The sequence below is a fragment of the Waltera acetigignens genome (assembly GCF_025567015.1).
In the GTDB taxonomy this organism is placed as follows: Bacteria; Bacillota; Clostridia; order Lachnospirales; family Lachnospiraceae; genus Acetatifactor; species Acetatifactor acetigignens.
This window is the reverse complement of sequence record NZ_JAOQJO010000005.1, coordinates 112,815-170,485: the sequence shown is the minus strand read 5'-3', so window position 1 is coordinate 170,485 and position 57,671 is coordinate 112,815. Positions and strand designations below refer to the sequence as shown.

Annotated in this window: 49 protein-coding genes, 1 CRISPR repeat array and 1 riboswitch (1 of these 51 only partly in view); of the genes, 43 read left to right on the top strand and 6 right to left on the bottom strand. The window is 46.6% G+C overall.

What is annotated here, in order from left to right; genetic code table 11:
- The 8 genes from OCV96_RS07240 to OCV96_RS07205 form a co-directional block, all read left to right on the top strand.
- Window positions 1–615: the 3' portion of a hypothetical protein gene (locus OCV96_RS07240; RefSeq protein ID WP_262594051.1), read on the top strand. Its footprint begins 507 nt before the window's first position; the window shows 615 of its 1,122 coding nt (coding positions 508–1,122); its start codon lies beyond the left edge, outside the window; it ends in the stop codon at window positions 613–615.
- 564 nt (window positions 616–1,179) lie between these two features.
- A complete protein-coding gene (locus OCV96_RS07235; protein WP_262594050.1) occupies window positions 1,180–1,560 on the top strand; it encodes an IS66 family insertion sequence element accessory protein TnpB in 381 nt (126 codons plus the stop codon).
- A complete protein-coding gene (tnpB, locus tag OCV96_RS07230) occupies window positions 1,553–1,909 on the top strand; it encodes an IS66 family insertion sequence element accessory protein TnpB (protein WP_262594049.1) in 357 nt (118 codons plus the stop codon). Before OCV96_RS07235 ends, tnpB begins: the two co-directional genes overlap by 8 nt.
- Before the next feature lie 271 nt (window positions 1,910–2,180).
- On the top strand, window positions 2,181–3,785 hold the full coding sequence (gene tnpC / locus OCV96_RS07225; protein WP_262594048.1) for an IS66 family transposase: 1,605 nt from the start codon (window positions 2,181–2,183) through the stop codon (window positions 3,783–3,785).
- Between the two features lie 63 nt (window positions 3,786–3,848).
- Window positions 3,849–4,517 carry an MBL fold metallo-hydrolase gene (locus tag OCV96_RS07220; protein ID WP_262594046.1) on the top strand — a complete coding sequence of 223 codons (669 nt, stop codon included), beginning with the start codon at window positions 3,849–3,851 and terminating at the stop codon, window positions 4,515–4,517.
- Between the two features lie 43 nt (window positions 4,518–4,560).
- Window positions 4,561–4,746 (top strand): ATP-binding protein, encoded by a 186-nt coding sequence (locus OCV96_RS07215; RefSeq protein WP_262594045.1) that lies wholly within the window; start codon window positions 4,561–4,563, stop codon window positions 4,744–4,746.
- A 42-nt stretch (window positions 4,747–4,788) separates the two neighbouring features.
- On the top strand, window positions 4,789–5,028 hold the full coding sequence (locus OCV96_RS07210; protein ID WP_262594044.1) for a P-loop NTPase family protein: 240 nt from the start codon (window positions 4,789–4,791) through the stop codon (window positions 5,026–5,028).
- Window positions 4,982–5,818, top strand: a complete 837-nt coding sequence (locus OCV96_RS07205) for an ATP-binding protein (protein WP_262594043.1) — start codon at window positions 4,982–4,984, stop codon at window positions 5,816–5,818. The genes OCV96_RS07210 and OCV96_RS07205 overlap by 47 nt, the downstream gene beginning before the upstream one ends.
- Window positions 5,819–5,979: 161 nt before the next feature.
- Here OCV96_RS07205 and OCV96_RS07200 read toward each other — a convergent pair whose 3' ends face one another.
- Window positions 5,980–6,435, bottom strand: coding sequence for a hypothetical protein (locus OCV96_RS07200; protein ID WP_262594042.1), 456 nt, complete (start codon window positions 6,433–6,435; stop codon window positions 5,980–5,982).
- Window positions 6,436–6,735: 300 nt separating this feature from the next.
- On the opposite strand from OCV96_RS07200, the gene OCV96_RS07195 reads away from it, so the two are divergent.
- The 5 genes from OCV96_RS07195 (at window position 6,736) to OCV96_RS07175 (ending at window position 9,456) form a co-directional block, all read left to right on the top strand.
- A complete protein-coding gene (locus OCV96_RS07195) occupies window positions 6,736–7,524 on the top strand; it encodes a hypothetical protein (RefSeq protein WP_262594041.1) in 789 nt (262 codons plus the stop codon).
- 145 nt (window positions 7,525–7,669) lie between these two features.
- Window positions 7,670–7,846 carry a hypothetical protein gene (locus tag OCV96_RS07190; RefSeq protein WP_227064598.1) on the top strand — a complete coding sequence of 59 codons (177 nt, stop codon included), beginning with the start codon at window positions 7,670–7,672 and terminating at the stop codon, window positions 7,844–7,846.
- Window positions 7,847–7,867: 21 nt separating this feature from the next.
- Window positions 7,868–8,323, top strand: coding sequence for an NUDIX hydrolase (locus OCV96_RS07185; RefSeq protein ID WP_262594040.1), 456 nt, complete (start codon window positions 7,868–7,870; stop codon window positions 8,321–8,323).
- 214 nt (window positions 8,324–8,537) lie between these two features.
- Window positions 8,538–8,888 (top strand): arsenate reductase family protein, encoded by a 351-nt coding sequence (locus tag OCV96_RS07180; RefSeq protein ID WP_262594039.1) that lies wholly within the window; start codon window positions 8,538–8,540, stop codon window positions 8,886–8,888.
- A 16-nt stretch (window positions 8,889–8,904) separates the two neighbouring features.
- On the top strand, window positions 8,905–9,456 hold the full coding sequence (locus tag OCV96_RS07175; protein WP_022152807.1) for a flavin reductase family protein: 552 nt from the start codon (window positions 8,905–8,907) through the stop codon (window positions 9,454–9,456).
- Between the two features lie 23 nt (window positions 9,457–9,479).
- Here the strand turns inward: OCV96_RS07175 and OCV96_RS07170 are convergent, their stop codons facing one another.
- The gene (locus OCV96_RS07170) at window positions 9,480–10,982 is read right to left on the bottom strand and encodes a methyl-accepting chemotaxis protein (protein WP_262594038.1); all 1,503 of its coding nucleotides are present in this window, start codon (window positions 10,980–10,982) and stop codon (window positions 9,480–9,482) included.
- 202 nt (window positions 10,983–11,184) lie between these two features.
- On the opposite strand from OCV96_RS07170, the gene feoB reads away from it, so the two are divergent.
- Window positions 11,185–13,524: a ferrous iron transport protein B gene (gene feoB / locus OCV96_RS07165; protein WP_262594037.1), complete on the top strand. Its 2,340-nt coding sequence runs from the start codon at window positions 11,185–11,187 to the stop codon at window positions 13,522–13,524.
- Between the two features lie 123 nt (window positions 13,525–13,647).
- Here feoB and OCV96_RS07160 read toward each other — a convergent pair whose 3' ends face one another.
- A complete protein-coding gene (locus OCV96_RS07160) occupies window positions 13,648–14,523 on the bottom strand; it encodes a LysR family transcriptional regulator (protein ID WP_227732043.1) in 876 nt (291 codons plus the stop codon).
- Window positions 14,524–14,718: 195 nt separating this feature from the next.
- Here OCV96_RS07160 and OCV96_RS07155 point away from each other — a divergent pair, with 195 nt between their 5' ends.
- The 15 genes from OCV96_RS07155 (at window position 14,719) to OCV96_RS07085 (ending at window position 35,402) form a co-directional block, all read left to right on the top strand.
- Window positions 14,719–16,056, top strand: a complete 1,338-nt coding sequence (locus OCV96_RS07155; protein WP_227064593.1) for a sodium-dependent transporter — start codon at window positions 14,719–14,721, stop codon at window positions 16,054–16,056.
- Between the two features lie 181 nt (window positions 16,057–16,237).
- Window positions 16,238–17,695, top strand: a complete 1,458-nt coding sequence (locus tag OCV96_RS07150; protein ID WP_227732045.1) for an aldehyde dehydrogenase — start codon at window positions 16,238–16,240, stop codon at window positions 17,693–17,695.
- Window positions 17,696–17,855: 160 nt separating this feature from the next.
- A complete protein-coding gene (locus OCV96_RS07145) occupies window positions 17,856–18,782 on the top strand; it encodes a hypothetical protein (protein ID WP_262594036.1) in 927 nt (308 codons plus the stop codon).
- Window positions 18,783–18,805: 23 nt separating this feature from the next.
- Window positions 18,806–20,965 carry a CRISPR-associated helicase Cas3' gene (gene cas3, locus OCV96_RS07140; RefSeq protein ID WP_227064590.1) on the top strand — a complete coding sequence of 720 codons (2,160 nt, stop codon included), beginning with the start codon at window positions 18,806–18,808 and terminating at the stop codon, window positions 20,963–20,965.
- 379 nt (window positions 20,966–21,344) lie between these two features.
- On the top strand, window positions 21,345–22,007 hold the full coding sequence (cas5c, locus tag OCV96_RS07135; RefSeq protein WP_118538669.1) for a type I-C CRISPR-associated protein Cas5c: 663 nt from the start codon (window positions 21,345–21,347) through the stop codon (window positions 22,005–22,007).
- The gene (gene cas8c, locus OCV96_RS07130) at window positions 22,004–23,734 is read left to right on the top strand and encodes a type I-C CRISPR-associated protein Cas8c/Csd1 (RefSeq protein ID WP_227064589.1); all 1,731 of its coding nucleotides are present in this window, start codon (window positions 22,004–22,006) and stop codon (window positions 23,732–23,734) included. Before cas5c ends, cas8c begins: the two co-directional genes overlap by 4 nt.
- Window positions 23,735–24,646: a type I-C CRISPR-associated protein Cas7/Csd2 gene (gene cas7c / locus OCV96_RS07125; protein WP_118538665.1), complete on the top strand. Its 912-nt coding sequence runs from the start codon at window positions 23,735–23,737 to the stop codon at window positions 24,644–24,646. It abuts the gene before it with no gap.
- Window positions 24,646–25,311 (top strand): CRISPR-associated protein Cas4, encoded by a 666-nt coding sequence (gene cas4 / locus OCV96_RS07120; RefSeq protein ID WP_262594031.1) that lies wholly within the window; start codon window positions 24,646–24,648, stop codon window positions 25,309–25,311. Before cas7c ends, cas4 begins: the two co-directional genes overlap by 1 nt.
- On the top strand, window positions 25,308–26,339 hold the full coding sequence (gene cas1c / locus OCV96_RS07115) for a type I-C CRISPR-associated endonuclease Cas1c (RefSeq protein ID WP_262594030.1): 1,032 nt from the start codon (window positions 25,308–25,310) through the stop codon (window positions 26,337–26,339). Before cas4 ends, cas1c begins: the two co-directional genes overlap by 4 nt.
- 8 nt (window positions 26,340–26,347) lie before the next feature.
- Window positions 26,348–26,638, top strand: a complete 291-nt coding sequence (gene cas2, locus OCV96_RS07110) for a CRISPR-associated endonuclease Cas2 (RefSeq protein WP_118538659.1) — start codon at window positions 26,348–26,350, stop codon at window positions 26,636–26,638.
- Between the two features lie 174 nt (window positions 26,639–26,812).
- A CRISPR array of direct repeats spans window positions 26,813–32,064; the repeat unit is 32 nt; unit sequence GTCGCTCCCCTCGTGGGAGCGTGGATTGAAAT.
- 56 nt (window positions 32,065–32,120) lie between these two features.
- Entirely contained in the window at window positions 32,121–32,306 is a 186-nt protein-coding gene (locus tag OCV96_RS07105; protein ID WP_262594029.1) for a hypothetical protein, read from the top strand.
- A 278-nt stretch (window positions 32,307–32,584) separates the two neighbouring features.
- Window positions 32,585–32,773, top strand: coding sequence for a type II toxin-antitoxin system HicA family toxin (locus tag OCV96_RS07100; RefSeq protein WP_262594027.1), 189 nt, complete (start codon window positions 32,585–32,587; stop codon window positions 32,771–32,773).
- 1 nt (window position 32,774) lies between these two features.
- Window positions 32,775–33,161, top strand: coding sequence for a type II toxin-antitoxin system HicB family antitoxin (locus OCV96_RS07095; protein WP_262594026.1), 387 nt, complete (start codon window positions 32,775–32,777; stop codon window positions 33,159–33,161).
- 39 nt (window positions 33,162–33,200) lie between these two features.
- Window positions 33,201–34,361, top strand: a complete 1,161-nt coding sequence (locus OCV96_RS07090; RefSeq protein WP_262594025.1) for an APC family permease — start codon at window positions 33,201–33,203, stop codon at window positions 34,359–34,361.
- Between the two features lie 24 nt (window positions 34,362–34,385).
- Window positions 34,386–35,402: a metallophosphoesterase gene (locus tag OCV96_RS07085; RefSeq protein ID WP_262594023.1), complete on the top strand. Its 1,017-nt coding sequence runs from the start codon at window positions 34,386–34,388 to the stop codon at window positions 35,400–35,402.
- 33 nt (window positions 35,403–35,435) lie between these two features.
- Here OCV96_RS07085 and OCV96_RS07080 read toward each other — a convergent pair whose 3' ends face one another.
- Complete coding sequence (locus tag OCV96_RS07080; protein ID WP_262594022.1) at window positions 35,436–35,993, bottom strand: hypothetical protein; 558 nt, start codon at window positions 35,991–35,993, stop codon at window positions 35,436–35,438.
- A 179-nt stretch (window positions 35,994–36,172) separates the two neighbouring features.
- On the opposite strand from OCV96_RS07080, the gene OCV96_RS07075 reads away from it, so the two are divergent.
- Complete coding sequence (locus tag OCV96_RS07075) at window positions 36,173–37,228, top strand: transglutaminase domain-containing protein (protein WP_117466532.1); 1,056 nt, start codon at window positions 36,173–36,175, stop codon at window positions 37,226–37,228.
- 21 nt (window positions 37,229–37,249) lie between these two features.
- On the opposite strand, the gene OCV96_RS07070 is transcribed toward OCV96_RS07075, so the two are convergent.
- On the bottom strand, window positions 37,250–38,215 hold the full coding sequence (locus tag OCV96_RS07070) for a tRNA dihydrouridine synthase (protein ID WP_262594019.1): 966 nt from the start codon (window positions 38,213–38,215) through the stop codon (window positions 37,250–37,252).
- Between the two features lie 237 nt (window positions 38,216–38,452).
- Here OCV96_RS07070 and OCV96_RS07065 point away from each other — a divergent pair, with 237 nt between their 5' ends.
- The 5 genes from OCV96_RS07065 (at window position 38,453) to OCV96_RS07045 (ending at window position 44,110) form a co-directional block, all read left to right on the top strand.
- Window positions 38,453–39,133, top strand: a complete 681-nt coding sequence (locus OCV96_RS07065) for a class I SAM-dependent methyltransferase (RefSeq protein ID WP_262594017.1) — start codon at window positions 38,453–38,455, stop codon at window positions 39,131–39,133.
- 123 nt (window positions 39,134–39,256) lie between these two features.
- Entirely contained in the window at window positions 39,257–40,567 is a 1,311-nt protein-coding gene (locus tag OCV96_RS07060; RefSeq protein ID WP_119624002.1) for a glycoside hydrolase family 28 protein, read from the top strand.
- Between the two features lie 74 nt (window positions 40,568–40,641).
- Window positions 40,642–42,114 (top strand): C69 family dipeptidase, encoded by a 1,473-nt coding sequence (locus OCV96_RS07055; RefSeq protein ID WP_262594015.1) that lies wholly within the window; start codon window positions 40,642–40,644, stop codon window positions 42,112–42,114.
- 204 nt (window positions 42,115–42,318) lie between these two features.
- Window positions 42,319–42,771, top strand: coding sequence for a MarR family winged helix-turn-helix transcriptional regulator (locus OCV96_RS07050; protein ID WP_262594014.1), 453 nt, complete (start codon window positions 42,319–42,321; stop codon window positions 42,769–42,771).
- A gap of 10 nt (window positions 42,772–42,781) precedes the next feature.
- On the top strand, window positions 42,782–44,110 hold the full coding sequence (locus OCV96_RS07045; protein ID WP_262594055.1) for an MATE family efflux transporter: 1,329 nt from the start codon (window positions 42,782–42,784) through the stop codon (window positions 44,108–44,110).
- A gap of 587 nt (window positions 44,111–44,697) precedes the next feature.
- On the opposite strand, the gene OCV96_RS07040 is transcribed toward OCV96_RS07045, so the two are convergent.
- Entirely contained in the window at window positions 44,698–46,362 is a 1,665-nt protein-coding gene (locus tag OCV96_RS07040) for a GGDEF domain-containing protein (RefSeq protein ID WP_262594013.1), read from the bottom strand.
- A 135-nt stretch (window positions 46,363–46,497) separates the two neighbouring features.
- Window positions 46,498–46,617: riboswitch (glycine riboswitch) on the top strand.
- Between the two features lie 75 nt (window positions 46,618–46,692).
- On the opposite strand from OCV96_RS07040, the gene OCV96_RS07035 reads away from it, so the two are divergent.
- From OCV96_RS07035 to OCV96_RS07000, 8 genes are all read left to right on the top strand, one after another.
- The gene (locus tag OCV96_RS07035; RefSeq protein WP_227733976.1) at window positions 46,693–48,105 is read left to right on the top strand and encodes an alanine/glycine:cation symporter family protein; all 1,413 of its coding nucleotides are present in this window, start codon (window positions 46,693–46,695) and stop codon (window positions 48,103–48,105) included.
- 69 nt (window positions 48,106–48,174) lie between these two features.
- A complete protein-coding gene (locus OCV96_RS07030) occupies window positions 48,175–49,506 on the top strand; it encodes an MATE family efflux transporter (RefSeq protein ID WP_262594012.1) in 1,332 nt (443 codons plus the stop codon).
- Between the two features lie 200 nt (window positions 49,507–49,706).
- Window positions 49,707–51,455 carry a methyl-accepting chemotaxis protein gene (locus tag OCV96_RS07025; protein WP_227062219.1) on the top strand — a complete coding sequence of 583 codons (1,749 nt, stop codon included), beginning with the start codon at window positions 49,707–49,709 and terminating at the stop codon, window positions 51,453–51,455.
- 251 nt (window positions 51,456–51,706) lie between these two features.
- The gene (locus OCV96_RS07020) at window positions 51,707–53,146 is read left to right on the top strand and encodes a methyl-accepting chemotaxis protein (RefSeq protein ID WP_262594011.1); all 1,440 of its coding nucleotides are present in this window, start codon (window positions 51,707–51,709) and stop codon (window positions 53,144–53,146) included.
- A 51-nt stretch (window positions 53,147–53,197) separates the two neighbouring features.
- Entirely contained in the window at window positions 53,198–55,294 is a 2,097-nt protein-coding gene (locus OCV96_RS07015) for a M28 family peptidase (RefSeq protein ID WP_262594010.1), read from the top strand.
- A 90-nt stretch (window positions 55,295–55,384) separates the two neighbouring features.
- Window positions 55,385–56,020, top strand: a complete 636-nt coding sequence (locus tag OCV96_RS07010; protein ID WP_119623995.1) for a GNAT family N-acetyltransferase — start codon at window positions 55,385–55,387, stop codon at window positions 56,018–56,020.
- A gap of 154 nt (window positions 56,021–56,174) precedes the next feature.
- Window positions 56,175–57,176: a helix-turn-helix domain-containing protein gene (locus OCV96_RS07005; protein WP_118669749.1), complete on the top strand. Its 1,002-nt coding sequence runs from the start codon at window positions 56,175–56,177 to the stop codon at window positions 57,174–57,176.
- A 48-nt stretch (window positions 57,177–57,224) separates the two neighbouring features.
- The coding region (locus OCV96_RS07000; protein WP_262594009.1) for a signal peptidase II at window positions 57,225–57,671 on the top strand (447 nt) is incomplete at its 3' end.

The following is a 57,671-nucleotide window of genomic DNA, read 5'->3' as shown; positions in this document are numbered from 1 at the left end:
ACGCTTAATATTGCTTTGTTAATTTTAAATAAATTGTCACAAGAAAATTGGAGTGATGATGGGAAAAAAATGATTTTTGCAGAGGGTGCTACGGTTGTAGCGTATGCTCTGCTTGATATATGTAGGGACGTATTTGGAATGAGTCAAGAGTTGCGAGAGAAATATATTTCTACTAAATTGACCTATGGAGATTCTGAAGCTACATATATAAATGGATTGATAGAAAGTGTAACGAGATATGCAAATGAAATGTTAGCTGAGAAAATTCCAAAGGAATACTATAATAAAAATTTGGTGGAAAGGATGGAGATTCCGGCACCACATTATACTAAAAATTGTATTGCAATTATTGAGAGAGCTTACAATAACCCGGAATGGTATATTGATATGTTACGAAACATAGATTTTATCCTTTTTGAATTCATGTTAAAGAACCAAAAGTTTGATTATACATTATTTTCAGAACATTGCAAAAATTATTTGGTTAATGAAAAGTTAAAAGCATGTAAGAATGTTTTGTTTTTTATTTGTTCATCTGCTGCAGTACATTTAGGGGATATTTGGAAAGAGGAAAATGATTTTGTTCCACAGAAGATACATAATATTGAAAATTAGTAAAGGCTACCACTTACCGCAGATGTGGCAGGGGCTTGACTAATATTCCCATAGAAATGGACAAGTAATCAAGCACACAATATGTTATTTCCGAGTGCGGGAACTTCAATTCCGAATTTTTCGGATTTGCGATTTTGAGCCGCAAGAATATTTATGAAGAACGTGTTATCTAAAGTGAGAAGGGAAAGTTCTGGGTACAATTTGGGTACAGTAGTTTAGAAACCACATTAACAAGATACAAAAACGTGTCAAAATGATACGGTTTTGAAACACAATAACAATTAAGTAACATGAAAAATCAAACCCGAAAAAGAGTTTGAGTGACCTGTAAGTGGCTTAGAGGTTAGCTTCAAAAATCCAGTATTTTCAAGGCCTGAGGCCGTGTGAAATAACACGGTTTCAGGTCTTTTTCTAATATGCTTCTATTTTTTCTGAAAGAAGCAGAAGCGAAATAACTCCAATTAAAGTAAACGTCAAATCCTGCGCCTTGGCTAATTAGTTTTTTTATGCCACACTCTAAATAACACGAAAAAACTATTAGTTTTTTAGAGGAGGCTAAAGCGTATGGATCAATTAACTCACACTGTCCGCAGGTCGAACTGGATAAACATCATTCGACAGTGTCAGGACAGACCGGCAGGCACTACAGCAAAACAGTGGCTTGCTGAAAACGATATTTCTGAAAAATCTTACTATTACTGGCTCCGAAAGATCCGCCGGGAAGTCTGTGAACAGGAGGGGCTCCAGGAAGCCACCACCCCGTCTGCCCTCTCTTTTGTAGAAATCCCGATAAAAACTGCTTTGGACACAACACCGGTGCCAACCGTCCCGGCAGCAATGACTCCGGTTGCAGTGATCAGATCAGGCCGCCTGACGCTGGAATTATCAAACGATATTTCAGAGTCCCTGCTTTGCAGGCTGTTGCAGGAGGTGCTTCATGCTTGAAGATGCTGCCGGTATCCGCAGAGTCGTGATTGTCTGCGGATGTGTGGATCTGCGCAAAGGGATCGATGGGCTGTCCATGATCATCGGAGACAGATACCATCAGAATCCTTTTGAAAAGGGAACTTTATTCCTATTCTGTGGCAGACGGTCCGACCGCATCAAGGGACTTCTATGGATGGGAGACGGTTTTCTTCAGCTCTACAAACGGCTGGAGGCAGGTTCCCTGTCCTGGCCGAGAACCAGCGAAGAAGCCGCAGACCTTACAGAGGAACAGTTCCGTTATCTTATGATGGGGCTGAATCCCCTGAACCCCAAAGTCAGGGAAGTAACACCGCAAAAGCCCACCTGATCTTTGTGCAAAACATAGATTTTTTATGCCTGTTATCGGGGCAGATCCATTCCCGGTGTTACAGCCTCTCTGAAGGCTGTTTCCTGGTCTGTGACGTATCCACAGGAGGATCCGGATAAAATTTCAGCGCCTTGAAAACTTTATATTTCCCTGGCTCTATGACCATCACACCGCCATACAGGCATAGGCAGAATGACGAAACCTGCGGGGTTGCCGGTTCGCAATCCTTTGTGTTTTCTGGTATAATGAAAACAGTTTAAGGAGCAGGACAATGGCAGACAGACATACACTGGAAGAACTGATCACCATCGTTCTTATGATGCAGGGACAACTGGATACCCTGAATGAGAACATCGAGCGGTTGATCGAACAGGTACGCATAGCGAACAGCTATCGTTTCGGAAAACATACAGAAACGCTGGATTCCATAGATGGTCAGCTGTCCTTCTTTGATGAGGCAGAAAATTGCTGCAATCTGTCTGTCCCGGAGCCTGCTGTGGAGGAAGTACTTCCATCCCGGCGTAACCATAAGAAAAAAGGGCAGCGGGAAACGGATCTGAAAGATTTCCCGGAAGAGATCCTTCCTCCTTATCAGCTATCCACAGAAGAACTGGATGCATTTTATGGTGCAGGCAACTGGCGTAGAATGAAGGATGAAACCTACAAAAGACTGCGCCATGAGCCGGAATCCTGGACGGTGGAAGTCCATACCGTGGAAGTCTACGTGGGAACCGGCGGAGATTATCAGGACGAATTCTTACGTGGAAAACGCCCCAAGGACCTTCTGCGTGGAAGCATCGTTACTCCTTCCCTGCTTGCATCCATTCTGAATGTAAAATATGTGAACTCCTCTGCACTGCACAGAGTCGAGCAGGAGTTTCAACGCAATGGTGTAAATATCTCCAGACAGACCATGTCGAACTGGATCATCCGGTGTGCTGAGAAATATTTCGCACCGTTTGTGGATCGTATGAAGCAGGAACTGCTGTCCCTGCCGGTGACGCAGTCAGACGAAACACCGACACAGGTGATCGGTGACAGTGACCGTCCGAACAGTAAATGCTACATGTGGGTACACCGTTCCGGGGAGTTCTATAAGGAACGTCCTGTGGTGATCTACGAATACCAGAAAGGCAGGGATCACGAAAAGCCGCTGGAGTTTTACCGGAACTACAAAGGAGTTCTGGTCACGGACAGTCTGGAGCAGTATCATCTGCTGGACAAAAAACTGCCGGGAGTGACAAACGCAAACTGTTGGGCACATGCAAGAAGAGCCTTTGCAGATGCCGTAAAGGCAGCGGATAAAAAGGATCCCCTGTCAGTAAAAAATTCCGTAGCATACCAGGCATTACAAAAGATTGCAGAATTCTACCGGATCGATACCGAACTGAAAGAACTTCCGGCAACGGATCGCCTTACACAGCGGCAGACAAGGATAAAGCCGCTGGTTGAGGATTTCTTTGCGTGGGCAAAACAACAGGCTGCAGAATGTGCGGTGCCTCCGAAATCCAGGACCGGACAGGGACTAAATTTCATCATCCATCAGGAAAACTATTTAAAGGTATTTCTGACCGATGGGGATATCCCGATCGATAACTCCGCTTCCGAGCGGGCTATCCGGACTTTCTGTATCGGCAAGAAGAACTGGATGTTCCATAACACAGCAAAAGGTGCCGGAGCCAGCGCTCTTGTTTACAGTATTTCAGAAACAGCAAAGCTGAACAATCTGCGCCCATACTACTACTTCAGGTATATCCTCACGGAGCTGCCTAAGTATTGTGACGAAAAAGGAAATATAGATCTGGCAAAACTAGATCAGCTGATGCCCTGGGCAGAGGAGCTTCCCGAGGAATGCCGGAAACCACGCCGCTCATAAAAGCGGCGTTAAATTTAAGGGTAGGCGCAGGATTTGACGTTTACGAATGAAGTTATAAGTAAAATGATAGAAAGGAAACTTGATATGTCAATAATTTCGATTAACGCGCGAAGCAGTATCAGAATTAAAGGAACGAAGGTGGTATATTTTGATCCGTTTAAGATTGCGGAGGAGAGACATGACGCAGATTTTATTTTTGTGACGCATGAGCATTATGACCATTTTTCACCGGAAGATATTAGAAAAGTTTCTAAAGAGCAGACGATATTAGTTGCACCATATAGTATGAAACAGGTTGTATGTGAACAAGTCGGTAAAATGGTAAGTTGTGTAGAGTATGTTAACGCTGAGGGGTCTAGAACCGAATTAAATCGAGAGGATATTTTGATAAAATGGGTACCAGCGTATAATATTAACAAGCCATTTCATACAAGGGAAATGGGATGGGTAGGATATGTTGTAACCCTTGATGGTGAGACATATTTCGTGACAGGAGATACTGATGCGAATGAAGATAACATAGATGTGCAGTGTGATATTTTGCTTGTGCCTTGCGGCGGAAAATATACTTTTGACGTTAAGGAAGCTGCTGAGTTTACACAAAAGATTAAACCTAAAAAGGTTATACCGACTCATTACACGGATGTAATTGGAGAGTCTGAGGTTGGGGATAGATTCAAAAGAGCAACCATGGAATTGTCGCAAGATATTGAGATTGAAGTAATGTTATAAGAACGAATTTAATAAAGAGTTTTAAATGTAGGAGTGAACATATATGATACGTGGCATTGCCATTATGGGATTGAACGGGTGCGGAAAATCTACACTTGCACATACTATTGCAAAAAGACTTGATTTTTATGAGATGGATGTAGAAGATTATTATTTTCCGGAACAAAAGAACTCTCGCCAAGCTGTTCTGGAACAACAATATGATGTTAAATGTGAGTATAAAGGGTAACTTCCGTATTCTATGCCACGCTCAGCAAAAGAAGTGCAGGAAATGATCCGTAATGACATAGAAAAGCATCTGCAGTTTGTTATTTCTGGCGTAACAATGAATTGGGATGAGGATATATTGTCTGTGATAGATGTAGCATTTATTCTTGAGGTTCCTGCGGAGGAATGGGTGAAGCGGGTACAACATCGGGAAGAGGTTAGGTTTGGTTCACGTGTTATGTCTGGCGGAGATATGTATGAGCAGCAAAAGGCATTTAGAGAAATTATTGGTAATGAAGTGTAAACTTGAAGATATTGTTGATGTAACAATGGGCCAATCACCCAAGTCTGAATACTATAACACAGAAGGAAAAGGTTATCCGTTCTTGCAGGGAAACAGAACCTTTGGATTTAAGTATCCAACTTTCGATACATATACAACAGTAATGACTAAACCGGCAAAAGCTGGTGATGTCATAATGAGTGTGAGAGCACCGGTTGGTGATCTCAATATTACACCAGTTGATATGTGCTTAGGCAGTGAAGTCCATATAGATATGTTTGATGACAGAATCGAGATATATTCACCGGGTGGAATGGTAAGCGGAATATCTCTAGAAGGAAAAGATTTATTAAAAATTCCATCAAAGCGAAGAAATCCGATATTAGCTGATATATTCAGTCGTTTGAAATACATGGAGCGTAGAGGCAGTGGGTTTAAGAAAATATTGGCAGACTACGAGGGACAAGTTGAATTTAATGAGTCTAAGATGCCAGTCTTTGATGCAGATAATGATGATTTTACATTGACTTTGTATAATCTGAATTATGGCACTAATTATGCAACACAGGTGAAGCAAAATGGTACTCAAGGTGATACCCAAGATGATACTCGAGATGATACTCAAGGTGATACCCAAGATGATACTCAAGAAAAAATAATAAAAATGATAGAGGAAAATCCACGAGTATCAACATCTGATATGGCAAAAAGATTAGGAATTGGCATTGCAACAGTAAAGCGTAAAATTAAGAAAATGCCGAATATATCATATGTGGGAAGTGGTTACAGTGGTCACTGGGAAATCAAATAGGTTTTTGAAAATAATGAATCCGCTTATTATTGCTATAAGGCAATAGGCTTTGAAGATGTACCTCAGGATGAAATAGGAGAGTAGGAAATAAAACTATAAGGTTAATATACCCCAGGGAATATGAGATAATATCTCCTAGGGGTATACTTATAAATGACTAATTATTTATACCATTTCATCAATATTGCTTCATAGCAAATATCAAGCACATTATCATTTTGATCCATACTGAAGGATAAATTGAAAAAGACTTCAGGGTAGCGTTCATCAATATAGGAATAGCACAAATTGTATTGGCTTTCCAGACCATCATGATTATAGGCCTTATTTTTATATACTACCTCTTTTTGAGGCTCTCCATAAGCAGCAATCACTTGTTCCCTGGAATCGCCTAATTTTATACCACGCGAAGTTTCTGTGTCTGATGACATTTGATCGGGGTATTCAGTATATGCCGTACAATTTGTAGTCATAATAGAAATACGTTCTACATCTTCATAGCCGTTTCCGGCTCCATATAAGTCTACGTAATTGCTATATCCAAATCCATTAACATTAAAATCCTCATAAGAGAGAGGCAAAATGGTGCTATTTTCCGTGCTTCCTGATACTTCCACCGGTGCCGGAGTTCCTGTGGAATCTTCCGTTATCACTTCTGTGGTTTCAGTGCGTTCGGTTTCTGCGTTCGTTTCACTCTGCCCGGCATCCGGTGCTTAACGTTGCTTCGCAACTATTATGATCAAATTGTAGCAGAAAATGGAGATATGGCAACTGGATTTTTCTAAGATATTTCCCATGCATGAAGTATCAAGAGTTGTAATCAAGTACATTCTTAGGACTTAGATGAAAAATAGGATTTACTATGATATGATTAGTTAAGAATTATATTTAATACGAAAGAGGAATGACACATTATTATGGAATTTTTCAGTTTGTTTTCAACAGTATTTTTTAATATAGCAATTACCTTTGGCCTGTTATTACTTATATACTTGTTTTTCTCTTCCGGCATTAGAGCACGTAAGGACCTGAAACCGGTTAAGTACATTTCCTACAAAAAGGATCATTTTCAGGAGAATTTTGAATTTACCTGTGAGTTTTGCGGATCCAAGGTATCTTCTGCGGATGAAAAATGTCCAACCTGTGGCGGTAATTTTGGAAAGAACAAGGAGTATCAGTTAAAGAAACGGGCCATGCATCAAAGGTATTTAGAGTATATGAAATCTCAGGAAGAAGCCATTACACAGGAAACGGAATATATAAGTACTACAATGCAGGCAATTCAAAAATATAAGCTGATACGTCATAAATACTACAATTTTGAAATCGGCGAGCCTCCGGTTTATAAACCTGCAAGTGATTATGAATTTACCTGTGAATACTGTGATAATAAGATAAGGGGAAAAAGCACAGACGAAAAGGGGTGTAGTAATTGTGGGGCTTCTTATAAAGAAAACCTGGAATTATTGGTACGCGAAGAGGAAGACCGTCTGGAAAAACGCCATTATGACGAATATATGAAACTGAAGGATCTGGAGTGGGAGCAGAATATCAGGAATGAGCGAAGAGATGCAAACATTGATGAAAAGTATGGGACACCTATCCGATTTATGGAGAAAAATGCAAAGGTTATTGCGCTGGTCATTTTGCTTGGGCTTATGATGATTTCCGTGGGAATAACAGTTTTGATTTTAAAGTTTAGGTAAAACAGGATGAGTATATTTGACGTGAAGGGAGATCACATGGACATTCTATTTAAAAACGATGATTTTGTATTTTCCATGGGGAAAGAGACCCTGCCACCAGATCTGCTTATATTATAATGTTCATTTACTGGACGATAGTATTCCTATGGATGGGGTGTTTCATGGATATGATGAATTGGATCATGAGAGAATCAATCTGGATTTCTGCTGGATTCCGCTGGAGGAACTAAGGAAGGACACGAAGGTATATCCATTGGAACTGATACCTTACATACTTGAGCAGAGAAAAGAAACGGTACATTTTGTTTCAAGGCAGATTTAATTGAGAGGGCAAGGAAAGAAAATGCTGGAAGTAAAATTTTATGACTCAGTGGATGATTCCTTGTTGAAGTTTGCGGTGATCGTCTCACAGAGCAATGGCAAATGGGTATTTTGCAAGCATAAAGAAAGAGACACCTATGAAGTTCCGGGTGGACATAGAGAAGCCGGTGAAAGCATTCTTGAAACGGCGAAAAGAGAATTGCAGGAAGAAACCGGTGCAATCAGGTTCGATATGAAGCCCCTGTGTGTATACTCTGTAACCGGGAAGACCAGAGTAAATGATACGGGAGAAGAATCCTTTGGGCTGCTTTGCTATGCGGAGATAACAGAATTTGCGACAGAACTGCATAGCGAGATGGAGAAGATAGTACTCTTGGGCGAACTGCCGGAGGAGTGGACGTATCCGTTGATACAGCCGAAATTGATAGAGAAGTATTTGCAGATGAAAAATACTATTGATTTTCGCCTGCGTGCTTGACAGAATGTAGGTGTAATGAAAGTTTACCGCTGACCGATATGCGGGATATAAATGGTTGGGTCGAAAGTGTAGTCCTTCGCCGTGAGGCGGGGGACTTTTTATATTGAAGTATATAAAGAAATTCCTGTTAAAGTTATACCTTGAATTAAGATAATCAAGTGAATTATAATGATTTTAGTTAAAAAATAAATTTTGCTACATTTAGGAGGTCCCCATGCTATTTATAGAATACCTCAAATGTTCCACCTGTCAAAAGGCAAAAAAGTGGCTGGAGGAACATAATATCACCTATACAGATCGTCACATTGTAGAGGACAACCCCACCTACGAAGAATTAAAAGAATGGCAGAGCAGAAGTGGGCTGCCGTTAAAGAAATTCTTCAATACCAGTGGGTTGTTATATAAGAACATGCAGTTGAAGGACAAGCTTCCGAACATGACGGAAGAGGAACAACTTCGGCTGCTGGCCACGGACGGAATGCTGGTAAAGCGGCCGTTTGTCGTGGACGGGGATCTGGTGTTGACCGGATTCCGGGAAGCAGAATGGAAGGAAAAATTAATTTAGTACAAGGAGGACGAATATGAGCAGAGTAAATTTTGGAGCAAAGCCGGTAATGTATCCCATGCCGGTGCTGATCATTGCAACGTATGACGAAAATGGAGTACCCGATGCCATGAACGCAGCATGGGGAATCATTACGGACATGAATGAGATCTCCATCAGTATGTCAGAGCATAAGACCACGGAGAATCTGGCAAAGACCGGAGCATTTACCGTAAGTATCGGAACCGAAGATACCGTGGTAGCCTGCGACTATGTGGGCGTGGAATCTGCGAAGAAAGTACCTGATAAATTCTCAAAGTCCGGTTTCCATGCAGCCAAGAGTGATTTTGTCAATGCACCGTTGATCGATGAACTTCCTATGGCGCTGGAATGTAAGGTGAAAAGTTTTGAAGACGGCATTCTGGTGGGCGATATCGTCAACGTCAATGCGGACGAAAGCATCCTGACGGATGGCAAGATCGATCCGAAGAAATTGAAGCCAATCAGCTATGATCCTGTGAATAATACTTATCTTGCAATGGGAGATAAAGTAGGAAATGCTTTTAAAGACGGTTTGAAATTGAAATAGTAAGATCAAAGAACGCAGGAGGTTTAACCCTCCTGCGTCCCCATCTCATCGGTGGTAGAGCGGATATGTTCTACTGCCGTTTTTACTTGTTCTGCATAATCCAGATTGTTCTGGCTCATGGTGTGCACCTGCTCGGCATTGGCGGTAACTTCTTCAGTTACAGCGGACAGCTGGGAGATGTTTTCCATAATCTTATTATTGGATTCTGACAAGCCCAGAATGTGGTGATTTACTTCTTCCACCTGGGAAGCCAGTGCTTCCATATTTTTGTTCAGCTGTTCGAAAGTCTCGGAAGCAGCAAGAATCTTCTCGCTCTGCTGGTCGGTGGCCTCGATGGAGCCGCTGATCGTGTTGACTACCGTGTTGGCATTGGCATTTAGCTCATCGGTGATCTTCGTAATCTCTTCGGTAAAGCTCTTGGTCTGTTCTGCCAACTGCCGGATTTGCTGGGCAACAACGGCGAAACCGCGTCCGGCCTCTCCGGCACGGGCACTTTCGATGGAAGCGTTCAATGCCAGAAGATTGGTCTGACCGGAGATTGCCATGATGCTTCCGGCGATAGTTTCCACCTCTTTTGTCTTTTCCTGTAATTTTGCCATGGCGTCGGTGACGGAATGGTTGGTATCCTTGATCATGGCGGACTGCTGTTTTAAGGATTCCATAGCAGCCATATTCTTACGGATGCTTTCGTTGGAATCCTCGGCAATCTGAACCATCTGCTCGGAGATATGACTGGTCTGCTCGATAGCATTCTGAATCGTACCGGTCATCTGACTCTGCTCTTCGATGCTGGTGGCAGTCATATTGGTGGCATCGGAGATTTCCTGCATGCTGTTGGCAACGGATTCCGTCGTCTGTACCAGCTGGTTCATAAGATCTGTGGTTTTGGTGGTCTCCTGATGTACGGTCTGGGATACGTCCAGAATATTATCCAGTACTTCTTTTACATGGTTATGTTCTTCCCGGGAAGAACCGATGGCGTCATTATTAAAAAGTATTGTGATCTTACCGGTCTCCAGAATAATAATTCCGATCAGGAATACCAGCAGGGTAGAGCAGACGGCATTCACATCCTGACCGTAGATTCCCTTCGCAGCCTGAACGATCATGACGATCAGGTAGAGCACGAATAATCCCAAAGCGGTTTTCTTCAGAGATTTTTTCTCATAATAAGGAAGCTGTAATATGAAAATGGCGATCAGCGCATAGTGAATGAAACTTGCATCTGTCTGTAAACCAACCAACAGATACTCAATGCCGATCTCGATGGTAGCGAAGACTTTTAATAGTCGTGTCGCCTTATTTCGAAGGTGTGTCACGACATTTACCACACAGAAAACGGCGATCAGAATGGTATTTGCGTATGTAACAATGGGCGAAATGTTGTGATTTATCAGTTTTAACCACAGATAAAACAGGAAAACAATCGCCAAAAGCGAAGAAGCGATAATATAGAACCGGTTCATTCTGATATTGCGTTCCGAAGTATTCGTATAACGATATTTATTATTTTCTTTCATATTCATAAGTTCCCTCCCTTTTCTATTGATACTATTTTAATTGTAACTGCTTTCATCAATTTTTTCTACATTTTTGTTCCATTTTTTAAAAAAATATGGAAATAAAAAAAACAAATTGATACTGATTTTCAATACCAAATGCGCTATAATACTTCTGTTACAACACAGAACATTAAAATGTTGAGATACGAAAGGATACAGAAGTGTTATGACACTGAAAGAATTGGAAATCGGTAAAAGCGCCGTGATCGAAACCGTCGGTGGTTCCGGAGAACTCAGACAGCATTTCCTGGATATGGGTATGATCCCGGGAGCGGAGGTGACGGTGGTAAAGCTGGCTCCGATGGGTGACCCCATGGAATTGCAGGTGCACGGCTATGAACTAACGTTGCGTTTGGCGGAAGCGGATCAGATCGAGATCGCACCTATATCGAAGAGAACAAGAGAACATAAAGGGCTGGACCGGGTGACGGATGCGGAGCACCCGGGATTAGGTGAGGATGGAAAATACCATTCGAAAAAAGATGAGAATCCTTTGCCGGAGGGAACGACATTAACGTTCGCCCTGGCGGGAAATCAGAACTGCGGCAAGACTACACTGTTCAATCAGCTCACCGGTTCGAATCAGCATGTGGGAAATTTCCCCGGAGTTACCGTAGACCGTAAGGACGGTTCCATCAAAGGGTATCCGGATACTTTGGTGACAGACCTGCCCGGTATTTATTCCATGTCCCCTTACAGCAGTGAAGAGATCGTATCCCGTAATTTTATCCTGTATGAGAAACCCAGAGCTATCATTAATATCGTGGATGCGACGAATATCGAGCGTAATCTGTATCTGACCATGCAGTTGTTGGAAATGAACATTCCCATGGTCGTAGCCCTGAACATGATGGATGAAGTCACCGGCAATCACGGTTCCATCGATGTGAATGCCATGGAGGCATTCCTGGGAGTACCCGTAATCCCCATTTCTGCTGCGAAAAACGAAGGTGTGGACGAACTGATCCGCCATGCAGTCCATGTCGCAAAATATCAGGAACGGCCACTGCGGCAGGATTTCTGCGATAAAAACGATCATGATGGTTCCGTACACCGCTGCATCCATGCGGTGGGGCATCTGATCGAGGATCATGCGGAGACTGCAAAGCTGCCCCTGCGTTTCGCAGCCAACAAAGCCATTGAAGGAGATCATCTGATCCTGGAGAAGCTGCAGCTGGATGAAAATGAAAAAGAAATGCTGGAGCATATTGTCTGCCAGATGGAGACAGAGCGTGGTGTGGACCGGAGTGCGGCTATCGCGGACATGCGGTTTGATTTTATCGAGAGATTATGTGAACAGACGGTAGTAAAGCCGAAGGAAAGCAAAGAACGGATCCGCAGTGAGAAGATCGATCGGATCCTTACCGGAAAATATACGGCAATCCCTTGTTTTATTGTGATCATGATATTGGTGTTTTATTTGACATTTAATGTGATCGGAGCCTGGCTGCAAGGGCTTTTGGAACTGGGAATCGGCAGACTGACAGAACTTGCGGATGCAGCCATGACAGCGGCCCATGTCAACAGTGCAGTACAAAGTCTTGTGATCGACGGTATTTTTACCGGGGTGGGCAGCGTATTGAGTTTCCTGCCTATTGTGGTGACCTTGTTTTTCTTCCTTTCACTTATGGAAGACAGCGGTTATATCGCCCGTGTGGCATTCGTGATGGATAAGTTGCTTCGAAAGATCGGTCTGTCCGGACGAAGTATTGTGCCGATGCTGATTGGGTTCGGATGTACGGTACCGGCAGTCATGGCGACGCGGACGCTGACCAGTGAGAGAGATCGTAAAATGACGATTTTGCTCACTCCGTTTATGAGCTGTTCTGCAAAATTACCGATTTATTCGTTCTTTGTGAGCGTATTTTTCCCGGGAAAGGGTGGACTGATCATGTCGGCATTGTATCTGTTTGGTATCCTTATGGGAATTCTGGTAGCATTTTTATATCGGGGCACGTTGTTCCAGGGAGAACCGGTGCCTTTTGTAATGGAACTGCCGAACTACCGTCTGCCGGGAGCCAAAAATGTTGGGCAGCTGTTGTGGGAAAAGGCGAAAGATTTTTTACAGAAGGCATTTACTGTGATCTTCATTGCAACGATTGTAGTATGGTTTTTACAGAGTTTTGATCTGAAACTGAATCTGGTAGAGAATTCAGCCAACAGTATGCTGGCAATGCTATCAGGTCTGTTGGTTCCGGTGTTCCGGCCGCTGGGATTGGGAGACTGGCGGATCTGTACGTCTCTGATCAGCGGATTTATGGCAAAAGAAAGTGTGGTAGCAACCCTGGAAGTATTGTTCGGCAGCAGCATTGCCACGGTACTTACCCCGTTGGCAGCCGCCACATTACTGGTATTCAGCCTGCTGTATACTCCCTGCGTGGCAGCCATCGCTTCTGTCCGCAGAGAACTGGGTGGAAAATGGGCCATTGCCGTGGTACTCTGGCAGTGTTTTGTGGCATGGGTGGCAGCCTTTTTGGTACATGGAATCGGAATGCTTCTGGGATGAAGATTCCTCGATAAGCGAATATTGGAGAGAAGTGTGGGAGTGCGCAGCACGAAACAATTCGTAGGAATTAAAGGTGGGGCTTTTGCCCCCGACATTCATATATAATAGAAAACCTGCAGGGGATTATTCCTCCTGCAGGTATTTTATTACACATTTCAGTTCCGGTGAGATCCATTTGTTCCTATGATATAAAAGCTGCCGCCAGATATCCGGCTGAATCTCCGTCATGGGGAGGCTGACGAGATTTCCTTTTGCCAGATCGTCCGCTACAACGAACTCCGGCAGATAGGAGATACCGAGACCCTGACACAGAAGATTGCGGATCAGCTGGGTATCGCCCACCTCCATGATGGGCATTGTCTCCTTACCGTTTTGGGAGAGCAGATCATCCAGAGCAGCCCGGTAACTCATGTTTTTCTCCGTCAGGATCAGCGGATATTCCAAAATCTGTTCCAGGGTGATCTGAGTCTGTCCGGCTAAGGGGTGACCGGCACCGGTGACAAAATGAATATCCACTGGAGCTTCGAAAGCGGTCACATAATTGTGATTAAAAATACGGCGGTCCAGCGTGTATACAATGTCCACTTGATTCTGCCCCAGCATCTGGAACATTTCGTCAGTACTGGTAGCAATGATCTTCAGGCGGATGCCCGGATATTTTTCATGAAAATCCTTAAAACGGCTGTGAAATTCCCAGCTGGCCAGGGACTCTGCAATGGCGATCCGCACCAGACCCTCCGGGGCGGTATTACCGCTGATGTGGGTGGCTTCCGCAGCAAGCCGCAGAATCTGCTGGGCCAGGGGTAACAGCTTCTCCCCTTCGTTGGTCAGGGTTACGGTATGACCGATGCGCTCGAACAGTGGGATCGACAACTCTTTTTCCAGCTGTTTGATCTGAAAAGACACGGTGGACTGGGTGTAGCCCAGGCGCTGTGCCGCCAGTGTAAAGCTCTTCAGTTCGTTCACCATAACAAAGGTTTCCAGATTTTTGACATCCATAAAATAATTGCACCTTCTCGATTGAATTATTCGATCAATATGATAAAAATAATTTGTTTTTCAAATATTTATGAAAATTATATAATGAAAAAATAAGGCTGTCAATGTGAAAAGATGGCGGAAATATGGGAAAACAGCAAAAATATATGTCGTATCCCATGTTTAGAATAAGTAGTTTTGGGAAGGATCATGGGTATGGAAAACAGAGAAAGACTGGGGAGTCGTTTGGGATTTATCATGCTGTCGGCGGGGTGTGCCATCGGCTGCGGAAATGTGTGGAAATTCCCGTGGATGTGCGGGCAGAACGGTGGCGGAAGCTTCATGCTGATCTACGTGATCTGCCTGATCGTGCTGGGCCTGCCCACCATGATCATGGAATTCTCCGTGGGGCGTGCGGCGCAGACGAGTCCACTTTATATGTATCGGAAATTATCCGGCGGCAGGGGCAAATGGAATCTGTGGGGCATCGTCTGTCTCATCGGAAACATTGCGCTGATCGCTTTCTATGCGGTGGTGTCCGGATGGATCCTCTATTATTTCGTAAAATTTCTGACAGGGCAGAATCAGGATTTCGGATTTGAAAAAATGATCACGACGCCCTCGGTGAATGTGACATATCTGTTGTTCACCTTACTGATCGCTTTTGTCATTTTAAGTTTCCATCTGCAGGGTGGGCTGGAGCGTATTACCAAATATATGATGTCAGCATTGATCGTACTGATGTTGGTGCTGGCGGTGCACAGCTTTACACTTCCGGGAGCAGGAGAGGGATTGAGCTTCTATCTGATCCCTCATTTTTCCAAAATCACCGGTTCTGTGGTGGTGGGCGCCATGAATCAGGCATTTTTCACCTTGTCCGTGGGAATGGGCGGTATGGCGATCTTCGGAAGTTATATCGGCAAGGACCGTTCTCTCATGGGGGAGTCTATTCATATTATTATCCTGGATACACTGGTGGCAGTGATTGCCGGTATCATTATATTTCCGGCATGCTTTACTTATGATGTGGAAGTGACGGCGGGTCCCAGCCTTCTGTTCGATACTATGGCGACAGTATTTAACAACATGGCAGGTGGCAGATGGTGGGGAACCTTATTTTTCCTGTTCATGGTGTTCGCAGCCATGTCCACAGTGCTGGGCGTGTGTGAAAATATTCTGGCCATGGTCCGGGAACTGACCGGATGGTCCAGACCGGTAGGATGTATCGTCTGCGGTGTGGGAACGTTTCTGTTGGCATTGACAACGGCGTTGGGCTTCAGCGTGATCCATTTTCAGCCCTTTGCGGCGGGAACGACCTGGCTGGACTTCTGGGATTTCCTGGTGTCCAACAATATCATGCCCATAGGTTCGATCCTGCTGGCAGTATTTTGCTGTTATAAGGTCGGCTGGGGCTGGGATAAATTCCTGGAGGAAGCCAACGAGGGAAAAGGATTGAAAGTGCAGCATTGGATGAAGCCGGTGTTCAAGTATTTTGTTCCGGCGGCGGTGTTGTTCATTTATGTGTACGGAATAGTGAATTTTGCGTGGAAATAGGAGAAATGAGATCAAGATAGGAAGAGACAAACGACGGTGGGGTGAGAACTCTGCCGTTTTTGTGTATAGGATGAGCAGGGAAGCGGTTGCACCGAGACTCAAAATTGGGTAGTATGTAATTATTCAGAGGTGGTTTTGTGAATAGTTATGGCAGTATAAAGAATAGAAGCAGGAGACATCTATGACAGAGCAGGAGATCCGGACGATATTGAACAGACAAAGAGAATATTTTGCTACGGGAGCCACACTTTCCCGGAAATTTCGGGCAGAACAGCTGGGAAAATTAAAGGCCTCCCTGCAGCGCCATGAAGAGGAACTGAATGCTGCACTGCAACAGGATCTGGGAAAAAGCCGGATGGAGAGCTATATGTGCGAGATCGGACTGACGCTCTCGGAGCTGACCTGGATGCAGAAACATCTGCGGGGGCTGATGCAGGAAAAGAGAGTGCCGACACCGCTGTCACAGTTCGCAGCGATAAGCTTTCGCTCTCCGTCACCCTATGGCACCGTGCTGATCATGAGCCCCTGGAATTACCCGATGTTACTGACGCTGGATCCGCTGATCGATGCCATAGCTGCCGGAAATACGGCGGTGGTGAAGCCCAGTGCATATGCTCCGGCGACGGCAGCTGTGCTGAAAAATATTCTGGAAGAATGTTTTCCGATAGAATACGTGGCTGTGATCACCGGCGGCAGAACGGAGAATCAGGCATTATTGCAGCAGCGGTTTGATATGATATTTTTCACCGGAGGCAAGACCGTGGGACGGGAGGTGCTTAGAAGCGCTGCGGAATATTTGACCCCGGTGACGCTGGAGCTGGGCGGGAAAAGTCCCTGCATCGTGGATGCTACGGCGAAGCTTCCGTTGGCGGCGAGGAGGATCGTATTCGGAAAATATCTAAACTGCGGGCAGACCTGTGTGGCACCGGATTATGTGTTGTGTGATGTTAGGATCCGCGACCGATTGGTGGAAGCTATCCGGGCGGAGATCTCGAGACAGTTTGGTGCGGATCCCCTGCAAAATCCGGATTATGGAAAAATCATCAACGAAAAGCATTTTCACAGACTGCTGGGGCTGATGGATGCGGAAAAGACCGTCTGCGGCGGGCAGTATGACGAAAAGACTTTGCGGATTGCTCCCACAGTGATGACGGATGTGACCTGGGAAGATGCCGTGATGGGAGAAGAAATCTTCGGACCGATCCTGCCGGTGCTGACGTATAATGCACATGATGCAGAGAAAGGTGTTGCACAAAATGATTTTTGCAGGGATGCTTCCGGGACGCATGCAGCCACGGGAGACTTTGTGGATTGGGCGATCCGCTGTGTGGAGGAACATCCTCATCCTCTGGCTCTGTATTTTTTCAGCGAAGACAAAAAGGCCCAGAGGCGGATCCTGAACTATTGCCATTTTGGCGGAGGCTGCATCAACGACACCATCATCCACCTAGCCACTAGCGCCATGCCCTTCGGCGGCGTGGGCGAGAGCGGCATGGGCGGCTACCATGGACGCGCCGGATTCGAGACTTTCAGCCATTATAGAAGTATTGTGGATAAAAAGACATGGACGGATCTGCCGATACGGTACCAGAGGTATGATGAGATGAAAGAGAAGATGTTACGGAGATTTTTGAAGTAACGTCATCCTAAAATAGAAGTTATGTCCTGAAAAGTGTAAGATAACATTGGATTACGTCCTGAAAAGTGTAGCGTATAGTTCATATTACGTCCTGAAAAATGTAATGGCAGGGTATTTGTGGGAAATAATATCGAAATCGAGAAGGAAAGAAGGTAATCACATGAACTTTATCAAACAAAAATGCATTACGGCAGTGATTTTGCTGTTGGTCGCTATTCTATCCATAACCGTTATCGGAAAATACGCCTCCGCCCCGGAAAATCACCAGAAAACCATAGCCTCTCTGGATGAGAAAAAACAGACGGTCATGGAGCTGACGGCGGCATCCACGGTGACTTCGGCGCTGATCACATTGCTTCCGGGAGACACGGCAACGCCCATCGCGGAGAAAATGGCAGATGTCAGCGGATATCTGCTGGTGGTCCTCTGCGCTATCTATCTGGAAAAATATCTCGTGACGATTACCGGCTATGTGGCATTTACCTACCTGATTCCGATTGCCTGTGGCTTGTGGATATTCAATCTGATCTTTGCAAATGCCACGGTACGAAAACTGGCAGCAAAGTTGGCGGTGTTTGGCTTGGCGATCTCCCTCGTGGTGCCTGCCAGTGTGAAGATATCCGACCTCATCGGAGACACCTATCAGGCCCAGATCGAAGCAACCATTGAAGATGCTAAGAACACGCAGAATATACTGGAAAACAGTGATCTGAGGAACGACACCGATGCTACAGATGCATCCGGAACCGGCACAACGGGAACTGCAACACAGAATACACAGGAGAAGGACAACAGCACGTCCGGCTCTGTTACTAATATCTTCGACTGGGCAAAAGATGCCATTTCCGGCGCTAAAGATTCAGTGGCAAATGTCGTGGAAAATGTGACGGTTTCTACCGAAGATCTGGTACAGAAGGTGGAGAATTCCCTAAATCACTTTATCGAGGCGGTTGCCGTGATGATCATTACTTCCTGCGTGATCCCGATGCTGGTGTTGCTGTTGTTCTTCTGGATGGTGAAGATCGTGCTGGATGTGGATCTGAGTGGCGTGAAGATCAAGGGGATGCTGTCGGAGCGGAAGGAATAGATTGTAGGAAAGAGGGGAAGAACATGGAATACCTTGCACACATTGATGGGGACAGAGAGCAATCAGTAAAAGAACATTTACAGGGAACCGCAGAGCTTGCAGAAAAATTTGCTGCAAAATTCAGGAAAGCGGACTGGGGATATTGTTGTGGAATGTTACATGACATTGGAAAATATTCCGCGGAATTTCAAAAGAAGATCAAAGAAAATCTGGATATCCGGGTGGATCATTCCACTGCCGGGGCGAAGGTCTGCGAAAATTTAGATGGCTGCTATTGGCTTCTGACTTACTGCATAGCAGGGCATCATGCAGGGTTGCCGGATCTGGGACGAGAGGGATTACCGTCCTCTTTACTGGGGAGACTTAAGAAAAGGTTGTGCGATTACAGTGCGTATGAAAAGGAAATAGAAATCCCTCAAATTACCACACCACCCATTGCCATGAATCCGGAAAAGGATCCAAACTTTGCGCTGAGTGTATTTATCCGCATGCTGTATTCCTGCCTGGTGGATGCCGATTTTCTGGATACAGAACAGTTTATGAACAACGGAACGGTTCAAAGGGATTCCGGAGAGAGCATGGATGTTCTTTTGGAGAAATTGCAAAATTACACAGCAAAATGGCTTATAAATCGGAATGATACTACGATTGATGGAAGACGATCTGAAATTCTCCGGAACTGTCTGGAAATGGGAAAGTCCTCCAAAGGATTGTTTCAGCTTACGGTACCCACCGGTGGTGGCAAAACTGTGGCTTCTCTGGCATTTGCGTTGCAGCATGCGGTGGAGAACCATATGGACCGTGTGATTTATGTGATTCCCTATACCAGTATTATCGAGCAGAATGCGCAGGTGTTCAGGGAAATCCTGGGTAGTGAAAATGTGTTGGAAAATCACAGCAATGTAGACTATGAGAGCTCGGAAGAGTTCAAACCCATGCAGTTGGCAGCGGAAAACTGGGATAAACCGGTGGTGGTTACCACAAATGTCCAGTTTTTTGAATCCCTGTATGCCAATAAGTCCTCCAAATGCAGGAAATTACATAATATAGTAAACAGTGTCATCATATTCGATGAAGCGCAGATGCTTCCTCCAAATTATTTGAAACCGTGCATGGCAATGATAGAAGAACTGTTGCAGCAGTATGGAACAAGTATTGTACTGTGTACGGCGACGCAGCCGGCATTACAGCAGTTTCTGCCTGAAAAGTATGTTGCCCGGGAATTATGCCCACGGAGAGAGGAACAATTTCGATTTTTTGAAAGGGTAACCTATCAGAATATTGATACCGTCACGGAAGAGGAAATGGCGGAGAAACTACAGCAGGAGTGGCATGCACTGTGTATCGTGAACACGCGAAAAAGAGCACAGCGGCTTTACGAACGGCTGCAGGGAGAGGGCGTTTATCATTTATCAACCACCATGTATCCGGCGCATAGAAGACGAGTGCTTGCGGAGATTGGGAAACGACTCAAGGATGAAACAGGGAAAAAATGCATCGTCATTTCGACCAGTCTCGTGGAAGCCGGAGTGGATCTGGATTTTACTTCGGTATATCGGGAACTAGCCGGTGTGGATTCCATTATTCAGGCAGCAGGACGTTGTAATCGAAATGATAAAAGAGGAAAGGAAGAGAGCATTGTCCGCATCTTCCAGTGGGAAGACAAGGAAAGGGTATCCGGACAGCGGCAACAGATCGACACGACGAAAAATCTGCTAGCGGAGGGCAGAGATATTACTGCACTGGATAATATCACAGAATATTTTCGGAGACTATATCGCATCAAGGGCGAAAGCCTGGATATGAAGAAAATTCTGGAGAAATTTGATGGTGGAGATTATCAATTTGCGACGGTTGCGAAAGATTTTAAGCTGATTGAAGAAAATACGGTTACGGTATATATCGACCAAGAACCGGAAGCGAAGGCTCTTTTGCAGGAAATTCGGCAGCAGGGACTGACAAAGAGCCGTATGCGAAAAGCAGGGCAATATTGTGTAAGTGTTCGGAAAAAAGGGGAATATGAGAAACGGAATATGTTGTTTGAAGAAATGCGTGATGCGGGGATGGTAGAAGCTGTAGATCTGGGTGCGCAGGATTTTTATGTGCTGACGCAGGAGGAACAATACCGGGAAGACACCGGATTGAAACTGGAAGTGGAATTGGGTGGAATGATGATGTTTTAATATTGCAGGAAATGGAAGTAGCGGTACACGATGGAAAAGTGTACCGCTACTCTTGTAAGTTAATGAAAATTACAATTATTTCAATCCACAGGATATACCTGACATTGAAAGTATAACATATAATTCAAAAAAATCTAATAGTTTTAGCAATAATTTCAATTGAAATTATCATTACGAATAAAAATAGGCATTGCAAATATATTAGACTTGTAGTATAGTGAATTTGTCAGATAAATACAGATAAACTAAAATATTGTCATATCATATCTGCGAAAAGACAGTATTTTACAAAGGGGGTATTATTGTCAGACAGAAAATAGTACTACAAAGGAACAGTAAACGGGAACAGCGCTTTAATTGTGGAAAGAAGGTGGAATAAATGGGAGTCGGAGTAAAAGTAAATGTATGGGGAGACTATGCATTGTTTTCGAGACCCGAACTCAAAGTTGAACGCTACAGCTATGACATCATCACGCCCTCAGCGGCACGCGGTATTTTGGAAGCCATTTACTGGCATCCGGGAATGCGGTGGATCATCGACAAAATCTATGTCAAAAACCCTATCCAATTTACAAGTGTACGACGAAATGAAGTAAAAAGCAAGATCCTGGCAAGCAATGTATTGCAGGCATACAACGGTGCAGACAAAACATTGTATATTAGTACGAAGGAGGACATTGTACAGAGAGCATCACAGCTGCTCTGCAATGTAAGCTACACCATCGAAGCTCATTTTGAAATGACAGAGAAAGCCAACGCTTCTGATAATCCCGGAAAATTTAAGGACATTATCATGAGACGGCTGCGTAAAGGAGAATTTTATTATATGCCATACTTCGGTTGTAGAGAATTCTCGGCGCATTTTGCTCTCTGCGAGGAAGAAGAAATTCATACCGCCTATGATGTAGTAGAAGAAAAAGATCTTGGCATCATGCTGTTTGACATGGATTACAGTGATCCGGAAAATATCCAGCCTATGTTTTTCCGGGCAATAATGCGTCACGGCGTGGTGGATCTGAGAGATTGCGAGGTGCTGCGATGATACTACAGGCACTGGTAAAATACTATGAAAATCTGGCAGAACAGGGGAAAGTATCCAGGTTGGGATGGTGCCATGCGAAAGTGTCCTATGAAATCAATTTGTCTTCGGAGGGGGATATCATAGGTATTACTTCCCGAAAAATAGAGGATATGCGTGGTAAGAAAGTAGTCTGGGTACCGGCAAATCTCGTCGTGCCGGAGATGGTGACCAGATCTTCCGGTGTGGCAGCTAATTTTCTGTGCGACAATTCCAAGTATATGCTGGGTATTGACGCAGATGGAACGAACTCACGTGTAGTGGATTGCTTCCAGGCGACGAAAGAAAAGCATGGACAGATTCTGCAATCTGCACAGGGAAAAACAGCCCGGGCAATTTTAGCCTATTTTGAAAAATGGGATCCGCAGAAAGCATCAGAACATCCTGTGATTCGGGAAAACTGGGAAGAATTGACAGAAGGCGGCAATCTTATTTTCTCTGTGGAAGGGCAGGAAGCACAGGAAGATCCGGAGATTCGAGACTGTTGGGAAAACTATCGGGCGCGGAATGGTGGAGAAGATAACGGCATTTGCCTGGTTACCGGTAAAAAAGCCGAGATATCACGAATCCATAAAGCAATCAAAGGAGTACCCGGGGCACAGTCCAGCGGAGCAGCGCTGGTATCATTCAATGCACCGTCATTTGAGTCTTATGGAAAGGAACAGAGTTATAATGCACCGGTGGGAAAATATGCGGAATTTGCATATACCACGGCACTGAATTATCTGCTGTCCCAGCGGGATTACACCTTTTCCCTGGGGGATTCCATGATCGTGTACTGGGCAGAAAGCGGTAAAGAGCAGTATCAGAAGTGTTTTCTGAATATGTTTAAACCCACGAAAGATAATCAGAAAAAACTGAAGGACATTTTCGATAGCCTGAAAGAAGGCACCAGGGTTTACTTAGAAGATGCGGAGATGGATCCGAAACAGAATTTTTACATACTGGCGCTGGCACCAAATGCAGCACGATTGTCGGTCCGTTTTTTCTATGTAAATTCGTTTGGGAAAATCATACAGAATATAGCAGACCATTATGAGCGGCTCAAGATTGTAAAACCGGCATGGGAAGAACAGGATTATCTGGGGATTCGTGACATGCTGAATGAAACCGTGAATCAGAAATCAAAAGATAAGACACCGGTTCCGAACATGGCAGCCCTTGTATTGCAGGCGATTCTGTCGGGCGGACGATATCCGGCAAGTCTGTATACCTACACACTGATCCGCATTCGGGCAGAGTGCGGTAACGTGAACTGGAAACGTGCTGCTATCATCAAAGCATTTTTGATCAAAAATTATAATTGTATGAAAGGAGAAAATCTCATGGGATTGAACGAAGACCGCAATGATATAGCCTATGTATTGGGAAGATTGTTTTCCGTATTGGAAAGCATACAAAAAGAAGCAAACCCGACAATCACTACGACAATTCATGACCGCTACTTTAATTCCGCATGTGCTACGCCGGCAGTTATTTTCCCGGTGTTGCTCAAACTGAAAAACAGCCATATGAAAAAGTTGGAACGGGATAAAGGCGGAGCGAAAGTCTATTACGAAAAAGAAGTTGGGAAAATTATGGGCAAATTTGACGATTTCCCGAAACGCTTATCCCTGGAACAGCAGGGGCAGTTTGCACTTGGCTACTATCATCAACAGCAGGAAAAATATAAAAAAGGGGAGGACAAATAAATGAGTGAAGCTATTAAAAACAGATATGAGTTCGTAGTATTATTTGATGTGGAGAACGGTAATCCCAATGGAGATCCTGATGCGGGCAATATGCCAAGAGTCGATCCAGAGAGCGGACTGGGCTTGGTAACGGATGTCTGCCTGAAACGTAAGATCCGCAATTATGTCGAGACCGTAAAAGAGGATGCTCAGGGATATAAGATTTACATCAAAGAAGATGTACCCTTAAATCGCAGTGACAGAGAAGCCTGTGCGGATATGGGAATCACCGAAACGGATGATAAAAAGGTGACAGAGGAACTTAAAAAGTTAAAGAAAAATGATCCCGGTGTAGATCTTAAATTGAAGGATTATATGTGCCGGAATTTCTATGATATCCGTACGTTTGGTGCCGTAATGACTACTTTTGTAAAAGCATCGTTGAACTGCGGTCAGGTGAGAGGACCCGTGCAGATTGGATTTGCCAGAAGTATCGATCCGATCATCAGCCAAGAAGTAACTATCACCAGAGTTGCCATCACCACAGAAAAGGACGCGGAAAACAAGAATACGGAAATGGGTAGAAAGACCATCGTTCCTTATGGACTGTACCGGGCAGAAGGCTATATTTCCGCAAATCTGGCGCGGAAAGTAACCGGATTTTCCGAAGACGATTTGGAATTGCTATGGGAAGCAATTCTTAACATGTTCGAGGTAGACCATTCTGCAGCGAGAGGCAATATGGCAGTGCGGGAACTGATTGTATTCAAGCATAGCAAAGAACTGGGAGACTGCCCGGCTTATAAATTGTTCGATGCCGTAGAAGTAAAGAGAAACGAGGGCGTGGAATATCCCAGAAAATATCAGGACTATACGGTTACCGTTCACGAGGAACAGATTCCTGATTCCGTGGAAGTAAGAAGGATGAATTAATGGAATATGCAGAAGATGATTATCTCATGATATCAGGGATCCAGCATTTCAGATTCTGCAAAAGACAGTGGGCGCTGATCCATATAGAGCAACAGTGGGCTGAAAATGAACATACGGTAATCGGTGAATTAATGCATAAGAAAGCACATGATCCATATCTTACCGAAAAAAGAAGAGACACAATCATAGCGAGAGCATTACCCGTGGCGTCCAGAGAAATGGGCGTCACGGGTGAGTGTGATGTGGTGGAATTCCATAGATGTGGGGATGGAATCCGCCTGCATGGGCACAGGGGCTATTTTTCGGTATATCCGATCGAATACAAGAAGGGAAAGCCGAAGATCACAGAGGAAGACAAATTACAATTAGCGGCGCAGGCAATGTGCCTGGAAGAAATGTTTTCCACACAGATTCCGGAAGGTGCACTCTTTTACGGAGAGACAAAACGGAGGGAAATCGTGGAGATCACGGAAGAACTTCGCAGCGAAGTGCGGGAGATGTTTCAGGAAATGCATCAATATTATGAACGGCGGTATACACCGAAAGTAAAGATGGGAAAGAACTGTACTTCCTGTTCTTTAAAGGAACTTTGTATGCCCAGACTCGCAAAAACCGGTTCGGTGAAAAACTATATGGATCAGGTACTTATGGAGGAAAACGTATGAAAAAATTATTGAATACGTTATATGTTACTTCCGAAAACAGTTATCTTGCTCTGGATGGTGAAAATATTGTAATTTATGATGACAAGAAAGAATTGGGCAGAGTTCCGCTGCATAATCTTGAGGAAATTGTATCATTCGGATATCGGGGAACCAGCCCGGCACTTATGGGTGCCTGTGCAGAACGAAATATTTCTCTGTGTTACATGACTCCCCAGGGAAAATTCCTGGCACGGGTCACCGGGAAAGTGCGGGGGAACGTGATTCTGCGGGAACAACAGTATGCCAGCAGCAAAGATGAACAGGTGGGATTGGAGATTGCTCAAAATTGTATCCTTGGAAAAGTACATAATGCCAGGTGGGTTCTGGAGCGGGCAGTCAGAGATCATAGTATGCAGATTGATGCAGAGCGGGTAAAAAAGGCATCTGAAATGCTGAAAAATTCTCTGATGTTGATTCAGAATAGCACATCCAGGGACGAACTCAGGGGATATGAAGGAGAGGCAGCCAGTATTTATTTTAGCGTGTTTGACGAATTGATTCTGCAGCAGAAAAAAGATTTTACATTTCAAGGCAGGAATAAAAGACCGCCCATCGATAAAATGAATGCAATGATGTCTTTTGTGTATACATTACTGACAAATATGGAAGCATCTGCACTGGAGTGCGTAGGGTTAGATCCCTGCGTGGGATATCTGCACACAGAGCGTCCGGGTAGAGCATCGCTGGCACTGGATATGATGGAGGAACTAAGATCCGTGCTGGCGGATCGCTTTGTGCTGTCGTTGGTAAATAAGCGGATGATCACAGCTAAAAATTTTACCCAAAAAGAAAACGGCGCGGTTCTTCTGGATGATGATGGACGAAAGGTAATACTGACGGAGTGGCAGAATCGTAAAAAAGAAACCATAACGCATCCCTATTTGCAGGAAAAAGTGGAATGGGGTATGGTTCCTTATGTACAGGCAATGCTGTTGGCACGATTCCTGCGTGGCGACTTGGACGGTTATCCTGCATTCCTGTGGAAGTGAGGTGCGATATGTTAGTATTGATCACATACGATGTCAACACAGAAAATGCGACCGGCAAAGCAAGGCTGCGAAAAGTGGCAAAGCAATGCGTCAACTATGGCAGAAGAGTTCAGAATTCCGTATTTGAGTGCATTTTGGATAATGCACAGAGCATTGCGTTGAAGGCAACACTTGAGGATATTATTGATACAGAAAAGGACAGTCTTCGATTCTACTATCTGGGCAATAAATATCAGACCAAGATTGAACATATCGGGGTAGACAGAGGAATCGCCCCGGATCAGACACTGATTTTGTAACTGATGCGAAAGCCAAGCATACATAAAATGCCTGGTGGATTCGCACCTTATAAATTATGCGATTTGTTGAAATAACATACAAAGATATTTTTAATTAAAATAATTTGTTGTTAAGATTAAATATTTTAGACAATTTTTGCTGAGAGAAAAGAGAACTTTTTGGCGAAAATTGCTGTCGCTCCCCTCGTGGGAGCGTGGATTGAAATATTATAGTTGTACCTCAATGCTAAAGTAACTTGAAGTCGCTCCCCTCGTGGGAGCGTGGATTGAAATTGTAGATCCTGTATTAACAGCTGTGGTAATCTTGTCGCTCCCCTCGTGGGAGCGTGGATTGAAATCCTATGAAATTAGGGTTGAGAACAACTATCCTCGTCGCTCCCCTCGTGGGAGCGTGGATTGAAATCTCGTAGCAACGGTAGCATTTGCCTTACAGATACGTCGCTCCCCTCGTGGGAGCGTGGATTGAAATAGCAAACTTATCAAGCTCAGGACTGTCCTCCCCGTCGCTCCCCTCGTGGGAGCGTGGATTGAAATCTGTGTGTGGCTGCCTGATGCTCAAGTTATACTGTCGCTCCCCTCGTGGGAGCGTGGATTGAAATATTTCTCCCCTTGTCAGAGCCATCATGTCCTCAATGTCGCTCCCCTCGTGGGAGCGTGGATTGAAATAAGGACAGAAAGCTTGACCTTGTCATTGATTATGAGTCGCTCCCCTCGTGGGAGCGTGGATTGAAATCTGTGTGTGGCTGCCTGATGCTCAAGTTATACTGTCGCTCCCCTCGTGGGAGCGTGGATTGAAATATAACTGATTTTGTCTTGAAGCAGTCCTTCGGTAGTCGCTCCCCTCGTGGGAGCGTGGATTGAAATTCCGTATGCTTGGACTGGCAGACACTACATCAGTGTCGCTCCCCTCGTGGGAGCGTGGATTGAAATACTATTGCTGTCTGTCCTCCGGAAGGCTATCCTGTCGCTCCCCTCGTGGGAGCGTGGATTGAAATAAGTGGGACATTGGCATTTGTAGCTGTGGCTCCTAGTCGCTCCCCTCGTGGGAGCGTGGATTGAAATACTTACATGGCTATGGCAGGATGGGATGCAGGGCAGTCGCTCCCCTCGTGGGAGCGTGGATTGAAATTTGTAAAGAGCAACTCCTATTGCTATAAGAGCAGTCGCTCCCCTCGTGGGAGCGTGGATTGAAATATAATCTACCTGATCTGCAATGTCACTGCAACCGTCGCTCCCCTCGTGGGAGCGTGGATTGAAATTACATCGGATATGATTCCCAGCCCGGCGAATATAGTCGCTCCCCTCGTGGGAGCGTGGATTGAAATAATTCTTCGGCTCCCAGCTTTTTTGACACTCCAGGTCGCTCCCCTCGTGGGAGCGTGGATTGAAATCAGTATGGGGCTCACTGAGGTTGATCTGACCAAGGGTCGCTCCCCTCGTGGGAGCGTGGATTGAAATTACACATTCTCCGCACATATCCGGTAGATGTCATCGTCGCTCCCCTCGTGGGAGCGTGGATTGAAATTAACGACATATTAGTTAGCTTGTAACTACACCTAGTCGCTCCCCTCGTGGGAGCGTGGATTGAAATTTTGAGAGCACAAAAGAAGTTTATACATACGCTATGTCGCTCCCCTCGTGGGAGCGTGGATTGAAATAGCAATTTGTCTAGTTTAATCGCGTTTGCAAAAGTCGCTCCCCTCGTGGGAGCGTGGATTGAAATACTTTTAACTGCGGCGTTGGCAACCTCAAACAGTTGTCGCTCCCCTCGTGGGAGCGTGGATTGAAATAACTCCATAAGTGATCTATTTGCCCTTTCCGCTAATGTCGCTCCCCTCGTGGGAGCGTGGATTGAAATATGCAATGGTATGCCCGGCTACCCATACGTAAAGTCGCTCCCCTCGTGGGAGCGTGGATTGAAATTTTAAGTTCGGCATTGAGATAGCCCGTTTTATTGTCGCTCCCCTCGTGGGAGCGTGGATTGAAATCCTATGACCAGCTTGATACAAAAGCAATATCGTGTCGCTCCCCTCGTGGGAGCGTGGATTGAAATCACCTTTTTGGCATACAGATCTGCAAAAATTCCGTCGCTCCCCTCGTGGGAGCGTGGATTGAAATACTCCGGATCCCGAAGCTGACGGAGCATATATCCGGTCGCTCCCCTCGTGGGAGCGTGGATTGAAATTGTACATATGAAACTATGACTGTAAATGACTTTGAGTCGCTCCCCTCGTGGGAGCGTGGATTGAAATTACATACGTCTTTGTTGATACATAATCAAAATGACGTCGCTCCCCTCGTGGGAGCGTGGATTGAAATTCTACTGGGCGCAGTAGTGAGCGGAGCCGCCGCCGGTCGCTCCCCTCGTGGGAGCGTGGATTGAAATGTACGCATTCATAAGGGCGTTAAATTCGCCTTTGTCGCTCCCCTCGTGGGAGCGTGGATTGAAATAAATTTTTACGGGAGGGCGTGGAACAGGCAAGACTTGTCGCTCCCCTCGTGGGAGCGTGGATTGAAATAGCCGTACACGATTGACGATCAGCCGCACACGGTGTCGCTCCCCTCGTGGGAGCGTGGATTGAAATCGTACTACCAAGTACCGCCCGAGGTCAAGTCTGGTCGCTCCCCTCGTGGGAGCGTGGATTGAAATCGGTACTGGCTGTTTAGCTGGGGATCAATCGCAGGTCGCTCCCCTCGTGGGAGCGTGGATTGAAATAGCTTGTCTTCAATCGCCTTGAGAATATCAGCTGTCGCTCCCCTCGTGGGAGCGTGGATTGAAATAATATCCGCTCCGACTGCCTTTGATGAATCGGTGTCGTCGCTCCCCTCGTGGGAGCGTGGATTGAAATCGTACTACCAAGTACCGCCCGAGGTCAAGTCTGCGTCGCTCCCCTCGTGGGAGCGTGGATTGAAATACGTAGATCGTCTACTACCTACGAATTAGGTGAATCGTCGCTCCCCTCGTGGGAGCGTGGATTGAAATAATCCCTAACAGTGATCCCTTAATAAATGGCAATCGTCGCTCCCCTCGTGGGAGCGTGGATTGAAATTCCCTTGTTCTGGGGAAAACTTAAGAAATCTCCGTGTCGCTCCCCTCGTGGGAGCGTGGATTGAAATAGCAGAGAGAGCAAATCCGGAGTATGTTTACCGTCGCTCCCCTCGTGGGAGCGTGGATTGAAATACAAAAGAAAGGGGAAATCAGAATGAGTGAAACAAGTCGCTCCCCTCGTGGGAGCGTGGATTGAAATACCCTGATCATAATACTTTGCAGGATCCACCTCCGTCGCTCCCCTCGTGGGAGCGTGGATTGAAATTGCTGTCATGGTGCAAATGTCAAACGAGATCGAGTCGCTCCCCTCGTGGGAGCGTGGATTGAAATTCAAATACTCTGCTTCCAGTACGCGCCCGTTATCGTCGCTCCCCTCGTGGGAGCGTGGATTGAAATATTGATGTAGTAGTAACGCCCAAAGTCGGGAATAGTCGCTCCCCTCGTGGGAGCGTGGATTGAAATTTAAGTAACTGTTTAAGGTTTCTAACGCCACAGTGTCGCTCCCCTCGTGGGAGCGTAGATTGAAATTACGCACATATCCGGTAGAAGTCATTGGTATTGTCGCTCCCCTCGTGGGAGCGTGGATTGAAATAACAATTCCGTGAGTGGCGTTGATCTCTTTGTTGTCGCTCCCCTCGTGGGAGCGTGGATTGAAATATCTGATGTTAGACTGCGGACTCCGGCGTCAGGAGTCGCTCCCCTCGTGGGAGCGTGGATTGAAATCGTATCCGATTGGGGCACCGCTTGGTGCGTCCGTGTCGCTCCCCTCGTGGGAGCGTGGATTGAAATACTTAATATAAGCGTGTCAACGAACTACGAAACTGTCGCTCCCCTCGTGGGAGCGTGGATTGAAATTCCGCGGCAAATCTCCCGCATCGACGCTTATGGTCGCTCCCCTCGTGGGAGCGTGGATTGAAATCATTATTCAGACGCCCAAGACAGATATACCGAAAACGTCGCTCCCCTCGTGGGAGCGTGGATTGAAATCTGCCGACGCAGGCCGCAATCAAGCATCAGGTGAAAGTCGCTCCCCTCGTGGGAGCGTGGATTGAAATCAGACATATCCATCAAAGTCACCAGTAGCTAAACGGTCGCTCCCCTCGTGGGAGCGTGGATTGAAATCGTCTGCTGGATGAAAGTGACGGCACTCTTTACGGTCGCTCCCCTCGTGGGAGCGTGGATTGAAATCTGTCTCTGAAATGGTTGCCATCGGCTCTGCCTGGTCGCTCCCCTCGTGGGAGCGTGGATTGAAATGGAACTTCGGCAGCTTGTCACGGTAGAACACAAGTCGCTCCCCTCGTGGGAGCGTGGATTGAAATAATTGCTAAATTATACAAATATGTTCCCATATTTGTCGCTCCCCTCGTGGGAGCGTGGATTGAAATATTGACCAAATAGTTACTTCCCATGCTGGTCGTAGTCGCTCCCCTCGTGGGAGCGTGGATTGAAATTCCCAATAAAATGGGATATATTTGTTGACATTCCCGTCGCTCCCCTCGTGGGAGCGTGGATTGAAATCTAGCATTTCCGGTACACCGTTCTCTCCCGCCATGTCGCTCCCCTCGTGGGAGCGTGGATTGAAATTCTCCACAAGTCCATGAAATCCTTGCCGTTACACGTCGCTCCCCTCGTGGGAGCGTGGATTGAAATAAGGTCTGTAAGATACAGAAGTTTCTGACTGTCAAGTCGCTCCCCTCGTGGGAGCGTGGATTGAAATTTGACATGAGCATTACTGAGAATATTGATAAGTTGTCGCTCCCCTCGTGGGAGCGTGGATTGAAATCGGAATCTTTTGGAGACGTGCGGGACTATAGCCGTCGCTCCCCTCGTGGGAGCGTGGATTGAAATATGTAATGGTATACCCGGCTACCCGTATACAAACGTCGCTCCCCTCGTGGGAGCGTGGATTGAAATCAAGAAAAAGTATACCATGTGGGTAAAGCAAGGGCGTCGCTCCCCTCGTGGGAGCGTGGATTGAAATCCCAAGTGCTTTTGAACGGAATACAGACAACATGAGTCGCTCCCCTCGTGGGAGCGTGGATTGAAATTTGCGTTGGAACAGGTCAAAGACAAGGAAGAGCCGTCGCTCCCCTCGTGGGAGCGTGGATTGAAATAATAAAAACAGGATCAGTAACAGATGATATGCTAGTCGCTCCCCTCGTGGGAGCGTGGATTGAAATCCCTCCGTATGGTTTTTTCTTTATCCTACCATAGTCGCTCCCCTCGTGGGAGCGTGGATTGAAATCGTAACAGATCCGGCATCTTGTACCAGATCGGAGTCGCTCCCCTCGTGGGAGCGTGGATTGAAATTTTGACAAGATCAAGGAACTGATCGACTTTGGAGCGTCGCTCCCCTTGCGGGAGCGACGATTGAAATAGAAAAGACAATCGTATATAATGTACTATATGATTACATAGAAGGAGGACATTTAATTGAGCAAGACGGTCAGGCAAAGCAATTGGGCAACGGAAACGCTTATGGAAGCCCCATTTTGGAGAAACGGAATAACACCGGAAGAATACGAGACGGAAAACAGATATTTGAGTAAAAATTTCTATAAGCAAAAAGATGGAAACTATATGCCACTTTGGATGCAAGAAGAGAACATGAAAGAATAATTAGTTCTTTGGATTTTTTTATTTACAGACAAGAAATGCTTTATATTGAAAGCAAAACAGATTGTAATAATTTCTTATACTATTCTATTTTATGTCTGATATCGTATGTTGTGTTGATAACTATGATGTCTTTAGAAATTGGTTTTAACAGAATCTATTTATATTTCCTATGTAACAATTCGAATTTTTAATGTTATGTCACGTGAATTTTTGTGTAAAATTGTGTATTTTACTATTGATTTTGCGCAAAATTGTGTATAATATAAAAGGAGAAAAGAATGCATCCACGAAAGAAAACAATTAAAGAATTGGAAAAGAACGGTTTTATTTTTAGAAGACATGGAGCAAGTCATGATTTGTATTTTCAACCGAATACCAAGCAGACAATTCCTGTAAAACGTCATGATTTTAATGAAAATGATATGCGCTATATCTTCAAAGAAGCAAATATAGAAGGAGGCAAATGACATGCAATACACATATACCGCAGTTATTACTGAAAAAGATGGCACTTTCTATGCAAAGGTTCCGGATGTGGACGGGTGTATTACTACAGCACCGACTTTGGCAGAGGCGATTGCCCTTATTACAGATGCATTGAATCTTTGTCTTGTTGGTCTGGAAGATGAGGAAATTACTCCGAATGAGCCTACACCGCAGTCAGAGATTCCTCATTTACCGACAGATATTCTTACGATCATTCAGGCAGACACTATAAAATATCGTAGCATGACTGACACCAAGGCAGTTCGCAAAAATGTCTCGCTTCCGGCATGGATGTCCAAACTTGCCGATAAGCGAGGAATCAATTGCTCCAAAGTATTGCAGGAAGCACTTACCGCTAAACTTTTATAACTATAGAAAATCAGTATTTTTACCAAGGAGGTCCTCCCCATGTCCCACCCCATCCAATCCGAAGCCCATCTCACGACCTTCGAAGCCATCAGCATGATCGTCGGCAACAGCATCGGCACGGGCATCATTGCCGTTCCGTATCTTGCCACGAAGAACAGTATGCTGGATGTCGTGTGGATGGTATTGATTGCATATTGTGCGAACGTGATTCTGCACCTGATCATTGCCGAGTTGTCCTATAACAACGGTGGCGTCCAGCTGGTAAAAAGTTTCGAAGGAGAGCTGTTCCACGGCACAATGAAACAGATCTTCAGCTGGGGCGTATTTATTGTCTACGGGCTGGCAATTATGATCGGTGTCAGCGGCAACATCAACGGCGGAGCACAGATTTTTGTGAACTGGTTCGGAATGCCTTTCGTGGCGGCGCAGATTTTGTACTATGTGATCGCCGGAGTCGTGGTGTTTATCGGCATGAAAGCCGTAGGCATCGCACAGAAGTACGCAGTCATTGTCCTCATGGGAATTGTGGCAGTGATGACGGTAGGAACTTTTCTGCATCCGCTGAATTCTTTGCAACGGGCACAGTTCCACTGGAATAATCTGCTGGCGCTGTACAGCATGGTGGTATTCGCAACTTCCGCCAATCAGGCAGTGATCCAGGTGGTGAAAGGTCTGGATGGCAACGCGAAACAGATCCGCCGCTCCATTTTCATCGGTTTTGGGCTTTCCTCAGTGTTTGTCCTGATCGTAACGGGCACGGTTCTCCTGGGAACCAAGGGAGCGCTGGAAAAAGAACTGGCATACATGCAGTTGGGAGAGAGTATCGGTACCTGGGCGATGATCCTGGCAGGCGTATTTTCCCTGTTTGCTTTACTTACCACGTTCTGGAGCAATACTCTCGCCCTCCGCGATGTGGTTCATGAGCAGATCGGCAGCGGCAACCGCATCAGCTGGCTGATCGCCACAGTTCCCTGCATCCTGTTTGCGGTGTTTGGCGTGAACAGCTTTATTGTTCTGACCCGGATCATGAGTGGCGTTGTGGTACTGGTGAGTATCATGCTGGTGCTGACATACGGTAAATCCAGAAAAAAGGCGGGCAGCAGTCCTATCTGCGGTGTGATCGGCACGGTGCCTTTTCAGGTGCTGATGGTGATTTCAACAGTACTTTCTGCAATAGGAGCATTGATCCCGTTGAGTTAATCCCCAAAAAGAAAAGAGATTCTTATGTATACTTCCAAAAACTTTCAGATTCGGGACGAAGAGACTTTTTCTCTTTGCATCCCGACGGACAGAGATTATAAAATATTGCAGCTGACGGATCTGCACCTTGGTTTCGGCATGTTTTCCGGGAAAAAGGACAGACTGGCGCTGGCAGCGGTGACGGAGCTGATCCGCCGGACGGGACCGGATCTGATCGTCCTGACCGGAGATTCTGTTTTCCCGTTTTTCCCGAAAAGCGGTACCATGAACAACCGAAAGCAGGCAGAAAAACTGCTGGCATTTCTGGATGGTTTTCAGATTCCCTATACTCTGGTCTTTGGTAACCATGACTGTGAAATGGGCTCCACCTGCAATAAGGAACAGCTGGCGGAGATTTTCACTACGGGAAAATATGCCGTTTTTACCAAAGGAAGATATGAGCACAGTCCTCAGAATCCCATTACCGGCGTAGGGAATTTTGTAGTAGACCTCACAGATGATCAGGGAAAACTGTTACTTCCGCTGATTCTGCTGGATTCCAACATGTATGGTGACGGCTGGTTTTTCAGTGGTTTCGACTGCATCCATGAGGATCAGACGGACTGGTGCATGGAAAAACTGAACGAGAGAAAAGTGCCTGCCATGGCATTTTTCCACATGCCGCCCGCAGAATTTAAGGAAGCTTATGAGAAAATGAAATTGGGCGATCACAGCGTGATTTATGAACACGGCAGTATCGGAGAAAAGGACGAGTACTTCGGAATATCGAATCAACCGCCACATTTTTTCGAAAAAGCGGTGGATAACGGCTGGCTGAAATGGATATTCTGTGGACACGATCACCTGAATACATTATCCCTGATATATCAGGGCATCCGCATGACCTACGGAATGTCCATTGATTATCTGGGATATTCCGGCATCGCGAAGCAATATATCCAGCGGGGAGCCACGCTGATCACGCGTAAGACAAACGGGAACATAGATATCACTATGGTACCGTTGACAACGGTTGTTTCGACACGAGTAAGGGGAGCCTGATGAAAGGCTCCCCTTAATGGTTCAAAGCGGAAATTAGTAATTGATACCGCTGATGCCGAGTACTCCGTTCTGGACATTGAAGGTGATGTTGGGGCCGTCACCGGTGCTGTAGAGGGTGAAGCCTGCCATACTGGGGCTTAATTCGGACAGATCAGCATTAGCCATAGAGTCTTTCAGCTCAGGGGTGAAGATTTTGTCTGCACCTAAGGCAATCAGATCTTCCCTGGTTTCGATCACACTGCCATCGCCCAGAGCAACATAGACCGGATAATTGACCAGATCAGCGAGAGCATTCAGGTCTTCAGCGGCTACGGCATCCTGGATCTTTTTAGCGAAAGCGGTAGCATCCTCTGTGGGAACTGCAAAGTTATCCTCGTAAGAAGTACCGTTGGCCGCATCAGCAGAAGCTTCTGTAGTTGTCTCAGCACTAGCTTCAGCAGCAGAACTTTCAGCAGTAGAAGCCTCCGCACCGCTTTCGGAAGTCACCGTACTTTCCGCCGAAGTTGCTGCTCCATTTCCCTGACTGCCACAGGCAGCAAAAGACAATACCATCACAGTAGTTAAAAGTGCACAGATCATTTTGTTTTTCATAAGTAAAACTCCTCTCTTAAATAAAACCATTTCTTACAGGTCTCTGATGATTAGACTATGCATCTGCTGCAAAAGTTTCAAAAAATATCAAAAAATATCAAAAACATCCACCCAAAAGAAAAACCTTCTGTTAAAATGTAAAAATAAGACAGATGAAAACAATAGAATAGGAAACTACCATGGAACCATATTACTATCAGAAAATGAACAAACCCCAGCAGGCCGCCTATCACGCCATGCAGCAGGGAGTGCTGGCGCTGGCAGACGAGATCCAGCTGCCGCGGATCCCGGCGGAAGAATTGTATGACGTATTTTTCCGACTGCGGCTGGATCATCCGGAGATCTTCTGGGTGGTGAGTTATCGGTATAGATATTATCAGGACTCCCCCAACATCATCTTCGTGCCGGAGTATCTGTTTGAGAAAAATAAGATCAGAGAACATCAGAAAGCCATGCAGTCCCGGGTGGAAAAGCTGGCAAGACCTGCCGCAAAGTTCACAGAGTGGGAAAAAGAGAAGTACATTCACGACTTTATCTGCGAAAATATCACCTACGATAAGTTGAAAAAGCCCTATTCCCATGAGATTATCGGACCGCTGGGACAGGGCGTGGGTGTCTGCGAGGGCATTGCCAAATCGGTGAAGGTGCTTTGCGATGCGCTGGGTGTGTGGTGTGTAATCGCTATCTGCGGAAACAATCCGGAGAAAGGGATCAAGTACCGTCACACCTGGAATATTGTGCGGATCGGCGGGCAGTATTATCATCTGGATGCCACATTTGACAATACATTGGGAAAACATCAGGGCAATGCGGAAGCACCCGGAGAGATCCGCTACGACTATTTCAATCTGGGAGATAAAGCAGTGTTCCGGGATCATGAACCGTTGATCGCCCCGGCACCCGGCTGTCCGGACAACGATCATTTTTATTACAAGGAGAAAAAACTTTCCTTTACGAAAACGGAAGAAGTATATAAAAGAGCACAGCAGATGGCGAAAAAAGGCCGGGCCATGACGTTCCAGTGGCGGGGAGGCTATCTGACCAGAGAAGTCTTGCAGGAACTGTTGGAACTGATCCGCAAGGCAGGCGAGGAGCGGCAGAAGACCGCCCGGATCAGCTTCAACTGGCCACAGGCGGTCATTCATTTCAGCTATGTGGAAAATGCAGGTATCCCGGAGCCGGAGGTCGTCATGGAAGACGCCAACGAAGGAGAACAGTTCGACACCGGGGAATAAAGGTATGGGATGATGTCAGGATCAAGAATTCTCCGACTTCAATGCGCACTCCCGGAATAACGCATTGACGGCCAGCTTATAGTCGCTGGCATCTGTGGCTTTGCGGATCTTTTTTACGTATTTGTCCGGAGATTCGAAGCTGTGGCTTAAGAAAGTCCAGAGATCCTTCATCTTATAGAGCGTATTGGTATCGCCGGACATGATCTCCTGATAACCGGTCAGGAGGGAAGTGTGGAATTCCTTCAGGACAGCCAGCCGCTCTTCACAAGACGGCAGCGCAACACTCTCCGTGGAGGCAGCCTTCAATTCCTGCAATAATCCCGGATTCTGCAAAATTCCCCGGCCGATCATGACCGTATCGATACGGGGAAGCTTCGTAAGAATCTGCGTTAGCGACTCCGGAGAGGTAATATCCCCGTTATAGCACAGCGGACATTGCAGGGCTTCCACCGCCTCTGCGAAAGCTTCCAGATGGGGTGTCCCCTTGTAACCTTCCTTTTGCAGTCTGGGGTGAATGATCAGTTCCTTCATGGGGAATTTTTGATATATTTTAAGCAGTGGAGCCCATTCATCCATGTAGTCCATGCCGATGCGGGTCTTGATGGAGATTTCCAGTGGACATTTTTCGAAGATCTCGTCCAGAAAATCCTCCAGTTCCCGGGGCGTGCCTAAGAAGCCGGCACCACGGTTTCTTGCCACCACCGTCCCGGAAGGACAGCCCAGATTCAGATTGACCTCGTGGTAGCCATATCCGGCCAGCTGCTCTGCCAGCGACAGAAATTCCTCCGCCTTATTGGTCAGGATCTGCGGTACGGTGTACATGCCCACATTATGTTCCGGAAGCACATCGTTGCGTTCTCTGCTGTTCATGTGCCGATTGGAGATAAAAGGGGTAAAATATTTGTCCATGCCGCCGTAACAGCGGTTCCAGTTAGTGCGGAAATTATAAGTGGTCAGTCCCTCCATGGGGGCAAGATAATATTTCATAAAAAATGTATGCCTTTCTGTAATCTGCAAGCGTTCCACTGCATTTTCGGCGTATGCTTTCGCAGATTGTACTTTGTATCGGGTGTTTTGCCAAATCCCTCATGCAGAGATATTCTCAATAACGGGATTGCCCTTTACATGATTATAAACAGTTACTATTATAATAGAGATAGTAAAAATTGCAAAGAAAACCGCAAAGATCCAAAAAGAAAGCGGCTGGAAGAAGGAATAAAGATCATGACTGAAAAAACAGAAAATAATACCATAAACCTAACCACCAACGAACGCACCCAGCAGGAGATCACCATCTCCGGCAACCCCGGGAAACCGGTCGGGGAGGATGGGGAGAAGATGCTGTGCCGCATGAACGAAAGTCACTACGCAGTGACCGGCTGGGCGCTGGAACACTGGAAGATCCGGGAGAATGACCGGATTCTGGACATCGGCTGCGGTGGAGGAGCAACTTTGAAACGCATGAGTGAAGAGGTGCGTGACGGACATCTGACCGGAGTGGATTATTCCGCCACTTCACTGGAGCTTTCCGGGAAAACCAATGCAGAAGCACTGCAGCAGGGAAAAATGGATCTCGTGGAAGCCTCAGTGGAAAAACTGCCCTTTGCGGACAATGCTTTTGACAAGATCATTACGGTGGAAAGCTTTTATTTCTGGCCGGATCCCGCGGAGAATCTGAAAGAAGTCTACCGGGTATTGAAGGAGCAGGGAACCTTTTTACTGGTGGCCGACATTTACCAGAAGGAGAATCTGCCGGAACAGGTACGGGAAAACATTCAAAGATTCCATCTGTTTAATCCCACACCGGAAGAATTCCGGGAACTGCTGGAAAATGCAGGATTTGAAGAGGTACGGATTCACTTAAAAGACGGCGAGGACTGGATCTGCGCGGAAGGGCACAAATAAGCAGTAGAACCCTTCGGAAAAACGCAAAAACCGGGTGGAAGTCCGAAACGGAACACGCTAGAATCAGAAACATAGAAAATGTCAAAGTATCCATGAAAATATTCAAAGGAGAAAACAATAACCATGTATAATCAGAATTATAAAGTAGAAATTCCCCAGTTCCCGGACCGGGAGGTGTCCATAGCAGAATACGGCGCGAAGAGCGGCGATTTGCAGATCGAGACCGGCAGACACAATGCGGAGGCCATTAACCGCGCGATCTGCGAAGTGTCGGAGCAGGGGGGCGGTACGGTAAGAGTTCCCGCAGGCATCTGGGCGGTGGCTCCGCTCCGGCTGTTAAGCGGTGTCAATCTTCATCTGGACAGTCAGGCTATGTTAAAATTCATCAAGTCCAAAGAGGACTATCCGCTGCGGATCACCAGCTATGAAGGTCAGGACTGCATTCGCACCGTATCTCCCGTTACCGCGGAAAATGCAGAAAATATCGCCATTACCGGAGAAGGCATCATTGACGGCAGCGGTGATAAATGGCGTCCGATCAAGAAGTTTAAGATGACGGAAAAGCAGTGGGATGCGTTGTTTACCATCAGTCCTTATGTGTTAGAGACGAAAGAAACAGCGATCTGGATGCCCACAGAGTCGATTTTAAAAGGAAATCACCACAACATTCAGGGAAACACCGAGGAAGCACTGGCTGCCGCGGCACCCTATTACGATTTTTACCGCCCGGTGATGATCAGTCTGCGCCATTGCAAAAATGTGCTTCTGCAAGGCGTAACGTTCATGAACTCTCCGGCATGGAATATCCACCCCTATTTCTGCGAGAACCTTACGGTGGAGCATATACAGGTCCGCAATCCTTATTATGCCCAGAACGGTGACGGCATTGATGTGGAGTCCTGCACTAATGTGCATATTCATCACAGTGTTTTTGAGACCGGAGATGATGCCATCTGCATGAAGTCCGGCAAAAATGCCATTGCCCGCAAGATTCAGGGGCCCTGCAGCAATGTTTACATCCATGACTGTCTGGTGAACGAAGGCCATGGCGGCTTCGTCATCGGCAGTGAGATGTCCCGCGGAGTAAAGGATATTCTGGTGGAGAACTGTACTTTCGTGGGAACCGATGTGGGTGTCCGCATGAAGAGTGCGCTGGGCCGCGGCGGCGTGGTGGAAAATATCACTCTCCGCAATATCCATATGAGCGAGATCAAGGGCGAGGCAGTAATCCTGACCATGTCCTATGTGCTCAATTCCCTGAACCGGGAAGAGACCATTGCCATGGAAAATGAGGACGACATCCCGTATTTCAGAAATCTGCAGATGGAGAATATTGAAGTCACCGGCTGCAGACAGTTCACAAAGATCGAGCCTTTACAGGGCAGGCCGGAGACAATTCAAAATGTAGTCATTAACGGACAGAAGCTGGCATAAGTGCCAGGACTGGAACACAGATTTCCGGTGCCGGAGAAGAAAATTTTGAAACACAGTATCAGGAGGTAATGATTATGCCATGTACAACCATATTAGTAGGAAAAAAGGCATCTTATGACGGTTCCACCATGATCGCCCGGAATGACGATTCTCCTTCGGGGCAGTTCACACCGAAGAAATTCGTTGTGGTGCATCCGGAAGAACAGCCGAAAAAATACAAATCCGTGCTTTCCCATGTGGAGATCGATCTGCCGGAGGATCCCATGCGTTATACCGCAGTCCCCAATGCACTGGACGGAGAGGGTATCTGGGCAGCGCACGGTGTCAATGCGGCAGGTGTGGGCATGACGGCCACAGAGACCATCACTTCCAATGCCAGAGTTCTGGGAGCGGATCCACTGGTGGAATATGTTCCGGCGAAGGATGGTGTGGAAGAGATATCCGGCGGCATCGGCGAGGAGGACATTGTGTCTCTGGTGCTTCCTTACATTCACAGTGCCAGAGAGGGTGTCACACGTCTGGGAAGCCTGTTGGAGAAATACGGTACCTACGAGATGAACGGTATTGCTTTTTCCGATAAAAACGAGATCTGGTGGCTGGAGACCATCGGCGGCCATCACTGGATCGCCCGGAGAGTGCCGGACGACGCTTATGTGGTGATGCCGAACCAGTTCGGAATCGATGCCTTTGATCTGGAAGATGCGCTGACGGAGCAAAAGGAGCATATGTGTTCCGCGGATCTGAAAGAATTTATTGAAAAGAACCACCTGGATCTGTCACAGGACGGCAGTTTTTCCGCCAGAGATGCCTTTGGAAGCCATGACGATTCCGACCATGTATACAATACCGCAAGAGCCTGGTATATGCTGCGGACCCTGAATCCCCGTACAAAGGTCTGGGATGGCCCGAATGCAGAGTACACACCGTTTTCCGATGATCTGCCCTGGTGCATGGTGCCTGAGAAGAAGATCACGGTGGAGGACGTAAAATACGTGCTGTCTTCCCATTATCAGGGAACACCCTATGATCCTTATGCTTCGTATGGGGATAAAACTATGTGTGGAGCCTATCGTTCCATCGGCATCAACCGCAATGACGTCATGACCCTGATCCAGATGCGTCCGGAGGGAGAGCCGGTTCAGTGGCTGGCGCTGGCCTCTAATGCCTTTAATGTACTGGCACCTTTTTATACCGGCATCGATAGGACACCTGAGTACCTGTCAGCGACCACCGGAAAAGTATCCACGGAGAACTTCTACTGGATGAGCCGTATGATCGCAGCCATGGCAGATGCTTCTTACAACAAATCCGTGTTCCACATTGAGCGCTATCAGGAAAATGTGGCGGCGAAGAGCCATGTGATCCTGAATCGCTACGATGCATTGCTGGCGCAGGAGAACGAAGAGGACAAATGTAAGAAATTGCAGGAAGAAGCCAACGAAAAGACGGCCCAAATGCTGCGGGAGGCAGCAGCTGACACGCTGGACAAGGTACTGTACGAACTTAGCGGACAGATGAAAAATGCCTATGCCAGATCGGATGCGTAAACAATCATCCAGGTGGAAACTTCATGATCTGAATGAAGAGAAAGGAAAACAGCAGATTCTCCAAAAGAGTCTGCTTTTTTTGTGTTTATGAAAATATCTCATTGACAAATTGAAATTGGCTCCATATAATTACCAAAGATAATTACCAGTGGTAACTATAAAGACAATTAAAGAATAGAAAAAAGATATCAGAGAGGAAAAAGAATGACGGTTCAGACCATAAAACGAATGTTGGATGCCTGTTATCAGGCAAAACGGATCCGGGAGATGCTTCCGGCGCTGCCCTCAGGCGTGACACCTTCTTATATTCATTTCCTGGATGTGATCCAGATCATGGAGAGGCAGGGGGTTGCTGTGAAGATTTCAGATATCAGTGACTATCTGAATATCCCCCGTCCCGGCGTGACACGGACAGTAAAAGAAATGGAAGAAAAGGGGTATCTGCGGAAAGCCAATGCGGCGGAAGACGGCAGGATCACCTATATTTCTCTGACAGAAGAGGGACGAAAACTGTCGGAAAAATATAATGAGAATTATTTTGCCGGTCTGGCACCGTATCTGGAGAGCATTTCCGAAGTAGATGCGGAAGCTATGATACACGCCATAGAGACTTTTTATCAGGTGATGTGCGAGAGGAGAGAGTATTTTGAAAAATAAAGAAAATGACATGATGGATTTTACACAGGGAAGTATTTTGAAAAAATTACTTCGCTTCATGGTTCCTATTTTGGGAGCACTGATCTTACAGGCGGCCTACGGTGCAGTGGATCTGCTGGTAGTGGGACGTTTCGGCTCCACCTCCGGACTTTCCGGTGTATCCACCGGCAGTCAGGTGCTGAATCTGGTGACCTTTGTGGTGACTCAGCTGGCCATGGGTATCACCGTGCTGATCGCACGGTATCTGGGAGAGAAGAAGGAGGAGCAGATCGGCAGTATCATCGGCGGCGGAACCGTTGTATTTGCAGTGATTTCACTGGTGTTGTTCGTGGTCATGGTTGGTTTTGCCCGGCCTATTGCAGTTCTTATGCAGGCGCCGGAAGAGGCTGTAGGGCTGACCGCAGCCTACATCCGGATCTGCGGTGCGGGAATCTTTTTTATCGTGGCATATAATGTATTGTCCGCGATCTTTCGAGGACTTGGCGACAGCAATTCACCGCTGCTTTTTGTCTTCGTGGCATGCATTGTCAATGTCGTGGGTGATCTGGTGCTGGTGGCAGGACTGGGCATGGATGCCATGGGAGCAGCGCTGGCTACTGTTTTTGCACAGGCATTGAGCGTAGTGTTTGCAATTGTACGCCTTGTGAAAAAGGGGCTGCCCTTTACCATTACCGGATACGATTTCCGTTGGAATCCCCAGTGCGGTAAATTCCTGCAGATTGGTCTGCCGTTAGCTTTGCAGGAGTGTCTGACGCAAGGCTCTTTCCTGGCACTGTGTGCCTTTGTCAACCGCCTGGGACTGGAAGCTTCCTCTGGCTACGGCGTGGCATGCAAAATCGTTAACTTTGCCATGCTGATCCCCGGTGCACTGATGCAGTCCACTTCTTCTTTCGTGTCACAGAATGTAGGTGCCGGAGAACAGAAGCGGGCGAAGAAGACCATGTTCACCGGTATCGGCATCGGACTTTTGGTGGGATGCTTTGCCTTTTCACTGGTGTTCTTCCGGGGGGATCTGCTGGCAGGTATCTTCTCCGCGGATGCGGCAGTGGTGCAGAGAGGATATGAGTATCTGAAAGGTTTCGCACCGGAGACACTATTGACTGCTGTGCTGTTCAGCATGATGGGATATTTTAACGGTAATGGCAAGACCGTGTGGGTCATGCTTCAGGGACTGATCCAGACACTTCTCGTCCGACTTCCTTTCGCTTACTATATGAGTATCCAACCGGACGCAAGTCTCACCAATATCGGCCTCGCAGCCCCCATCTCTACTGCAGTGGGCATTGTTCTGAATGTGGCTTTTTTTCTCTATTTGGAACATGCTGCCAAGCGTAGTTAATTGAGAGTTACGCGGGCAATGAGCCGCGCATAGGCATAGTGAGGACAGCGATGGGCGCTTGCGCACAAATCGCTGTCTTATTCGATACGCGGGGCGTAATCATCAAATTTAGTCAATTAAGCCCCGGCAGTCTTACGATAGCGGGGCTTAATTATCAAATATTGTGCGTAACGCCCCATACCTTGGTTTAAGGATACAGAGAAGCTTGTTCCTATCACCTGTGTCCACGCTGAGGCGGAAGGTTTCCAGCAGAAAAGGACTGTTCCCCCGGGCGTAGATGCGGCGGAGACTGTGAGATTTTCTTAGAAAGTGGTTAGCCGGTAAGCGACATGGATGGCAGCGTAAAGGCGGCCCCATCATGATGAGAAACACTTGACCACTTTCCTTTAGAAAATCCACAGTTGTAGCTAGCATCCGAGTCCGGGGGGCAGTCCTTTTCTGCGTGGGGGCTATGGCAACCCTACGTTACGAGCCATGTCCCCAATTCATAAATGTTTCGCAAAGGGCACTCCACATTTGTTGGCAGTTCTCTGCAATGAGCCACGCTATTCATAAGATTGTCAGCAAAAACGCTGCAAATCCTATGATCAATTTTCTGTTTTCATTCGTCGTTTCGCCTCATACATTTTGGCATCGGCCTCCCGGACCATATCGTCCATGGAACGAGGCATAGTATGGGTCAGTACGGAATATCCCATGGCTACAGTAATGGGATGCTCGGAACCGTCAGGAAGCTTCAGAGTTCCCAGAGACGCTTCGAAATCTCTTTGCAGCTTGAGAAATTCTTTTTCGGAATCGGATACGGTCGACAGGAATACGAACTCATCTCCGCCGATCCGGTAACATTTTCCTAAGGAACCAAGATGTGCCGACAGAGTATCCGCTACCCGGCGGATCATTTCATCACCGCTTTGGTGACCGTAGGTGTCGTTCACATATTTGAGGCTATTCACATCGTACAGTGCCAGCAACACATGAAAATTATGGGATGCGTCCAGTCTTTTCAATTCTTCCATATAGGAAGTACGGTTCAGCAGGTCGGTCAGACCGTCGCGATAAGCCAGGCGGCTGAGCAGCTGCATGCGAACACCTTCCTGATAGTTGGTCATGAGGCGCAGGGTAACCTGGACTGCTTCCATGATCAGGAACATAAGCACACCGATCCGTGTGAAGAAGCTGGTCTCGGGAGCACTGCCGAACCATAGCAGCAGGATATCCAGTAGAACGCCAAAGCACAGACACAGAATTCCAAGGTTATGATATAGATTGTGCTTCAGATGCTGTCTTTGATTCTGATAAAACCCCTTGCCGATGGCATAGATAACAAGTGCGATCAGAATGCCAAAAGTAATATGGGTCAGACGAAGACTTTCATGGAAGTCCTTGAGACCGGTCAGATTCAGGCAGAAACGTATACTGAAATCCATGACACTGATCAGGCATACTGTCTGTACCATCACAGGGGAGTACTCTGTATACATTTTGCCAAGGTACAGAAACAGTGGAATGGTGATCAGCATCATAAAAAGTTCCGCAATTGTATGATAAATATGGCTGTTACGCAGGATCAGCTGCAGCATACGGTTATCTGCCAACATAAAGATACCGGTATTCAGAGCAAATAATCCCAGATAAAGCATCTCACTGCCGATGATGTGCTTCTTGTGTAATGGCAGATAAAACAGGATAAATGCCAGACCAAGATGGGCGATCAGGAAGCTGATGCCGAATCCGGGTGCCTTGTCGCGGATGCGGCTTATCAGGATATCTTCACTACGTCCCAGGTACATATGATTGATCTTGCCACTGCCGTCTCCGTAAGGATTATCGATCACCAGGGTGAGCGTGCGCCCGGAATCTTCCCGGTAGATGGGCAGAGAGACATAAGAGGCTCCCGGCGTCTTGCCGAAGAAAACTCCCTCCGGTCGTATGGCCTCATAGATCTGCCGGTCGTCTATCAGGATCGTGACATTGGAACTTTTATAAAAAAAGAAAAGTGCCATGTCGTGAGTCAGCGCAGGAAGCTTCTTGGTCACTGTGCAGGTGCCGCTGATATGGGAAAAATCAACGGGGCTTCCATCGGAGGTGGTCCAGCCTTCTGAAAAGTCAATATAATCCGATATTGCCGGCTCACGGTTCTGCCTGGGCAGACTGTAGTACAGTACCGTAAAAATCACAGAACACATGATCAGGAAAAACAGTCCACGTATAATGGAATATGAAGTTTTGTGATTGTTCGTGTTAGTATTCATATGAATTATATTATAGTAATTAGGTACCATAAAAGTCAATGCCTGTGTTGGTCAGATCAATGACTAAAGATAAAAAAAAGTTGCAATGGGTGAAAAAGTATGCTATTGTGATTTTGTTGCCGCTTTAGCGCGGTAAAGATTTACTCTGGAGAGTCCTTCCACGGAAAGCAATTATCATATTTCCGTATAGAAGGCGCCGAAGGTGTACGGCAGTAAAGCTGCCAATCTCTCAGGCAAAAGGACAGAGCATCTATATGCTTATTCCCATTCTCTTCGGAAGAAATCAATCTACGATAGGACGTCACAAGAGGTGACGGAAGGAGAGGGAATATGTTAGACATGATTAGTAACTTTCTGACCACAGTGGATGATTTCGTCTGGGGCATCCCCCTGATCGTCCTCATTCTGGCGACCGGTCTTTTTCTTACAGCCAGACTTCATTTTTTGCAGATCACGAAGCTTCCCCATGCAATCAAACACTTAATTGCCAATGAAAAGTCGGGCGAAGACGGCGAAGTATCCAGCTTTGCGGCACTGTGTACGGCATTGTCCGCTACCATCGGAACCGGTAATATCGTTGGCGTGGCAACGGCTATTGTAGCAGGCGGCCCCGGAGCTTTGTTCTGGATGTGGATCGCTGCGCTGGTAGGTACGGCTACGAAGTATTCCGAGTGTCTGCTGGCGGTGAAGTATCGTGTGGTAGCAGAGGACGGACACATCATCGGTGGACCCTTCTACTATATCGAGAACGGTATGGGCAAGAGCTGGAAATGGCTGGCGAAGATCTTCGCTTTTATGGGTGTATGCGTAGGATTGTTCGGTATCGGAACCTTTACCCAGATCAACGGTATCACCAGTGCAGTACATAATTTCTTCGATGCAAATAATGCACATACCGTACAGCTCTTCGGCATGGACTATTCCTGGAGCGTGGTGATCTCCGGAATCCTTTTGACCATCTGCGTGGCACTGGTAGTTATCGGTGGATTAAAGCGTATCTCCACCGTGGCACAGGTCATCGTTCCTTTTATGGCAGTGACTTATGTAGTAGCCTGTCTGTTAGTATTGATCTTTAATGTAACGGCCATTCCGGCAGCTATCGTAACCATTGTACAGAGTGCGTTTGGTATGCGTGCCGTAGCCGGCGGTGCTTTGGGAGCGGTTATCATGGCAATGCAGAAGGGTATTGCGAGAGGTATTTTCTCCAACGAAGCCGGTATCGGTAGTGCACCGATCGCAGCGGCTGCAGCGCAGAACGACTCTCCTGCCAAACAGGGTCTGATCTCAATGATGGGTACCATCATTGATACTCTGATCATTTGTACCATGACCGGTCTTACGATCGTAATTACCGATTCCTGGAACGTAGGTCTGGACGGCGTGGATGTTACCACCAGAGCTTTCCAGCAGGGGCTGCCTTTTAACAGCTTTATTGCATCCTTTATCCTGATGGTATGCCTGGTATTCTTTGCATTTACCACGATCCTCGGTTGGGATTACTACAGCGAGAGATGCCTGGAATACCTGATCGGTCAGAAGCCGAAGGCAATCAAAGTATACCGTTGGATCTACATTGCCTGCGTATTCATCGGACCCTACATGACTGTTAAGGCAGTATGGACCATCGCAGATATCTTCAACGGTCTGATGGCGATCCCGAATCTGATCGCACTGTTGGCATTAAATGGTGTTGTGGTGGCTGAGACCAAGAAATACCTTGACAATGCCAAGAAAAAGTTTTAAAAAAGTTCTGTAGCCCTATCACGCGGGAAAATCTATATTTTTCCCGGAAGTGTAGAAGTGAGGAACTATATGAAAGATCTTACAAAGGGCAGACCGTCAGTTTTGATACTGACGTTTGCCCTTCCTATTTTTTTGGCCAATTTATTGCAACTTACTTACAGTCTGGCAGATACCCGCATCGTAGGTACTTTTCTGGGAGATAATGCCCTGGCGGCAGTGGGGGCCACGACGACGCTGAGCAATCTGATCGTACAATTCCTGATGGGAATGTGCAATGGCTTTGCTATTATTTCGGCACAGTGCTTCGGAGCGAAGGATATGGACAGATTGCGCAGATCCTTGGGCAATTCTCTGGTGCTTGGCCTATTGGCAGCTGTGGTACTGACGATAGGAGGGCTTGTATTTTTGCAGCCGATCCTCAGATTCCTGAATGTGCCGAAAAATCTGCTGAACACAGCAACACAGTATGTATCCGTGATCATAGCGGGACTTGTTGTTACATTACTATATGATGTATTAGCGGCGACCCTAAGAGCAATCGGAGATACCGTGACCCCGCTGATCGTGCTGGCGGTGTCGGTGGTGCTGAATATCGGAGGAGATCTGCTTCTGATCGTGGTGCTGCATATGGGAGTGCTGGGCGCTGCAGTTGCTACTGTGCTGTCGCAGCTGATCGCTGTGGTGGTGTGTGCGATCTATCTGTGGAAAAAGTATGAAATTCTGCGGATACGTGTGAATGATCTGAAGCTGCAGGATGCCGGAATGCTCCGCAATATGTTAAGCTCCGGCCTTTCCATGGGGTTCATGAGCTCACTGGTCAATATCGGTACATTGACATTGCAGACCTCCATCAATAAGCTGGGACAGAATATTATCATTGCCCATACGGCAGCCCGCAAGATCTCCGAGATCTTCATGATCATGTTCAGCGTCTTCGGTCAGACCATGGCGACCTATTGCGGACAAAATCTGGGAGCCGGCAAAATCGAACGGATCCGCAGAGGAATCCTGTTGGCAACCGGTTATACCTGCATCTGGTGTACGCTTAATATTGTGACTGCTTATACCATCGGTGACTGGCTGGTATGGCTGGTCACGGGCAGTGAAAACCCGGAAGTGGTCTACAATGCAACGTTATATCTCAAGGTAGATACTTTGTTCTATTATGTGACGGCGGTAATCTGTATTGTGAGAAATGCCATGCAGGGGTTGGGAGAACGTATTGTACCGCTGATCTCCAGCTCACTGGAAATGATAGGGAAAATTGTGATCGCGGCGACGCTGGTTCCCATGTTCGGATACCCGGGTGTCATCGCGGCGGAGCCTATTGTGTGGTTTATCATGATCATTCCGCTATTGATAAAGATACTGCGTATGCCGGTCTGGAAGCAGAAAACTTAACTGTTTCGTAAACAAAAAGAGATATTTTCACTTAACGTTAAGGAAAAATGACCAAATTTAACAATAAAATACTTGTAATTTTGTCGAATTGTATTACTATATGGAAAATGTTACAATGAATTCACTGAGAAAATACTTAAACGTTTTCGAGATGGATCGAATGTGATAAAGTCTTTTACAGAAAGGCAGATGTGGTAAGCATGAAGAAGACAGAGAATAAGAAAACGAAAGTAAAAGGGAACAAAAAGCCATTTTTCACAATTTCCAAAAAGATACTGGCGTTGAGCCTTCTGCCGATGATCATTGTATGTGCACTGGTGGCTACGGTGGGGGCCAAAGCATTAGAGACCGGAATTGAGAAACAGATTGAGCAGTCTCTGCAGATCGTTGGTGTCAGTGTGGATGAAACCTACACGAATCTGTATGAAGGCGATTACACCAGAGATAAGGGAGGCAAGGTGCGCAAGGGCGGCACATCCATTTCCGGGGAGACACAGTTGATCGATGGATTGCAGGAGAAGACAGGCTTCCAGGTGTCTTTTCTGTATGGAAATATGCGTCTGATCACGACATTGACCAAGCCGGAAGGAGGACGTATTAACGGTACGGCGCTGGAAGACGATGTCTATGCACAGATTCAGACTGGGGAGGCTTTGTTCCTGACGGACTGCAACATTTCCGAGGTAGATTATTATGTATATTATCAGCCATTGATCAATTCTGATGGCTCTGTGATCGGTGCCATCGAAGTGGCGACGCCGATGCAGAATGTCAAGGATACAATCTCGATGCAGGTGAAGGATATTATTCTGATTGCTGTGGCATGTGTTCTTGTGGCGGCAACGCTGGTAAGCGTATTATCCCGTAGCATGGTGAAGACCATGAAGAAGACGAAGCATTTCCTAGGCAGGATCGTGAACGGAGAACTGGATGCAGAACCGGATGAAAAGCAGTGCCGTAAAAAGGATGAACTTGGAGATGTATATCGTATTTCTGTAAAACTGCAAAAAACTCTCCGTTCGATCGTAACAGAGATCAAGGATTCCGCGGATGATCTGACAGCATCTTCCAACAAACTGATCAAGATGGCACAGGATACCCAGGAATCTGTGAATGATGTATACCATGCTGTCGGCGAGATATCAGACGGCGCAAGGAATCAGGCCAATGAGACAACGGATGCTAATGAAAATGTAGTGCGTATCGGCGAGCAGATCGAATATATATCTGAGGAAGTAAAATCTCTGACGGATTATGCCGGCAGGATGGCAGAAGCAGAGAAAGCCTCCGAAGAGATCATGAAGGAACTGAACGGCTCCAACGAGAGCACCAAGGAATCTGTCCTGCGGGTAGCGGAACAGATTACGGATATGAACGGAGCAATTCAGAATATCACCAAGGCAGTATCCATGATTCAGGATATTGCGGACGAGACAGATCTGCTGTCACTGAATGCCAGCATTGAAGCAGCCAGAGCCGGAGAAGCGGGAAGAGGTTTTGCAGTGGTAGCAGAGCAGATCAGCAAGCTGGCTGACCAGTCTAAGCGCTCCGCAACCGAGATCGAGCAGATCATCCAAAATATCATGGAGTCTTCCGGCAGAATGGTGGAGATCATGGGTGAAGTGGAAGCCAACATGAATCACCAGCAGAGCAAGTTAGAGGAGACCGGTGTGAAGACTGCGGCAGTAGCGGATGGTGTGGAGAATTCCCTGCAGCATATCGGCGGTATCCGGGAGAAGATGGATGTCTTAGGACAGTCCGGAAGCGCGATCCGTGATGTAGTGGAAGGATTGTCGGCAATCTCCGAACAGAATGCAGCATCCGCAGACAGTACCATGCAGGCGGCTCATGGCATGAGTGATACCATGACAGAACTGATGAATTCTTCTGAGAACCTGTTGGCATTAGCGGATAAGCTGGAAAAGGTACTGGATGTTTTCAAGGTATAAAGAGGGTGCTGGAAGCTGTCCGGCAGGGAGATAACATATAAATGACAGAAAATGCAGTCCGTTTTTCATAGAAAACCGGACTGCATTTTCGTGTGCTTTATTGACGGGGATACCATCATGAATTACAATATAAGGGATGTGAGGAATTACGTTATGAATTTAAGGTCTTTCACCCACTTATAAGCAAGCTCATATGGGCTTAGACTTTTTGAGCCTGGCATAATATCATACGGGAGAGAAGGAGAATGCAAATGAAAGAGTTGGAACGAAGTAACCGGGTAGCCATGATAGCACATGGTGTGATCAATGCATGTATGCTTTTCATTAGCGTGATCGGATTTGTTGAACACACAGTGTCGGTTCCGGTATTGGCAGTGCTGATGCTTCTTGGGATCATACCGGTTCTTGCAGAATTTATTTGCTGGAAGAGGGATCATGCGACCAAAGCTATAAAACATCTGTCACTGATCGGATTTGCGTTGTTTTATACGGTGCTGCTTTTTACGGCACAGTGCAATATGGTGTATGCATTTGTAATTCCCATGATGTTTGCAGTCATGCCTTATCATGATGTCAAGGCATTTGCACTTATTAATGTGGGGACGGTGGTAGAGAATATCCTGGTGGTGCTCCTGGGAGCCACACAAGGGGGATTTGGCTATCTGGGGCAGGACGCAGGATTTATACAGATTTCGGTAATGATTCTGCTGTGCATTACATCCATCTATGCTACCATATCCAACCAGAAGAACACCGATGAAAATATAGAGAGCATTACAGCTGCGCAGGACCGCGCGGAAGCAACCTTACGTGAGGTCATGGAAATGAGCAGCCGGATGGAGACTTCAGTAGCTGATATCACAGCGGAATTGAATAAACTGGAAACTGCTTTTGACAGTACCAAAACAGCCATGGAGGAGGTGTCTGCAGGTTCCGGGGAGTCTGCAGCGGCGATTCAGCAGCAGACGTCCCAGACGGAGGCTATTCAGGAAAAAGTAAATACTGTGGGTGAAGTGGCAGAGACGATCGGAAGCAATATGGAACATACGATAGAAATGCTGGATGCCGGAAAAGAAGAGATGACAGGTCTGAAGGAGCAGGCAGAGGATTCTGCAAGAAACAGTGAACTGGCGGCACAGAAGCTGGAAACGCTGGATCATTATATGCAGGAGATGCATTCCATCGTGGAAATCATCAGCAAAATAGCTAATCAGACCAGTCTTCTGGCGCTGAATGCCAGCATAGAAGCAGCCAGAGCCGGTGAAGCCGGCCGCGGTTTCTCCGTAGTGGCGACGGAGATTTCGGGAATGGCCACCCAGACAAAGGATGCTACCGGCAACATCGCGGAGTTGATCCAAAATGTATCCGGAGCGATTGGAGAAGTGGTGACGGTCATCCGTCAGATGATAGACGGTATCGGCAGCCAAAGGGAAGGAACGATGCGCGCGGCGGACAGTTTCACGGCAATTGAAGACAGCAGCTATACGATCGTGGATAATCTGGGTGAGATGCTTCAGACAGTAGAAGCTCTGAAAACAGCCAACCAGGAGATCGTGGATTCCATTCAGACAATCTCAGCGACTACGGAAGAAGTGTCTGCCCATGCCAGTGAGACACTGGAAGCGGAAGAGAGAAACAGAGAGATTCTGCAGAAAATTACTGAAAATATGAATTCTATGGTAAAAAAATAAGTAACGGTTCCTGTGACAGAACGGACAGGATAGAAACAGGAGTGACAGAATATGCATGACAACGGGGTGACTTTACAGAAAAAGGTGTTACAGAATCTGGATATACCGTATTCGTATGAACTGGCAAAACGAATGGAACAATACCGGTCACATCCGACACTGGGGTATCGCCCGGCGGGTTCTAAGGCAGAATTTGAGACCGGAGAGATGCTGAAGACAGAAATGGAAAAAATCGGACTGTCTGAGGTTACAAAGGATGCTGTGACGGTAGACGGCTGGGAATTTCATAAGGCAGCGTTGAGCTACACGAATGCGGCCGGGGAGACCGTGTCAGCAGAATTGGGAGCCTATCAGACAACCTTTGTCACCGATGGTCCCAAGGAATTTTCCATGATGTATCTGGGAAAAGGAACGGAGACGGACTATCAGGGAAAAGATGTCAGGGATAAACTGGTACTGGTGGAGATTAACCAGAGGGATGAGTGGTGGATCAATTATCCGGTATACCAGGCACATCTGAAAGGAGCTGCAGCCCTGATCGCAGTGCAGAGCGGCGGCTACGGTGAAATCGACGATGAAGCTCTGAATGCACAGGATATCGCCGGACCGGAGGATGCTCCCGCTTTTTCCATTTCCAGAAAAGATGCGGCAGGCCTGTTGGAGCTGCTGCGTGATCAGGAGGAAATAACGGTCACCTTTGATGCGGAATCCAGGGTGACCAGGAACTGCACGACTTATAATATTGTGGGTAAGATTCCCGGGAAACATCCGGACCGCATGGTGCTTTTGTCTGCACACTATGATTCCTATTTTGACGGATTCCAGGATGACAATACAGCGGTCGCCTTGATGTTTGGTATTGCAAAGGCGTTGCGGGACAGTGGTTTTCAACCGAACAATACCATTGTGATCTGTGCCATGGCATCCGAGGAATGGGGCGTGGTGGATTCCAATTTCGACTGGTCTACGGGAGCTTATGAGCAGATATTCACCGCACATCCCGAATGGGTGGGCAAGGTGATCGCAGATCTGAACTTTGAGCTTCCTGCGTTAGCGCATGGTACCAGAGCGAGGATCCGCAGCTGCTATGAATACGTCAGCTTTCTGGAGGAATATCTTGCGGATCTGCCGAATCTGACGATAGCCTATCCGGAAGAGACAGCAGTGACATCTCCGATCGAGACCTGGTCGGATGATTTTTCCATGGCGATCGCAGGTGTACCGTCCATGGTAAATGATTTCACCGGCGGAAGCTTTATGGAGACCCACTACCATTCCCAGTTTGACAACGATGAGTTTTATGATGAACAGGTATATCGTCTGCATCACGAGCTGTTTGCTCTGCTGATCCTGGCGCTCGATGAAACGGCAGTGGTACCGTTGCAGTTTTCACCGGTGGTGCAGCGGATTCGCAAGGGCTTGGAACAGTGTCGGGAGATCTGCTACCGCGCCGATGTGGCGGGGCAGCTGGGAGAGAAAAAACGGGTTTTGCTTGAAAAAATTGAGGAACTGGAGATTTTAAGTGACCGGGCACTTAGAAGATGCCGGGAGGAATATGAAGCGGTAGAGGAATACAACCGTAACTACAAACAGTTGCTTAGAGATGGAAAATACGACGAGGCGGAGAAACTTTTCCGGCAGATCAGACCGCTGGAACAGAAGCTGCTCGCAAGGTTCCAACAGGAGCAGGACGCTTTTGTGCGGATTGACTGGTACGGAAATGTGTTGTATCCTCATGAGATATGCAGTGCAAATCTGAGACTTCTGGGCGGAGCGGTGAGAAATCTGAAGGAACAGAGACTTTCCTCCGCACTTCGTAAGCTTTATCAGGTAGACAACAATGCCTATGCCTTTAATTTTGATGAAGAAGTATATAGGCATTTTACGGATTATGTATTCCATCAGCCGAAGGATCGCCTGAAATGGGGTTACGGAAGGCTGCCGGAGCATGAAAATCTATATGGAACGGTCAAGCAGCTTCTCCAAAAAGAAAAACAACTGGAGATGTTGACAGGATCCGGTATGAAGGAAATGGACTACCGGGAAGAAATTACCAGCCTGGAGCATGCATGCAGCAAGCTTGTGGTCAGCCTGATGAATATCGTGCAACAAATGGAGAGATCTGTGACAGAGATATTCGAATTGTAAGGATGGCGAGAGCAGAGCACGGAACGATCCACAGACAACAAAGCCGGGGACTGACATCATCATAATAAGGAGATAACAGTAAATACAATTATGGAAAGTGATAAGTTATATCGTGTGCAGAAGGAAGACCTTCCGAAAGTGGAGAAAATGCTGAATCAGTGCTTTGCACACGATCCGTTGTACGAGACGCTGATTCCGGATCCGGAAGTCCGTAAAAATCTGATGCCGGAGTTGTTTAAATGTGACATGGATGAATTTTATGCGACCTGTGAGATCTTCGCAGACAGCGCGGATCTGAACAGTGTATTGGTGGTATCGGATGAAGCGGAGCCGTACAATGTATTTCAGTTCTATTTTACAGAGGCCATGGCTGCTTTACAGACGGATTCCTATCTGATCAAGGAGGATCCTTCGTTAAAGACATTTCGGAATTTTATGAAGGGTGAGGATTATCTGAATTCCAGCTGGACGGATCAGCTGCATCAGAACCAACGGCTGCACATCATTTATCTGGCAGTGGATCCCACCATGCAGCATCACGGAATTGCAGCGGAGCTTCTGGAGGAAGCCATCGACTATGCCCAGAAGCACAAGCTGATGATCTCCCTGGAGACTCATAATCCAAAAAACGTGGAATTTTATGAAAAATTTGGATTCAAGGTATATGGTGTGATGGAGAAGAATTTCCCGTTAAAGCAATACTGTCTGATCCGTGAAGTACAGTAATATTGCTGAAAATTTCAGAAAAATCCGGAAACGCAACTGCCGGTTGACAAAATTTCAAGGGCACTTGGTAGTTGTCAACCGGCTCTTTTGTTATGATTTTCCTATGTCGACGATCTATGTGTGCACAAGAAAACATTAATAAAAGAAGGAGAGAATGAAAATGATCCTGTCAGAAAAAATAATAATGTTGCGTAAGAAATATGGGTGGTCCCAGGAGGAACTGGCAGAACGCCTGGACATTTCCAGACAGTCTGTATCCAAATGGGAGAGCGGAGCCTCAATCCCGGATCTGGAACGTATTGTCAGTATGAGCCAGTTGTTCGGAGTTACTACGGATTACCTATTAAAAGATGAAATGGAAGAGACGGAATTCACCGATGGAATGACACCGGAGATCACAGAGGGCAAAGTGATCACGGTGGAGGAAGCCAATACGTTTCTGGAAGCTACGAAAAAATATGCTGCCCGGATTGCTCCGGCGGTATCCTTATGTGTGCTCTCTCCTGTTGTATTGTTGTGGTTGTTGGGAATGGCAGGTGCCAAAAGAGGAGCGGTTACAGAAAATGTCGCAGGAGGAATCGGTCTCATCGTACTGTTACTGATGGTGGTAGTTGCGGTAGCGGTATTTCTTCTCACCGGAATCCCGTATAATAAATATGAATATCTGGAAAAAGAAAAGCTGACATTGCAATATGGGGTGTCCGGAATCGTGGAGAAAGCAAAAGAAACATTTGCGGGAACCTACCGGATCTGCATAACCCTGGGTGTTGTATTGTGTATTCTGGGAGTGGTACCGTTGCTGGCAGTATCTATTTTTTTCGGGAATAATGGTTATGCGGTAATCCTTGCTACGGATGCTTTGCTCATTGTAGTGGCGATCGCTGTATGGCTGTTCGTGTGGTCCGGTATTATCTGGGGCGGTTATCAGAAATTGCTTCAGGAGGGGGATTATACTGTGGAGAATAAGGCAGTTAACCGGAAGTATGAGCATGTGACAGCAATTTACTGGTGTGTCTGGACAGCGCTTTATCTGGCCATCAGCCTGCCGACAATGCGTTGGGACATTACCTGGGTCGTATGGCCTGTGGCCGGAGTATTGTATGGGGCACTTCTGGCGTTTCTGAAGATAAAGAATCGGAAAGCAGAGCGCAAATGAGCGGATTGCACGGGGAAATACGGACGGCGTGAAAAAGGAGCGGAATATATGACAGTGGTATGCCTTGTGATACTGGCAGGAATTTTCTGGGGAGATTTTTTCTTAAAAAATTATATAGAGTCGCATGTGGACGAGCGGGAAGAACGAGAGATCTGCAGGGGGAAACTTCTGATCCGCAAGCATCACAACAAAGGCATGATGCTCAATGCCGGACAGAAGAGAAGGCGTCTGGTGGCTGTTGTTTCACTGGCGTTTACACTGATATTGACCGTTGTCTTTATCGTGAGTCTGGGACATCGAGGCAACAATTTGCTGCGACTGGGACTATCGCTGTTGCTTGGTGGTGCCTTCAGCAATACCTATGACCGCCTTCGCAGAGGTTATGTGGTGGATTATGTGAGCTTCCCGGTGAAATGGCAGGCGTTCCGCAAGATCGTATTCAACTGCTCAGATTTCTGCATTATCATCGGTGCGTTGCTATCGGCGCTTGGAATG

Excerpts from the sequence above, each read along its gene's own strand:
- OCV96_RS07235 (WP_262594050.1), top strand. The coding sequence starts at position 1,180 with ATGGATCAATTAACTCACACTGTCCGCAGGTCGAACTGGATAAACATC.
- tnpB (WP_262594049.1), top strand. The coding sequence starts at position 1,553 with ATGCTTGAAGATGCTGCCGGTATCCGCAGAGTCGTGATTGTCTGCGGA.
- tnpC (WP_262594048.1), top strand. The coding sequence starts at position 2,181 with ATGGCAGACAGACATACACTGGAAGAACTGATCACCATCGTTCTTATG.
- OCV96_RS07220 (WP_262594046.1), top strand. The coding sequence starts at position 3,849 with ATGATAGAAAGGAAACTTGATATGTCAATAATTTCGATTAACGCGCGA.
- OCV96_RS07215 (WP_262594045.1), top strand. The coding sequence starts at position 4,561 with ATGATACGTGGCATTGCCATTATGGGATTGAACGGGTGCGGAAAATCT.
- OCV96_RS07210 (WP_262594044.1), top strand. The coding sequence starts at position 4,789 with ATGATCCGTAATGACATAGAAAAGCATCTGCAGTTTGTTATTTCTGGC.
- OCV96_RS07205 (WP_262594043.1), top strand. The coding sequence starts at position 4,982 with ATGAGCAGCAAAAGGCATTTAGAGAAATTATTGGTAATGAAGTGTAAA.
- OCV96_RS07195 (WP_262594041.1), top strand. The coding sequence starts at position 6,736 with ATGGAATTTTTCAGTTTGTTTTCAACAGTATTTTTTAATATAGCAATT.
- OCV96_RS07190 (WP_227064598.1), top strand. The coding sequence starts at position 7,670 with ATGGATGGGGTGTTTCATGGATATGATGAATTGGATCATGAGAGAATC.
- OCV96_RS07185 (WP_262594040.1), top strand. The coding sequence starts at position 7,868 with ATGCTGGAAGTAAAATTTTATGACTCAGTGGATGATTCCTTGTTGAAG.
- OCV96_RS07180 (WP_262594039.1), top strand. The coding sequence starts at position 8,538 with ATGCTATTTATAGAATACCTCAAATGTTCCACCTGTCAAAAGGCAAAA.
- OCV96_RS07175 (WP_022152807.1), top strand. The coding sequence starts at position 8,905 with ATGAGCAGAGTAAATTTTGGAGCAAAGCCGGTAATGTATCCCATGCCG.
- OCV96_RS07170 (WP_262594038.1), bottom strand. The coding sequence starts at position 10,982 with ATGAATATGAAAGAAAATAATAAATATCGTTATACGAATACTTCGGAA.
- feoB (WP_262594037.1), top strand. The coding sequence starts at position 11,185 with ATGACACTGAAAGAATTGGAAATCGGTAAAAGCGCCGTGATCGAAACC.
- OCV96_RS07160 (WP_227732043.1), bottom strand. The coding sequence starts at position 14,523 with ATGGATGTCAAAAATCTGGAAACCTTTGTTATGGTGAACGAACTGAAG.
- OCV96_RS07155 (WP_227064593.1), top strand. The coding sequence starts at position 14,719 with ATGGAAAACAGAGAAAGACTGGGGAGTCGTTTGGGATTTATCATGCTG.
- OCV96_RS07150 (WP_227732045.1), top strand. The coding sequence starts at position 16,238 with ATGACAGAGCAGGAGATCCGGACGATATTGAACAGACAAAGAGAATAT.
- OCV96_RS07145 (WP_262594036.1), top strand. The coding sequence starts at position 17,856 with ATGAACTTTATCAAACAAAAATGCATTACGGCAGTGATTTTGCTGTTG.
- cas3 (WP_227064590.1), top strand. The coding sequence starts at position 18,806 with ATGGAATACCTTGCACACATTGATGGGGACAGAGAGCAATCAGTAAAA.
- cas5c (WP_118538669.1), top strand. The coding sequence starts at position 21,345 with ATGGGAGTCGGAGTAAAAGTAAATGTATGGGGAGACTATGCATTGTTT.
- cas8c (WP_227064589.1), top strand. The coding sequence starts at position 22,004 with ATGATACTACAGGCACTGGTAAAATACTATGAAAATCTGGCAGAACAG.
- cas7c (WP_118538665.1), top strand. The coding sequence starts at position 23,735 with ATGAGTGAAGCTATTAAAAACAGATATGAGTTCGTAGTATTATTTGAT.
- cas4 (WP_262594031.1), top strand. The coding sequence starts at position 24,646 with ATGGAATATGCAGAAGATGATTATCTCATGATATCAGGGATCCAGCAT.
- cas1c (WP_262594030.1), top strand. The coding sequence starts at position 25,308 with ATGAAAAAATTATTGAATACGTTATATGTTACTTCCGAAAACAGTTAT.
- cas2 (WP_118538659.1), top strand. The coding sequence starts at position 26,348 with ATGTTAGTATTGATCACATACGATGTCAACACAGAAAATGCGACCGGC.
- OCV96_RS07100 (WP_262594027.1), top strand. The coding sequence starts at position 32,585 with ATGCATCCACGAAAGAAAACAATTAAAGAATTGGAAAAGAACGGTTTT.
- OCV96_RS07095 (WP_262594026.1), top strand. The coding sequence starts at position 32,775 with ATGCAATACACATATACCGCAGTTATTACTGAAAAAGATGGCACTTTC.
- OCV96_RS07090 (WP_262594025.1), top strand. The coding sequence starts at position 33,201 with ATGTCCCACCCCATCCAATCCGAAGCCCATCTCACGACCTTCGAAGCC.
- OCV96_RS07085 (WP_262594023.1), top strand. The coding sequence starts at position 34,386 with ATGTATACTTCCAAAAACTTTCAGATTCGGGACGAAGAGACTTTTTCT.
- OCV96_RS07080 (WP_262594022.1), bottom strand. The coding sequence starts at position 35,993 with ATGAAAAACAAAATGATCTGTGCACTTTTAACTACTGTGATGGTATTG.
- OCV96_RS07075 (WP_117466532.1), top strand. The coding sequence starts at position 36,173 with ATGGAACCATATTACTATCAGAAAATGAACAAACCCCAGCAGGCCGCC.
- OCV96_RS07070 (WP_262594019.1), bottom strand. The coding sequence starts at position 38,215 with ATGAAATATTATCTTGCCCCCATGGAGGGACTGACCACTTATAATTTC.
- OCV96_RS07065 (WP_262594017.1), top strand. The coding sequence starts at position 38,453 with ATGACTGAAAAAACAGAAAATAATACCATAAACCTAACCACCAACGAA.
- OCV96_RS07060 (WP_119624002.1), top strand. The coding sequence starts at position 39,257 with ATGTATAATCAGAATTATAAAGTAGAAATTCCCCAGTTCCCGGACCGG.
- OCV96_RS07055 (WP_262594015.1), top strand. The coding sequence starts at position 40,642 with ATGCCATGTACAACCATATTAGTAGGAAAAAAGGCATCTTATGACGGT.
- OCV96_RS07050 (WP_262594014.1), top strand. The coding sequence starts at position 42,319 with ATGACGGTTCAGACCATAAAACGAATGTTGGATGCCTGTTATCAGGCA.
- OCV96_RS07045 (WP_262594055.1), top strand. The coding sequence starts at position 42,782 with ATGATGGATTTTACACAGGGAAGTATTTTGAAAAAATTACTTCGCTTC.
- OCV96_RS07040 (WP_262594013.1), bottom strand. The coding sequence starts at position 46,362 with ATGAATACTAACACGAACAATCACAAAACTTCATATTCCATTATACGT.
- OCV96_RS07035 (WP_227733976.1), top strand. The coding sequence starts at position 46,693 with ATGTTAGACATGATTAGTAACTTTCTGACCACAGTGGATGATTTCGTC.
- OCV96_RS07030 (WP_262594012.1), top strand. The coding sequence starts at position 48,175 with ATGAAAGATCTTACAAAGGGCAGACCGTCAGTTTTGATACTGACGTTT.
- OCV96_RS07025 (WP_227062219.1), top strand. The coding sequence starts at position 49,707 with ATGAAGAAGACAGAGAATAAGAAAACGAAAGTAAAAGGGAACAAAAAG.
- OCV96_RS07020 (WP_262594011.1), top strand. The coding sequence starts at position 51,707 with ATGAAAGAGTTGGAACGAAGTAACCGGGTAGCCATGATAGCACATGGT.
- OCV96_RS07015 (WP_262594010.1), top strand. The coding sequence starts at position 53,198 with ATGCATGACAACGGGGTGACTTTACAGAAAAAGGTGTTACAGAATCTG.
- OCV96_RS07010 (WP_119623995.1), top strand. The coding sequence starts at position 55,385 with ATGGAAAGTGATAAGTTATATCGTGTGCAGAAGGAAGACCTTCCGAAA.
- OCV96_RS07005 (WP_118669749.1), top strand. The coding sequence starts at position 56,175 with ATGAAAATGATCCTGTCAGAAAAAATAATAATGTTGCGTAAGAAATAT.